General features: G+C 65.8%; 54 protein-coding genes and 1 other RNA gene (1 of these 55 running past the window's edge). 41 read left to right on the forward strand and 14 right to left on the reverse strand.

Annotated elements, in window-relative coordinates; all coding sequences use genetic code 11:
• The first annotated feature begins 42 nt into the window (after window positions 1-42).
• The 9 genes from RM463_RS05250 to hisD all read left to right on the forward strand — a co-directional run bounded on the left by RM463_RS05250 (window position 43) and on the right by hisD (window position 6,941).
• Window positions 43-855, forward strand: a complete 813-nt coding sequence (locus RM463_RS05250; RefSeq protein WP_195689434.1) for an ABC transporter ATP-binding protein — start codon at window positions 43-45, stop codon at window positions 853-855.
• Entirely contained in the window at window positions 852-1,634 is a 783-nt protein-coding gene (gene mlaE, locus RM463_RS05255; RefSeq protein WP_195689433.1) for a lipid asymmetry maintenance ABC transporter permease subunit MlaE, read from the forward strand. The genes RM463_RS05250 and mlaE overlap by 4 nt, the downstream gene beginning before the upstream one ends.
• 36 nt (window positions 1,635-1,670) lie before the next feature.
• Window positions 1,671-2,135: an outer membrane lipid asymmetry maintenance protein MlaD gene (mlaD, locus tag RM463_RS05260; RefSeq protein WP_195689432.1), complete on the forward strand. Its 465-nt coding sequence runs from the start codon at window positions 1,671-1,673 to the stop codon at window positions 2,133-2,135.
• 62 nt (window positions 2,136-2,197) lie between these two features.
• Window positions 2,198-2,836, forward strand: a complete 639-nt coding sequence (locus RM463_RS05265; RefSeq protein WP_195689431.1) for a phospholipid-binding protein MlaC — start codon at window positions 2,198-2,200, stop codon at window positions 2,834-2,836.
• Entirely contained in the window at window positions 2,833-3,168 is a 336-nt protein-coding gene (locus RM463_RS05270; RefSeq protein WP_311429264.1) for an STAS domain-containing protein, read from the forward strand. The genes RM463_RS05265 and RM463_RS05270 overlap by 4 nt, the downstream gene beginning before the upstream one ends.
• Before the next feature lie 149 nt (window positions 3,169-3,317).
• Window positions 3,318-3,572, forward strand: a complete 255-nt coding sequence (locus RM463_RS05275) for a BolA family protein (protein WP_195689429.1) — start codon at window positions 3,318-3,320, stop codon at window positions 3,570-3,572.
• A gap of 13 nt (window positions 3,573-3,585) precedes the next feature.
• A complete protein-coding gene (murA, locus tag RM463_RS05280; protein WP_195689428.1) occupies window positions 3,586-4,848 on the forward strand; it encodes a UDP-N-acetylglucosamine 1-carboxyvinyltransferase in 1,263 nt (420 codons plus the stop codon).
• A gap of 25 nt (window positions 4,849-4,873) precedes the next feature.
• Window positions 4,874-5,527, forward strand: a complete 654-nt coding sequence (gene hisG, locus RM463_RS05285; protein WP_195689427.1) for an ATP phosphoribosyltransferase — start codon at window positions 4,874-4,876, stop codon at window positions 5,525-5,527.
• 94 nt (window positions 5,528-5,621) lie between these two features.
• On the forward strand, window positions 5,622-6,941 hold the full coding sequence (hisD, locus tag RM463_RS05290; protein WP_311429265.1) for a histidinol dehydrogenase: 1,320 nt from the start codon (window positions 5,622-5,624) through the stop codon (window positions 6,939-6,941).
• A gap of 90 nt (window positions 6,942-7,031) precedes the next feature.
• Here the strand turns inward: hisD and RM463_RS05295 are convergent, their stop codons facing one another.
• Entirely contained in the window at window positions 7,032-8,297 is a 1,266-nt protein-coding gene (locus tag RM463_RS05295; RefSeq protein ID WP_195689425.1) for a S1C family serine protease, read from the reverse strand.
• Window positions 8,298-8,397: 100 nt separating this feature from the next.
• Here RM463_RS05295 and RM463_RS05300 point away from each other — a divergent pair, with 100 nt between their 5' ends.
• Complete coding sequence (locus RM463_RS05300) at window positions 8,398-9,159, forward strand: Nif3-like dinuclear metal center hexameric protein (RefSeq protein ID WP_311429266.1); 762 nt, start codon at window positions 8,398-8,400, stop codon at window positions 9,157-9,159.
• Between the two features lie 106 nt (window positions 9,160-9,265).
• On the opposite strand, the gene RM463_RS05305 is transcribed toward RM463_RS05300, so the two are convergent.
• On the reverse strand, window positions 9,266-9,724 hold the full coding sequence (locus RM463_RS05305) for a ZapG family protein (protein WP_311429267.1): 459 nt from the start codon (window positions 9,722-9,724) through the stop codon (window positions 9,266-9,268).
• A gap of 241 nt (window positions 9,725-9,965) precedes the next feature.
• Here RM463_RS05305 and zapE point away from each other — a divergent pair, with 241 nt between their 5' ends.
• The 8 genes from zapE (at window position 9,966) to RM463_RS05345 (ending at window position 16,262) form a co-directional block, all read left to right on the forward strand.
• Window positions 9,966-11,099: a cell division protein ZapE gene (gene zapE, locus RM463_RS05310; RefSeq protein WP_311429268.1), complete on the forward strand. Its 1,134-nt coding sequence runs from the start codon at window positions 9,966-9,968 to the stop codon at window positions 11,097-11,099.
• 167 nt (window positions 11,100-11,266) lie between these two features.
• Window positions 11,267-11,695 (forward strand): 50S ribosomal protein L13, encoded by a 429-nt coding sequence (gene rplM / locus RM463_RS05315; RefSeq protein WP_132042336.1) that lies wholly within the window; start codon window positions 11,267-11,269, stop codon window positions 11,693-11,695.
• Between the two features lie 13 nt (window positions 11,696-11,708).
• Window positions 11,709-12,098, forward strand: coding sequence for a 30S ribosomal protein S9 (gene rpsI, locus RM463_RS05320; protein ID WP_195689421.1), 390 nt, complete (start codon window positions 11,709-11,711; stop codon window positions 12,096-12,098).
• A 216-nt stretch (window positions 12,099-12,314) separates the two neighbouring features.
• On the forward strand, window positions 12,315-12,914 hold the full coding sequence (gene petA, locus RM463_RS05325; protein WP_311429269.1) for a ubiquinol-cytochrome c reductase iron-sulfur subunit: 600 nt from the start codon (window positions 12,315-12,317) through the stop codon (window positions 12,912-12,914).
• Window positions 12,914-14,173, forward strand: coding sequence for a cytochrome bc complex cytochrome b subunit (locus RM463_RS05330; RefSeq protein ID WP_195689419.1), 1,260 nt, complete (start codon window positions 12,914-12,916; stop codon window positions 14,171-14,173). The genes petA and RM463_RS05330 overlap by 1 nt, the downstream gene beginning before the upstream one ends.
• Entirely contained in the window at window positions 14,173-14,940 is a 768-nt protein-coding gene (locus RM463_RS05335) for a cytochrome c1 (protein ID WP_195689418.1), read from the forward strand. The genes RM463_RS05330 and RM463_RS05335 overlap by 1 nt, the downstream gene beginning before the upstream one ends.
• Window positions 14,941-15,078: 138 nt before the next feature.
• On the forward strand, window positions 15,079-15,705 hold the full coding sequence (gene sspA, locus RM463_RS05340) for a stringent starvation protein SspA (protein WP_311429270.1): 627 nt from the start codon (window positions 15,079-15,081) through the stop codon (window positions 15,703-15,705).
• A gap of 53 nt (window positions 15,706-15,758) precedes the next feature.
• A complete protein-coding gene (locus tag RM463_RS05345; protein WP_311429271.1) occupies window positions 15,759-16,262 on the forward strand; it encodes a ClpXP protease specificity-enhancing factor in 504 nt (167 codons plus the stop codon).
• A 101-nt stretch (window positions 16,263-16,363) separates the two neighbouring features.
• On the opposite strand, the gene RM463_RS05350 is transcribed toward RM463_RS05345, so the two are convergent.
• Genes RM463_RS05350 through RM463_RS05365 form a run of 4 tightly spaced genes read right to left on the reverse strand, consistent with a single transcriptional unit; the run spans window position 16,364 to window position 19,660 of the window.
• Window positions 16,364-16,942 (reverse strand): BON domain-containing protein, encoded by a 579-nt coding sequence (locus tag RM463_RS05350; RefSeq protein WP_409228421.1) that lies wholly within the window; start codon window positions 16,940-16,942, stop codon window positions 16,364-16,366.
• Entirely contained in the window at window positions 16,942-17,535 is a 594-nt protein-coding gene (locus RM463_RS05355; protein WP_195689414.1) for a phosphoheptose isomerase, read from the reverse strand. Before RM463_RS05355 ends, RM463_RS05350 begins: the two co-directional genes overlap by 1 nt.
• Window positions 17,536-17,559: 24 nt before the next feature.
• Window positions 17,560-17,928 carry a YraN family protein gene (locus RM463_RS05360; RefSeq protein WP_311429272.1) on the reverse strand — a complete coding sequence of 123 codons (369 nt, stop codon included), beginning with the start codon at window positions 17,926-17,928 and terminating at the stop codon, window positions 17,560-17,562.
• On the reverse strand, window positions 17,912-19,660 hold the full coding sequence (locus RM463_RS05365) for a penicillin-binding protein activator (RefSeq protein WP_311429273.1): 1,749 nt from the start codon (window positions 19,658-19,660) through the stop codon (window positions 17,912-17,914). Before RM463_RS05365 ends, RM463_RS05360 begins: the two co-directional genes overlap by 17 nt.
• A gap of 51 nt (window positions 19,661-19,711) precedes the next feature.
• Between RM463_RS05365 and rsmI the strand changes: the two genes are divergently transcribed.
• The 17 genes from rsmI (at window position 19,712) to lpxC (ending at window position 38,672) form a co-directional block, all read left to right on the forward strand.
• Entirely contained in the window at window positions 19,712-20,569 is an 858-nt protein-coding gene (gene rsmI / locus RM463_RS05370; RefSeq protein WP_195689411.1) for a 16S rRNA (cytidine(1402)-2'-O)-methyltransferase, read from the forward strand.
• A 92-nt stretch (window positions 20,570-20,661) separates the two neighbouring features.
• An RNA gene (gene rnpB / locus RM463_RS05375) (RNase P RNA component class A) lies at window positions 20,662-21,014 on the forward strand.
• Between the two features lie 72 nt (window positions 21,015-21,086).
• Window positions 21,087-22,040 (forward strand): 16S rRNA (cytosine(1402)-N(4))-methyltransferase RsmH, encoded by a 954-nt coding sequence (gene rsmH / locus RM463_RS05380; protein ID WP_195689410.1) that lies wholly within the window; start codon window positions 21,087-21,089, stop codon window positions 22,038-22,040.
• Between the two features lie 10 nt (window positions 22,041-22,050).
• Entirely contained in the window at window positions 22,051-22,374 is a 324-nt protein-coding gene (gene ftsL, locus RM463_RS05385; RefSeq protein ID WP_195689409.1) for a cell division protein FtsL, read from the forward strand.
• Entirely contained in the window at window positions 22,371-24,092 is a 1,722-nt protein-coding gene (locus tag RM463_RS05390; protein ID WP_311429274.1) for a penicillin-binding transpeptidase domain-containing protein, read from the forward strand. Before ftsL ends, RM463_RS05390 begins: the two co-directional genes overlap by 4 nt.
• A gap of 41 nt (window positions 24,093-24,133) precedes the next feature.
• Window positions 24,134-25,639 carry a UDP-N-acetylmuramoyl-L-alanyl-D-glutamate--2,6-diaminopimelate ligase gene (locus tag RM463_RS05395; protein ID WP_311429275.1) on the forward strand — a complete coding sequence of 502 codons (1,506 nt, stop codon included), beginning with the start codon at window positions 24,134-24,136 and terminating at the stop codon, window positions 25,637-25,639.
• The gene (murF, locus tag RM463_RS05400; RefSeq protein WP_311429276.1) at window positions 25,636-27,003 is read left to right on the forward strand and encodes a UDP-N-acetylmuramoyl-tripeptide--D-alanyl-D-alanine ligase; all 1,368 of its coding nucleotides are present in this window, start codon (window positions 25,636-25,638) and stop codon (window positions 27,001-27,003) included. The genes RM463_RS05395 and murF overlap by 4 nt, the downstream gene beginning before the upstream one ends.
• A 9-nt stretch (window positions 27,004-27,012) precedes the next feature.
• Window positions 27,013-28,095 carry a phospho-N-acetylmuramoyl-pentapeptide-transferase gene (gene mraY / locus RM463_RS05405; RefSeq protein ID WP_195689405.1) on the forward strand — a complete coding sequence of 361 codons (1,083 nt, stop codon included), beginning with the start codon at window positions 27,013-27,015 and terminating at the stop codon, window positions 28,093-28,095.
• Window positions 28,095-29,507, forward strand: a complete 1,413-nt coding sequence (murD, locus tag RM463_RS05410; RefSeq protein ID WP_311429277.1) for a UDP-N-acetylmuramoyl-L-alanine--D-glutamate ligase — start codon at window positions 28,095-28,097, stop codon at window positions 29,505-29,507. The genes mraY and murD overlap by 1 nt, the downstream gene beginning before the upstream one ends.
• Window positions 29,504-30,724, forward strand: a complete 1,221-nt coding sequence (gene ftsW, locus RM463_RS05415; protein WP_311429278.1) for a putative lipid II flippase FtsW — start codon at window positions 29,504-29,506, stop codon at window positions 30,722-30,724. The genes murD and ftsW overlap by 4 nt, the downstream gene beginning before the upstream one ends.
• Window positions 30,721-31,809, forward strand: a complete 1,089-nt coding sequence (gene murG, locus RM463_RS05420; RefSeq protein WP_311429279.1) for an undecaprenyldiphospho-muramoylpentapeptide beta-N-acetylglucosaminyltransferase — start codon at window positions 30,721-30,723, stop codon at window positions 31,807-31,809. Before ftsW ends, murG begins: the two co-directional genes overlap by 4 nt.
• A gap of 13 nt (window positions 31,810-31,822) precedes the next feature.
• Window positions 31,823-33,304 (forward strand): UDP-N-acetylmuramate--L-alanine ligase, encoded by a 1,482-nt coding sequence (murC, locus tag RM463_RS05425; protein ID WP_311429593.1) that lies wholly within the window; start codon window positions 31,823-31,825, stop codon window positions 33,302-33,304.
• Window positions 33,301-34,230 (forward strand): D-alanine--D-alanine ligase, encoded by a 930-nt coding sequence (locus RM463_RS05430; protein ID WP_311429280.1) that lies wholly within the window; start codon window positions 33,301-33,303, stop codon window positions 34,228-34,230. The genes murC and RM463_RS05430 overlap by 4 nt, the downstream gene beginning before the upstream one ends.
• Window positions 34,227-34,952, forward strand: a complete 726-nt coding sequence (locus RM463_RS05435; RefSeq protein ID WP_195689400.1) for a cell division protein FtsQ/DivIB — start codon at window positions 34,227-34,229, stop codon at window positions 34,950-34,952. Before RM463_RS05430 ends, RM463_RS05435 begins: the two co-directional genes overlap by 4 nt.
• Before the next feature lie 194 nt (window positions 34,953-35,146).
• On the forward strand, window positions 35,147-36,436 hold the full coding sequence (gene ftsA, locus RM463_RS05440; protein ID WP_311429281.1) for a cell division protein FtsA: 1,290 nt from the start codon (window positions 35,147-35,149) through the stop codon (window positions 36,434-36,436).
• A gap of 35 nt (window positions 36,437-36,471) precedes the next feature.
• Window positions 36,472-37,647, forward strand: a complete 1,176-nt coding sequence (ftsZ, locus tag RM463_RS05445; RefSeq protein ID WP_311429282.1) for a cell division protein FtsZ — start codon at window positions 36,472-36,474, stop codon at window positions 37,645-37,647.
• A 113-nt stretch (window positions 37,648-37,760) separates the two neighbouring features.
• A complete protein-coding gene (gene lpxC / locus RM463_RS05450) occupies window positions 37,761-38,672 on the forward strand; it encodes a UDP-3-O-acyl-N-acetylglucosamine deacetylase (protein ID WP_195689397.1) in 912 nt (303 codons plus the stop codon).
• 176 nt (window positions 38,673-38,848) lie between these two features.
• On the opposite strand, the gene RM463_RS05455 is transcribed toward lpxC, so the two are convergent.
• Entirely contained in the window at window positions 38,849-39,310 is a 462-nt protein-coding gene (locus RM463_RS05455; RefSeq protein ID WP_311429283.1) for a DciA family protein, read from the reverse strand.
• Between the two features lie 98 nt (window positions 39,311-39,408).
• Here RM463_RS05455 and RM463_RS05460 point away from each other — a divergent pair, with 98 nt between their 5' ends.
• The 4 genes from RM463_RS05460 to RM463_RS05475 all read left to right on the forward strand — a co-directional run bounded on the left by RM463_RS05460 (window position 39,409) and on the right by RM463_RS05475 (window position 44,860).
• The gene (locus RM463_RS05460) at window positions 39,409-39,780 is read left to right on the forward strand and encodes a hypothetical protein (protein WP_195689395.1); all 372 of its coding nucleotides are present in this window, start codon (window positions 39,409-39,411) and stop codon (window positions 39,778-39,780) included.
• A gap of 57 nt (window positions 39,781-39,837) precedes the next feature.
• Complete coding sequence (gene secA, locus RM463_RS05465; RefSeq protein ID WP_311429284.1) at window positions 39,838-42,570, forward strand: preprotein translocase subunit SecA; 2,733 nt, start codon at window positions 39,838-39,840, stop codon at window positions 42,568-42,570.
• Between the two features lie 36 nt (window positions 42,571-42,606).
• Window positions 42,607-43,824 carry a bifunctional glutamate N-acetyltransferase/amino-acid acetyltransferase ArgJ gene (gene argJ / locus RM463_RS05470; protein WP_311429285.1) on the forward strand — a complete coding sequence of 406 codons (1,218 nt, stop codon included), beginning with the start codon at window positions 42,607-42,609 and terminating at the stop codon, window positions 43,822-43,824.
• A gap of 88 nt (window positions 43,825-43,912) precedes the next feature.
• Window positions 43,913-44,860: a Nudix family hydrolase gene (locus RM463_RS05475; RefSeq protein ID WP_311429594.1), complete on the forward strand. Its 948-nt coding sequence runs from the start codon at window positions 43,913-43,915 to the stop codon at window positions 44,858-44,860.
• 82 nt (window positions 44,861-44,942) lie between these two features.
• Here RM463_RS05475 and RM463_RS05480 read toward each other — a convergent pair whose 3' ends face one another.
• From RM463_RS05480 to cfa, 6 genes are all read right to left on the reverse strand, one after another.
• Complete coding sequence (locus RM463_RS05480) at window positions 44,943-46,463, reverse strand: NCS2 family permease (protein WP_311429286.1); 1,521 nt, start codon at window positions 46,461-46,463, stop codon at window positions 44,943-44,945.
• Between the two features lie 217 nt (window positions 46,464-46,680).
• Window positions 46,681-47,868 carry an amino acid aminotransferase gene (locus RM463_RS05485; RefSeq protein ID WP_311429287.1) on the reverse strand — a complete coding sequence of 396 codons (1,188 nt, stop codon included), beginning with the start codon at window positions 47,866-47,868 and terminating at the stop codon, window positions 46,681-46,683.
• The gene (locus RM463_RS05490) at window positions 47,869-48,207 is read right to left on the reverse strand and encodes a 4a-hydroxytetrahydrobiopterin dehydratase (RefSeq protein ID WP_311429288.1); all 339 of its coding nucleotides are present in this window, start codon (window positions 48,205-48,207) and stop codon (window positions 47,869-47,871) included.
• Between the two features lie 60 nt (window positions 48,208-48,267).
• The gene (locus RM463_RS05495; protein WP_311429289.1) at window positions 48,268-50,241 is read right to left on the reverse strand and encodes a RecQ family ATP-dependent DNA helicase; all 1,974 of its coding nucleotides are present in this window, start codon (window positions 50,239-50,241) and stop codon (window positions 48,268-48,270) included.
• A gap of 67 nt (window positions 50,242-50,308) precedes the next feature.
• On the reverse strand, window positions 50,309-51,208 hold the full coding sequence (locus tag RM463_RS05500; RefSeq protein ID WP_311429290.1) for a sensor domain-containing diguanylate cyclase: 900 nt from the start codon (window positions 51,206-51,208) through the stop codon (window positions 50,309-50,311).
• 198 nt (window positions 51,209-51,406) lie between these two features.
• Window positions 51,407-52,558 carry a cyclopropane fatty acyl phospholipid synthase gene (gene cfa / locus RM463_RS05505; protein ID WP_311429291.1) on the reverse strand — a complete coding sequence of 384 codons (1,152 nt, stop codon included), beginning with the start codon at window positions 52,556-52,558 and terminating at the stop codon, window positions 51,407-51,409.
• A 133-nt stretch (window positions 52,559-52,691) separates the two neighbouring features.
• On the opposite strand from cfa, the gene RM463_RS05510 reads away from it, so the two are divergent.
• Both RM463_RS05510 and cobA read left to right on the forward strand, forming a co-directional pair.
• Window positions 52,692-54,149 (forward strand): sodium-dependent transporter, encoded by a 1,458-nt coding sequence (locus RM463_RS05510; RefSeq protein WP_311429292.1) that lies wholly within the window; start codon window positions 52,692-52,694, stop codon window positions 54,147-54,149.
• 157 nt (window positions 54,150-54,306) lie between these two features.
• Complete coding sequence (cobA, locus tag RM463_RS05515; RefSeq protein ID WP_311429293.1) at window positions 54,307-55,134, forward strand: uroporphyrinogen-III C-methyltransferase; 828 nt, start codon at window positions 54,307-54,309, stop codon at window positions 55,132-55,134.
• Window positions 55,135-55,164: 30 nt separating this feature from the next.
• Here cobA and RM463_RS05520 read toward each other — a convergent pair whose 3' ends face one another.
• A protein-coding gene (locus tag RM463_RS05520; RefSeq protein ID WP_311429294.1) for an ABC transporter substrate-binding protein crosses the window boundary here: on the reverse strand, window positions 55,165-55,895 show its 3' portion. Its footprint extends 370 nt past the window's final position; only the last 731 of its 1,101 coding nucleotides appear in the window; its start codon lies beyond the right edge, outside the window; the stop codon is at window positions 55,165-55,167.

The following is a 55,895-nucleotide window of genomic DNA, read 5'->3' on the forward strand; positions in this document are numbered from 1 at the left end:
TAGGATACGATGTTCGATAATTTTATCAGGATGGTTTGGCCGATGAGTGACACTCCCTTCGTGGTGGTGGAGGGGCTGCATTTCGCGCGTGGCGACAGGGAGATCTTCCGCGGCGTCGACATGACGATCCAGCGTGGTGGCGTTACCGCCATCATGGGCCCCAGTGGCAGTGGCAAGACCACCCTTCTCAAGCTGATCGGCGGCCAGCTCCTGCCGGATTCGGGGCGGGTGCTGATCGATGGCCAGGATGTCCATCGCCAGTCGCGGCGAGACCTCTTCACCATGCGTCGCCGCATGGGCATGCTGTTTCAGAGCGGTGCGCTGTTTTCCGACCTGAGCGTCTTCGAGAACGTGGCCTTCCCGCTGCGGGTACATACGGACCTGCCCGAGGCGATGGTGCGTGACCTGGTGCTGATGAAGCTCGAGGCGGTGGGGCTGCGGGGCGCTCGAGAGCTGATGCCGGCGGAGCTTTCCGGGGGCATGGCGCGCCGCGTGGCCCTGGCGCGGGCCATTGCCCTGGACCCCGAGCTGATCCTCTATGATGAGCCCTTCGTCGGCCAGGACCCGATCTCCATGGGGGTGCTGGTGCAGCTGATCAAGCGCCTCAATCAGGCGCTGGGGCTGACCTCGATCGTTGTCTCTCATGATATCAAGGAGACGCTGAGTATCGCCGACTATGTCTATGTGGTGGCCGATGGTCGGGTGATGGCCCAGGGTACGCCCGAGCACCTCGACGTGGATCGCGATCCGCGTGTCAGTCAGTTCGTGCATGGCGAGCCGGATGGGCCGGTGCCCTTCCACTACCCATCGCTGGACTTCGTCAGCGATATGCTAAGAACCGGAGATTCCCGATGATCCAGCGAATTCGTCGCCTGGGGCGCCGCGGCTGTGATCTGTTCGAGGCCCTCGGCCGTGCCGGCCTCTTCCTGTGTCAGTCCGCCGTGGGGGTGCCGAGCAGGGAGGGAGTCTATCTCTGGGTGCGCCAGATGCACTTCGTCGGTGTGCTCTCCCTGGCCATCGTCCTCGTCTCGGGGCTCTTCATCGGCATGGTGCTGTCGCTGCAGGGCTATACCATTCTGGTCGACTTCGGTGCCGAGGATGCGCTGGGTCAGATGGTGGCGCTCTCGCTGCTGAGGGAGCTGGCCCCGGTCGTGGCGGCCCTGCTGTTCGCCGGTCGGGCCGGGTCGGCACTCACCGCCGAGATCGGCCTGATGAAGGCTACCGAGCAGCTGACCAGCATGGAGATGATCGGTGTCGACCCGCTGCGTCGGGTGGTGGCGCCGCGCCTGTGGGCGGGCTTCGTGGCCCTGCCGCTGCTCACCGTGGGCTTCGGTGTGGTCGGCATCTATGGCGGCTACCTGGTCGGGGTCGACTGGCTGGGGGTCTTCGAGGGCTCCTACTGGTCCAATATGCAGGCCAGCGTCGACTTTATCGACGACGTGGGCAACGGCATCATCAAGAGCCTGGTGTTTGCCGTGGTGGTGACCTGGATCGCCGTGTTCCAGGGCTATGATCTGGTGCCGACGTCGGAAGGCATCTCGCGGGCCACGACACGTACCGTGGTCTACTCCTCGCTGGCCGTGCTCGGCCTTGATTTCGTACTGACCGCCATGATGTTCGGCGGGCTCGCCTGACTGGCAAGCGTCTGCCCTGTCGTATGGAGATTCTAGATGAAGCGCAGTAAAACCATGGAACTGGGGGTGGGGCTGTTCATGCTTGCCGGTATACTCGGCGTGCTCTTCCTTGGCCTGCGGGTCAGCGGCCTGGCGATGCAGGCCCCCAGCGACACCTTCCGACTGGAAGCCAACTTCGCCAATATCGGCGGTCTCAAGCCGCGGGCGCGCGTGACCATGGCGGGCGTGACCGTGGGGCGTGTGGCGGCCATCGAGCTCGATACCGACTGGTACGATGCCCGGGTGGTGCTGGAGATCGATGACGAACTGGAAGGCCACCTGTCGAAGGATACCACCGCGTCGATCCTGACCTCGGGGCTGCTCGGGGAGCAGTACGTGGGCCTTTCCGTGGGAGGGGATCCCGAGACGCTGTCCGACGGCGATGCCCTGCGTGATACCCAGTCGGCGCTGGTGCTCGAAGAACTCATCCAGCAGTTCGTGTCAAATATGGTCAGCGACTAGGGCGCCGATCCTCCGGCGCTGGTTGACTCCTCCCTAATGACCCCGATATGGAGACGTTGAACATGATTCGTATCCCTCTGACCCTGGCGGCACTGCTGCTGAGTGTGCTGTTCAGCCTGACGGTCCAGGCGGCCCCCGAGCGGCAGCCCGACGAGGTCATCCGCCACAGTGTCGAGACGCTGACCGGCAAGATCGAGGGCAGGCGTGACCACTTCGCCGAGAACATGGCCGAGCTCGAGGCGCTGGTCGACGAGAGTCTCGACGAGATCGCCGATTTTCGTTATATCGGCGCCAGCGTGATGGGGCGCTACTTCTCCAATGCCACGCCGGAGCAGCGTTCGCGATTCGTCGACACCTTTCGCCAGACCCTGATCGATACCTACGCCAAGGGGCTGGTCACCTTCGACTATCGGGAGCTGCGTGTGCTTGCCAGCCAGGGGCCGCGCCGCCATGAGGACCAGGCCAGCGTCGATATGGAAGTGGTGGCCAAGGATGGCACCGTCTATCCGGTCAGCTATTCACTGCGCCTCTCCGGTGGTGAGTGGCGGGTGGTCAACGTCATCGTCAATGGCATCAATCTGGGACTGACCTTCCGTAACCAGTTCGATCAGGCGATGCGTGACAACGCGCGCGACTACGATGCCGTCATCGATGGCTGGTCGCCCGATGTCGGCGTCGAGGAGCTGGAGCAGGGCGCGTGAGCAAGCTGCTGGCACGCAACGGTCTGGACCTCGAGGCCAGGGATAAGTGCCTGGTGGTCTGCGGGGTGGTGGGTTTCGAGCACGCCGCCGAACTCGCCGATGCGGGCAGCCGCTGGCTCGCCCGGCGCCAGGCAGGAGAGGCCGTCAGCTTCGATCTGCGCGGGGTCGCCGGCGTCAGCAGTGCGGCGCTCACGGTATTGCTGGAGTGGGCGCGCGCGGCACGCCGGGCCGGCCTGACTCTCGAGCGAGTGCGACTCTCCGCGGCGCTGTTGCGGCTCACCGATCTGGCCGGTCTCGAGCGCCTGCTGCCGGTGGAGTCGGTGCGCGGCTAGTCGCGGCCAACAGGGGCGATCGCCAAGAGCGGTGCTTTTCATTACCATGGGGCATCCATAATCCGCCGTCGACGATGGGATGATGTCATCGTGCGAGGTGTCTTTGATCGTTTCCGTACCATATTCAGTACGATAAGGAGTGCCTGACCATGCAACCCAGTGACGTCAAGGAGCTGCTCGAGTCACGTATCGATGACTGCGAGTTCCATATTCAGGGCGAGGGCTGCAACTTTCAGGTGGTGGCCGTGGGCGAGCGCTTTGCGGGGCTGTCGCCGGTCAAGCGCCAGCAGCTGATCTATGGCGCTCTCACCGAAGAGATCGCGTCCGGTGCGCTGCATGCCGTGAGCATCAAGACCTATACCCCGGCGCAGTGGCAAGGTGCGCCGGAGAACTCCGGCGCCTGAGACCCCGAGCCCCATGGACAAGTTGATCATTACCGGCAACGGGCCGGTCGACGGTGAGGTCTGGGCCAGTGGCGCGAAGAACGCCGCCCTGCCCATCCTCTGCGCCACCCTGCTGGCCGACGAGCCGGTGACCATCGGCAATCTGCCGCATCTGCAGGACATCACCACCACCCTGGAGCTGCTTGGGCACCTGGGTGTGGAGGCGGTGATGGGCGAGAAGATGACCATCCAGCTCGATGGCTCCCAGGTGGCGCACTGTGATGCGCCCTATGAGCTGGTCAAGAAGATGCGTGCCTCCATCCTGGTACTGGGGCCACTGTTGGCTCACTTTGGCCACGCCGACGTCTCCCTGCCGGGGGGCTGCGCCATCGGCTCGCGCCCGGTAGACCTGCATCTGAGAGGCCTCGAGGCCATGGGGGCGGAGATCCGCGTCGAGGGCGGCTATATTCGCGCCCGCGTCGAGGGCCGGTTGAAGGGGGCCACGGTCTTCTTCGATACCGTCACCGTCACCGGTACCGAGAATCTCCTGATGGCGGCCGCGCTGGCCGAGGGCACCACGGTGCTCGAGAATGCCGCCCGGGAGCCGGAGGTGGTCGACCTGGCCGAGCTGTTGATCAAGATGGGGGCCCGCATCCGGGGTCACGGCACTGACACCATCACCATCGAGGGCGTGCCGCGCCTGCATGGTGCCTACCATGATGTGATGCCCGACCGGATCGAGACCGGTACCTTCCTGGTGGCCGCGGCGCTGTCGCGTGGCCGCGTCAAGGTGCGTCGTACCCGCGCCGATATTCTCGAGGCGGTGCTGGCCAAGCTCGAGGAGGCGGGTGCCGAGATCACCACCGGTGATGACTGGATCGCCCTGGACATGCACGGCAAGCGCCCGCGACCGGTCAATATTCGCACCGCGCCGTATCCGGCCTTTCCGACCGACATGCAGGCCCAGTTCGTGGCCATGAACGCGGTGGCCGATGGCAGCTCCCGGGTGGTGGAGACCATCTTCGAGAACCGCTTCATGCATGTTCAGGAGCTCAATCGCATGGGGGCGCGGATCGCGCTGGAGGGCAATACCGCGGTGATCGAGGGGGTCGAGCGGCTCTCCGGCGCCCCGGTGATGGCCACCGACCTGCGTGCCTCGGCATCGCTGGTGATCGCGGCGATGATGGCCGAGGGGGAGACCCTGGTCGATCGCATCTACCATATCGATCGCGGCTACGAGTGTATCGAGGAGAAGCTGCAACTGCTGGGCGCACGCATCCGACGTGTACCCGGCTAGCCTGTACCCGGACCAAGGCAAGAGCATGAGCAAACAACTGATCGTGGCCCTCTCCAAGGGCCGTATCCTCGAAGAGACCCTGCCGCTGCTGGCCGATGCCGGCGTCGAGCCGGTGGAGGATCTGGGCAAGAGTCGCAAGCTGCTGTTCGACACCAACCTGCCCGACGTCAAGCTGGTGGTCATTCGAGCCACCGATGTGCCGACCTATGTGCAGCTGGGTGCCGCGGACCTGGGCATCGCGGGCAAGGACGTGCTGCTCGAGCATGGGGCGGCGGGTCTCTATGAGCCCCTCGACCTCGAGATTGCGCGGTGCAAGCTGATGACCGCCGGGATCACCGGCGCCGAGCCGGCCAGCGCCAGGCGTCGGGTAGCCACCAAGTTCGTCAATATCGCCCGGCGCTGGTATGCCGAGCAGGGCATCCAGGCCGAGGTCATCAAGCTCTATGGTGCCATGGAGCTGGCGCCACTGATGAATCTGGCCGATGAGATCGTCGATATCGTCGATACCGGCAATACCCTGCGCGCCAATGGCATGGAGCCCCGGGAGCTGATCGCACCGGTCACGACCCGGCTGGTGGTCAACAAGGCCTCCATGACCATGAAGCATGCCCGCATCAAGCCACTGCTCGAGCGCCTCAAGCAGGCGGTTGCGGCCCGCCGTGAAGACGTTGCTGGCTGAGCTGTCTGCCGACTGAGGTGCTTGCCGACAGACTCGACCAGCCCGATATCAACAGGCCCGATATCAACAGGCCCGATACCATAGAGATGCAGCCATGACCGAGACCCACGCCTCTTCCGGAATCTCCCGCCTCGCGACCGCCGACGCCGACTTCTCGACACGGCTCGACCACCTGCTCGCCTGGGAGGGGGTCTCCGATGGCGAGGTCCAGGCCCGGGTCGCGGAGATCCTTGCCGCGGTAAAGGAGCGCGGCGATGCGGCCCTGGTGGAGGCCAGCAATCGCTTCGACCGTCTTGCGGTCACGGATATGGTCGAGCTCACTCTCGATGCGCCGCGCCTGCGCCGGGCCTATGAGGGACTGCCGGGTGACCAGAGCGAGGCGCTGGCCCAGGCGGCGGAGCGCATCCGGCTCTACCATGAGCACCAGAAGCCCGAATCCTGGCACTACACCGAGGAGGACGGCACCGTGCTCGGCCAGCAGGTCATGCCACTGGATCGTGCCGGCATCTATGTGCCCGGCGGAAAGGCGGCCTACCCCTCCTCGGTATTGATGAACGCGATTCCTGCCCATGTGGCCGGTGTACGCGAGATCATCATGGTGGTGCCTACGCCGGACGGCGTGCTCAACGAGTTGGTGCTGGCCGCGGCGCACCTGGCCGGTGTCGATCGTGTCTTTACCGTGGGCGGCGCCCAGGCGGTTGCCGCGCTGGCCTACGGCACGGAGACGGTGCCGCGGGTCGACAAGATCGTCGGCCCGGGCAACATCTACGTGGCCACCGCCAAGCGAGCGGTATTCGGTCAGGTGGGCATCGACATGATCGCCGGCCCCTCGGAGATCCTGGTGGTCTCGGATGGCGGCACCGACCCCGAATGGCTGGCCATGGATCTCTTCTCCCAGGCCGAGCACGACGAGGATGCCCAGGCGATTCTGGTGAGCTGGGATGGCGAACATCTGGATGCCGTGGAGGCGGCCATCGACCGCCTGCTGCCGACCCTGGAGCGCCACGAGATCGTGCGTGAGTCTCTCTCACGGCGGGGGGCGTTGATTCGCTGCCGCGATCGTGCCGAGGCGGTGACCCTGATCAATCGCATTGCCCCCGAGCATCTCGAGCTCTCGGTCGCCAACCCCGAGGGGTGGCTGCCCGAGGTGCGCCATGCCGGTGCCATCTTCATGGGGCGCTATACCGCCGAGGCGCTGGGCGACTACTGCGCCGGGCCCAATCACGTGCTTCCCACCTCGGGGACGGCACGCTTCTCGTCGCCACTGGGCGTCTATGACTTCCAGAAACGCTCATCGATCATCCACTGCTCGGCCGAAGGCGCCTCGACCCTCGGCAGGGTCGCCTCGGTGCTGGCTCGCGGCGAATCGCTGACCGCGCATGCGCGCAGCGCCGAGTATCGCATCAGGACGTGAGCCGCTGGGTCGAGACACGCGAAGAGTCGAGACACGCGAAGGGCCCCGCCGCAAGGTGGGGCCCTTCGCGTTTTACATGCCGGGCTGGGGCTATTCGGGCTGCTGGAGCTCGGGGGGAGGGCGCTCACCCACCTCGACCGTCAGCGCCAGCTTCTCGCCGCCGCGCACCACGCTGAGCGGCAGGCTGTCGCCGGGCTCCACGGCGGCGATATCGGCCATCGTTTCCCGCGCGTCGAGGATCGCTCGGCCATCGATGGAGAGCAGCACATCACCGGGGCGCAGGCCGGCCTGGTCGGCGGGGCCGTCGGGTACGACCCCGGCGATGATCACGCCACGTGGTGCCTTGAGGCCGAAGGAGGCGGCCAGCTCCGGATTGAGCTCCTGGGCCTCGACCCCCAGCCAGCCTCGAATCACCCGCCCCTGGGTGACCAGCTCCTCGAGGATGTTGCGTGCCAGGTTGGCAGGGATCGCGAAGCCGATGCCCTGGGAGCCGCCGGAGCGTGAAAAGATGGCGGTATTGATGCCGACCATGGCGCCATCGGGGCTGATCAGTGCCCCCCCGGAGTTGCCCGGATTGATGGCGGCATCGGTCTGGATAAAGTCCTCATAGGCGTTCAGTCCCAGGTGGCTCCGCCCGGTGGCGCTGATGATGCCCATGGTGACCGTCTGGCCGACCCCGAAGGGGTTGCCGATGGCCAGGGCCACATCGCCGATGGCCACCTCCGTGGAGTCGGCCAGTTCGATGACCGGCAGATCGTCAAGCTCGATACGCAGCACGGCAAGGTCGCTTTCCGGATCGGTGCCGATCACCTCGGCCAGTGTCTCGCGGCCGTCACGCAGCGCGACCTGGATCTGGTCGGCGCCACCGATGACGTGATGGTTGGTCAGCACGTAGCCCTGCTCGCTGACGATCACACCCGAGCCCAGGCTCGAGAGCATGCGCTGGCGGGCCGGCATGTCGTCGCCGAAGAACTGGCGGAAGAAGGGGTCCGACATCAGCGGGTGCTGGTCGCGCTCGACGACCCGGGAGGAGTAGATGTTGACCACGGCGGGGGCGGCGCGCTCGACCGCTGCGGCGTAGCTTGCCGGTCCCTGCTCGCGGGAGAGCGGTGGCGCCTGGCGCAGTTCCGGTGCCGGACGCTCGATGGGGGCGCGGGGCGCCGTTGCCTCGGGTGATACCGCCAGCGGCTCGCGGGGAGCAGGGGAGGGCGTAACCACCGGGGCCTCACTGCCATGGCGTCCCGACAGTTGCGGGAAGGCGTTGAGCAGTGCCACGGCAAGCAGGAGCCCGATCAGAACGGGAAGCAGGTAGGGCATAAGCGAGCGTAGGTGATGGCGCGGCGATCGGTAGGGCATGCGGGGCGCGGTCCTCGTCAGAGCGTTCGCCGAAGCGGGGCGGCGACGGTTACAATCGACGCATGGTAACACCTTCATTCCACAGCGTCCGGAGGAGACGATGGCTCATCGCGATGCCCTGGTAGCCGCCTGCGATAGCAGGCTGCAGGCCAGCCGCTTCAAAGACTACACCGTCAATGGCCTGCAGGTGGAGGGGCGAGGGGAGGTCGTGAAAGTGCTCAGTGGCGTCACCGCCAGCCAAGCGCTGCTCGACGAGGCGGTCGCCTGGGGAGCCGATCTGGTGCTGGTGCACCATGGCTACTTCTGGAAGAACGAGCCAGTGGCGGTTACCGGCATGAAGCGTCGGCGCCTGCAGACCCTGCTGACCCACGATATCAACCTGCTGGCCTATCACCTGCCGCTGGATGCTCACCCCGAGCTCGGTAACAACGCCGAACTGGGGCGGCGGCTGGGCTTTACGGCGGAAGGGTGCGCCGACGGCGCGATGGGGGAGGGGCTGCTGTGGCTGGGGACGCCTCCGGCGGGCATGAATGCCCAGGCACTCAGCGCTCATGTGGGCGAGCGCCTGGGGCGCGAGGCGCTGCTGGTGGAGGCGCCGCATGCCGGCGAGATTCGCCGCGTGGCCTGGTGTACCGGCGGGGCTCAGGACATGATCACGGCGGCCTGGGAGGCGGGGGCCGATGCCTTCATCTCCGGCGAGATCTCCGAGCGCACCACCCACCTGGCGCGGGAGCTGGGCATCCACTACCTCTGTGCGGGGCATCATGCGACCGAGCGAGATGGCGTTCGAGCACTGGGGGGGTGGTTGGCCGAGGAGTTCAGTCTCGAGCACCGCTTCGTGGATATCGACAACCCGGCGTAGCCTCGAAAGCGAACGCCCCGCTCATGAAGCGGGGCATCGCGTCGGTAGTGACATGACATGTAGTGGTAGGCGTCGATAGTGGCTGTAGTGGCAGGCGTCGGCCGGCTCAGTAACGGGGAGCGTCGAGCTTCTCGCCATCCTGGCTATCGGCCTCCTTGAGACCGAAGTCCTCGGAGAGGGTGCCACCGGAGCCGTCGGCGTAGTCACGCGGCGCTGGGGGAGAGTTGTCGCTTCCTTCATCGGCAGCGGTTGCGGCTTCACCCATGGTCAGGCCACGGGCCGGCCGAGAGCGTGCACCGAGGGTGTCGGCGTCCGTGGCGAGGCGCGCGGCCAGCGCCTCGCCATTCTGGCGTAGCGTCTCCGTCAGCCGGCCGACCTCGTCGAAGTGTTCGTCCATGCCGTCGCGCAGGGCCGAAAGCTCCCTGTCGCGTTCGGCCAGGCGCTGGCGCAGACGCTGCATGCCGTCGGCGCCGGAATTGAGCAGGTGGTATCCCAGTGCCCCCAGGCCGATGCCGGCCAGCAGGCAGGCAATGGCCAGAATCCAGTTGATGTTGCTCTCGTCCACGTCGGTCTCCCTGCGGCGGTGAACGATCCTGCGGCCGACGTTACGGCGAGCGGATCCGATGGTGGGGCGTGGGCCCCGACGCGCACTATTATAGGGTCGAGCCTAGGCGATGGGTCAACGCGCGCTGGCGCCAGCGATGCGTTTCGTTGTTCAGGCGCGTATAATATGCCTCCTGTCGAAGCCGAAACAGGCCGTTTTCGTCCCCATGCATGCTGCCAATCGAGACACTCGCCCGACACCCATGGCCCGCTATCGTGCTGATCTGGAACGCGACGACTTCCAGTATGATGCCGCCCAGGCTCAGGCCGTGGAGCATCTGCAGCGTCTCTATGATGATCTGTTGCGCTCGCCCCAGGCACCTTCCCGTGCCGCCCCATCGGGCGGTGGGCTGGCCTCGCGCGTGGCGGGGCTGTTCGGCAGGCGGGCGCGTAGTGAGCCCGTCGCGCCGGACCTGCCGGCGATTCGCGGCCTCTACTTCTGGGGAGGCGTGGGGCGTGGCAAGACCTATCTGGTGGATGCCTTCTACGAGTCCCTGCCTTTTCCCGAGAAGATGCGCACCCACTTCCACCGCTTCATGCAGCGGGTGCACAACGAGCTCGAGCACTACAAGGGCGAGAAGAACCCCCTGCGCCTGATTGCCGCCAAGTTCGCGGCCGAGGCCAGGGTGATCTGCTTCGATGAGTTCTTCGTCAAGGACATCACCGATGCGATGATCCTCGCCAATCTGCTCGAGGCGCTGTTCGAGCGTGGCGTGGTGCTGGTGGCAACGTCCAATATCGTGCCCGGCGAGCTCTACAGGGAGGGGCTGCAGCGTGCACGCTTCCTGCCCGCCATCGACCTGCTGGAGCGGCACTGCGAGGTGGTCAATGTCGACTCTGGCATCGACTATCGGCTGCGGGCGCTCGAGCGTGCCGAGATATTTCATTCGCCGCTCGATGATGCCGCCGAGGTCGAGCTTGCGCGCAGCTTTCGCGAGATTGCCGGCCAGGAGGGCGAGGCCGATGTGCCGCTGGAGGTCAATCATCGGGTGCTGCACGCACGCCGACTCCATGATGATGTGGTGTGGTTCGAGTTTCGCGCGCTCTGTGATGGGCCCCGCAGCCAGAACGATTACATCGAGCTGGCGCGGGAGTTTCACTCCGTGCTGGTCTCCAACGTGCCGCGCATGGATGGGAAGTCCGATGATCAGGCGCGGCGCTTCATCAATATGGTTGACGAGTTCTATGACCGCGGGGTCAAGCTGTTGATGTCCGCCGAGGTGCCTGCCGAGTCGCTCTATGGCGACGGCCGTCTAGAGTTCGAATTCAAGCGGACCCTCTCTCGCCTGCAGGAGATGCAGTCCCACGACTACCTGGCGCTAGCCCACAAGCCCTGACCCGGCCTTCGCCCGGAAGCTGGCATTGCATGGAAGGGGCGAGTTCATGTAGACTTCGCGCGCTCTGCTCGTTGGTCTCGCGCGTCGAGGCCAACCAAGAAGAATAGGGATGGTTCCATGCCGGTCATCCGGTGGCAGAACCCAATACACTTGATTGGTGAGATTTCATGAAGACGTTCACTGCCAAACCGCAGTCCGTCGAGCGCGACTGGTACGTCGTCGACGCCGCGGACAAGACGCTCGGCCGACTGGCCACCGAGATCGCTCGTCGCCTGCGCGGCAAGCACAAGCCGGAATACACCCCCCACGTGGATGGCGGCGACTATATCGTCGTGATCAACGCCGAGAAGGTGAAGGTGACCGGCAACAAGGCCAAGGCCAAGACCTATTATCGTCACACCGGCTACCCCGGTGGCCTGCGCTCCATGACCTTCGACAAGATGCTTGATCACGCTCCCGAGCGTATCATCGAGAGCGCCGTGAAGGGCATGCTGCCCAAGGGTCCCCTGGGTCGCGCCATGTACACCAAGCTCAAGGTCTACGCCGGTGCCGAACATCCGCACGCCGCCCAGCAGCCGCAAGAACTGAACATCTGAGGGAATCTTCGCCATGACACAGCAATACTACGGTACCGGGCGCCGCAAGACCTCTACCGCCCGCGTTTTCATGAAGCCGGGCACCGGCAAGATCACCGTCAACAGCCGTGAGCTGGACCAGTACTTCGGCCGCGTCACCGGCCGCATGGTCGTTCGCCAGCCCCTCGAGCTGACCGAGACCCTTGGACAGTTCGACGTCTACGTCACCGTCAAGGGCGGCGGTGGCTCCGCCCAGGCCGGCGCGATCCGTCACGGCATCACCCGTGCCCTGATGGCCTACAACGAAGACTTCCGTGCGCCGCTGCGTCAGGCGGGCTATGTGACCCGTGACGCGCGTGAGGTCGAGCGTAAGAAGATCGGTCTGCGCAAGGCGCGCCGTCGTCCGCAGTTCTCCAAGCGCTGATCACCAGCCGCCATGGAGCATGCGACGCCCGGGTTATCAACCCGGGCGTTTCTTGTTCTGCGTCAACGATTTGTGTGCATCAAGCCGTCCTGGTCAGGGTCCTTTTCCTTGTGTGCGGCGGCGCGATTTCTTAACATGTACCGCATTTGATGTCCGTGGTCGCGGGGATGATGCCCGTGATGGGTCAACGGGTAAGCTGATGGGAGAAACCTTGAAATGGCAGATAGCGGCGTGAACAAGGGTCGGCGCCGTTTCCTCGTGGGTGCTACCACCGTTGTAGGTGGGGTTGGTGCCGTCGGGGTTGCGGTCCCCTTTGTGGCTTCCTGGCAGCCGAGTGCCAGGGCGAGAGCGGCGGGTGCGCCGGTTCAGGCGGATATATTCAAGCTTGAGCCCGGTCAGCGCATGACCGTGGAGTGGCGTGGAAAGCCGGTGTGGATCGTCAATCGCACCCCGGAGATGATCGAGCGCATCGAGTCCGTCGACGGCTCGCGGCTTACCGATCCCACATCAGACGTGCCGCAGCAGCCGGCCTATATCGATGGCCCCCTGCGCTCCATCAAGCCCGAGATCGGGGTCCTGATCGGCATCTGTACACATCTGGGCTGCTCACCGTTGTTTCGACCCGAACCCGATGCGGACGATGTGGGTACCAGCGACTGGCCGGGTGGTTTCTTCTGCCCCTGCCATGGCTCGCGCTTCGATCTGGCGGGCCGTGTATTCCGCGGGGTGCCGGCGCCCACCAACCTGGAGGTGCCGCCTTACCGCTTCGAGTCCGACGAGATCATCATCGTCGGCGAAGATGAGGAGACTGCCTGATGGGTAACCCGAACAAGCCGATGGCGGAAAAGGGCTTGATGCGCTGGGTGGATGAGCGTTTCCCCGCGACGCAGATGTGGCAGGAGCACCTGTCCAAGTATTACGCCCCCAAGAACTTCAACTTCTGGTACTTCTTCGGCTCGCTGGCCCTGCTGGTGCTGGTCAATCAGATTCTGACCGGGATCTGGCTGACCATGAGCTACAACCCCTCCGCCGAGGGCGCCTTCGCCTCGGTCGAGTACATCATGCGCGATGTCGAGTGGGGGTGGTTGATCCGCTACCTGCACTCCACCGGCGCCACGGCCTTCTTCGTGGTGGTGTATCTGCACATGTTCCGCGGCCTGCTCTACGGCTCCTACAAGGCGCCCCGCGAGCTGGTGTGGATCTTTGGCATGGCGATCTATCTGGCGCTGATGGCCGAGGCCTTCATGGGGTATCTGCTGCCCTGGGGCCAGATGTCCTACTGGGGCGCCCAGGTGATCATCTCGCTGTTCTCCGCGATTCCGGTCATCGGCCCCGACCTGACCCAGTGGATTCGTGGTGACTTCCTGATCTCCGGCATCACGCTCAACCGTTTCTTTGCCCTCCACGTGGTGGCGCTGCCCATCGTGATCCTGGCGCTGGTGGTCCTGCATATCATCGCCCTGCACGAGGTTGGTTCCAACAACCCGGATGGCATCGACATCAAGAAGAAGAAGGACGAGACCGGCAAGCCGCTGGATGGCATTCCCTTCCACCCGTACTACACGGTGAAGGATATCGTCGGCGTGGCCGTCTTCCTGTTCGTCTTCGCGGTGGTGATCTTCTACTTCCCCGAAGGCGGTGGCTACTTCCTCGAGAAGCCCAACTTCGAGCCGGCCAACCCGCTGAAGACGCCGGACCATATCGCCCCGGTGTGGTACTTCACGCCCTTCTACGCGATTCTGCGCGCGATTACCTTCTCGCTGTTCGGGCTCGATGCCAAGTTCCTCGGCGTGATCTTCATGGGGGCGGCCATCGCGGTGCTCTTCGTGCTGCCGTGGCTGGACCGCAGTCCGGTGCGCTCCATGCGCTACAAGGGCTGGATGTCCAAGGGGATGCTGGTGCTGTTCGCGATCAGCTTTGTCATCCTGGGGGTCCTGGGCGTACTGCCGGCCACCGATGGCCGCACCGTGCTCGCTCAGGTGTGTACCGCCGTCTATTTCGCCTTCTTCCTGTTGATGCCGTTCTATACCCGGCTGGAGAAGACCAAACCCGTTCCGGAGAGGGTGACTGGCTAATGAAAAAGCAACTGTTCGCACTGCTCTTCGCGCTGGTGCCCCTCACGGCCATGGCCGCCGAAGGCGCGAGCGTCCCGTACTCCATGACGCCCGACCTCGATGACAAGGCGTCGTTGCAGCGAGGCATGCAGCTCTACACCAACTACTGCATGGGGTGTCACTCCCTGGAGCACCAGCGCTTTGCCCGTGCCGCCGATGACCTGGGGATGCCCCAGGACCTGGTCGAGGAGAACCTGATCTTCTCCTCGGATCTGGCCTTCAATGACCAGATGCATATCGCCATGAACAAGGACGATGCCGAGGCCTGGTTCGGGGCGCCGCCGCCCGACCTGACCCTCGAGTCACGGCTGCGCGGCACCGACTGGATCTACTCCTACCTGCTCTCGTTCTACAAGGACCCGAGCACCGGTACCGGGGTGAACAATGCCGTGTTCGACATGGTGGCCATGCCCAACGTGCTTGAGCCTCTGCAGGGCGTGCAGGAGATGGTGTGCTCCGAGACCGATCGTCCGGTGGAGGGGGCCGAGCTTGATCCGCTGACCGGCAAGTACCAGTCCTGTAATGTGCTGCAGGTGACTCAGCCGGGCGAGCTGGAGCCGGATGAGTTCGAGGAGGCGGTCTACGATCTGACCAACTTCCTGGCCTATGTGGGTGAGCCATCCAAGCTGCAGGCCCAGGCTCTGGCCCCGAAGGTGCTGATCTTTATCTTCATCTTCGGTGTCATCGCCTACCTGCTCAAGCGCGAGTACTGGCGCGATATCCACTGACCGCCGGGTTGCAGGCTGACGGGGGCGCATGGCCGACGGCCATGCGCCCCCGTGGCGTATGTGTCGCGTCAATCGCTTCCCCGCGGAGCGAGGCCCGCGTGTTATCATGGTTATTCGATTTGATGCGAGGATTGTTTCATGGGTGTAGTGGCCAAGCGGTCGTCGATGATCTTCTATTCCGGTGGCTCCGATCATTTCAGTCATCGGGTGCGTATCGTGCTCGCCGAGAAGGGTGTTGCGGTAGACATCGTGGAGGTCAACCCGGACCAGCCCCCCGAGGATCTCGCCGATCTCAACCCCTACAACAGCGTGCCGACCCTGCTGGATCGCGATCTCGTGCTGTACGAGTCCAAGGTGATGATGGAGTACCTGGACGAGCGCTTCCCACACCCTCCGCTGCTGCCGGTCTATCCGGTGGCGCGTGCCCAGAGTCGCCTCTGGATGCACCGCATCGAGCGCGAGTGGTGCCCGCTGGTGGAGCAGATCGAGCAGGGGAGCAAGAAGGAGGCGGACAAGGCGCGCAAGGAGCTGCGTGAGAGCCTCGTCGGTATCTCGCCCATCTTCGAGGATATGGCGTTCTTCATGAGCGAAGAGTTCACCCTGGTGGACTGCTGCCTGGCGCCGATCCTGTGGCGTCTGCCCGCCCTGGGCATCGAACTGCCCGAGAAACAGGTAGCCCCCCTGCTCGACTACATAGAGCGAGTCTTCGAGCGAGACGGCTTCAAGGCGTCACTGAGCGAGCGCGAGCGCGAGATTCGCAGCTGATACACTTTTCCCGGTCGCCTTCGGGCAGCCGGCCAACGCAGGAGGGAGAGGCGATGGACTCCAGTCGTCCCAGCCTATCCAGTCGCCCCTACCTGGCCAGAGCCCTCTTCGAGTGGCTGCTGGACCATGACCTCACGCCCCATATCGTGGTCGATGCCGAGCATCCCCAGGTGGAGGTGCCGCGACAGTTCGTACAGAATGGCCAGATCGTTCTCAACCTGTCGCCAAACGCCGTTCGTGAGCTCGCGATGGAGAATGACGCGATCAGTTTCGAGGCGCGCTTCGGTGGTCATCCCATGCGGGTGATGGTGCCGAGTGATGCCCTGGTGGCCATCTATGGTCGCGAGAATGGTGTCGGCATGGTCTTCGGCCATGAGCCGGTGATGCCCCAGCCGGCCGAGGCGACCGAGGACGAGCCGCCGACGCTGGCGGAGGTCGAGCGTGACACCGATACCTCGCAGGAGAAGGAGGCGTCGGAAGAGAAGGGTGAGGGCTCTCAGGGCGAGGGCTCTCGGCGGCCGCCCAAGGGCAAACCGTCGTTGCGAGTGATCAAGTAGTTCTCGTACCGGGGTGATGATGGTTCATGCGAGACGGCAGGCCCTGAGGCCTGCCGTCTTGCGCTTGCAGCGAACAGTCGAGCCGGTTCAGTCGAGCCGGTTCAGTCGAGATAGTCGAAGACCTTGACGATGCGCTGCATGCCACCCAGCTGCGAGACCGCCTGGACGATGCGCTCGGCCTCGGCGCGGGTCACGATGCCCATCAGATAGACGCTGGCATTCTCGGTGACTACCCGGATGCGGCTCGAGTCGATCGCCTGGTTCGCGGCCAGGTGGGTGCGGATGCGGGTGTTGAGCCAGGTGTCCGAAAGCCGCTGACTGGCGGGCAGGTTGCCGGCGATGCTCAGCTCGTTATGGACATTGCGAACATTGCGTACCCGGCTCGCCACCTCACCGGCCTTCTCCTTGAGTTCCTCGCTGGGCACCTGGCCGGTGAGCAGCACCAGCCCCGCATAGCTGTCGACATTGATTCGCGCGTCACCCAGGCGGGCGTCGGTATGGCCAAGGTTATGGGTGATCTTGGTCTCGATGCTCTGGTCTTCGATCTGGTCGCCGGTGGTACGCTTGCCGTAATTCTCCTCGATGGTGCCCTGATGGGTCACGCTGGTCACGGTGGTACAGCCGGCGAGGCCCAGAGAGGTGATCAGCAGCAGGGTGCCGAGCAGGGTGGGGCGTTTCATCATTCGCTTGCTCCAAAGAGTTGTTCGTCGATCAGGTCGCAGAGGCAGTGGATCACCAGCAGGTGGACCTCCTGAATCCGTGCGGTGGAGGTCGCCGGGACGCGGATCTCGCAGTCGTCCTGGCCGAGCAGCGAGGCCATGTTGCCACCATCGCGACCGGTGAGTGCCACCACCGTCATGTCACGGTCGTGGGCGGCCTGAATGGCCTGAATGACGTTGGCCGAGTTGCCGCTGGTGGAGATCGCCAGCAGAACGTCGCCAGGCTGGCCAAGGGCACGCACCTGCTTGGAGAACACCTCGTTGTAGCTGTAGTCGTTGGCGATGGAGGTCAGGGTCGAGGTGTCGGTGGTCAGGGCCAGGGCGGGGAGGCTGGGGCGCTCCCGCTCGAAGCGATTGAGCAGTTCCGACGAGAAGTGCTGACTGTCGCCGGCGCTACCGCCATTGCCGCAGGCCAGGACCTTGCCCTCGCTGACCAGACACTGGACCATCATCTGACTGGCGACCTCGATAAAGGGCGGCAGCACTTCGCTGGCATAGGTCTTGGTATCGATGCTGGCGTTGAAGTGATCGAGAATGCGCTGCTGGAAATCCATGCTGAGTCAGGTTCCTGTGGCGGGTTAGTAGGCGTCGAAGGCATTGACCACCCACTGTATGTCGAGTTCGGGTGGCAGGCCGGTGACGGCCACCACATCGAAGCGGCAGGGACATGATAGCCGGTTGTTCTGTAGATAAAAACGTGCCGCCCTTATCAGGCGGCGCTGCTTGGTGAGCGTGATGGTCTCGAGGGGGTGGCTATGGCGGCTATCGGCACGATGGCGCACCTCGACGAAGACCAGGGTTTCGCCATCACGCATCACCAGGTCCAGCTCGCCTCCCTTGGCGTGCTGGTTGGCGGCCACCGGCTGGAGGCCACGGTCGGTCAGCCAGGCCGCGACGAGGCGTTCGACCGCCTCGCCGCGGGCCCTGGCGTCACGGGGTCCGCTCATCGCCGAAAGCCCCTGGGCTCAATACCGGTTGCGGGACGCCATCGATGAAGCGTGCCCAGGGCAGCGTGCGCTGAATGCGTCCATCTTGCCCGGCGCGCAGGCTGCCGGTCGCTCCAAACAGTTCGCTGTTCGAGACCAGCTGGAACTGGGGGAGCCGGCGTGCCAGCTCGAAGGCGTCGACTCCCATGGCGTTCAGGCGGAACAGGTTGGGGTCCGCCTCCTCGCGCAGGCTGCGATAGCTTGCGGTGAAGGGTAGGGCGTCCTCGCCGCCCGCCGCGGCATCGGGGATCTGCCAGGGGATATCCAGGAACATGACGTCGTTCAGGTCGCCATCGAGGCGTGGATTGAGCTGCCCGCTGAACAGATGCGAGGTGGCGTAGACCGGCAGCTTGTTGGCGCCATAGTAGTCGAGGGTCGGGGGGACCTGGCGAGCGTAGTCGGGCAGTGCCAGCATGAACAGGAGATCGGGACGGCTTTCGGCGATGGTGCGACGAGTGCTCTCGGTGGCTGAGGCGCCGGGGTTGTAGCGAACCGCCTTGGTGACCTTGCCACCCTGAGCGCGCCACTCATCCCAGAAGGCCTCGCCGACCCGCTGACCCCAGTCGTTGTCCGGGACCAGCAGGGCCGCGCGACGGTGCCCGTCGTCCCAGGCGCGCCGAGCGACCTGCTTGGCCTCACCCTCGGCGGACAGGCCATACTGGAAGAGTCCTTCGGCGGCGTTAGTGGCACTCCTGCCGTAGTTGAGGGCCAGGGTGGGGAGTGGCACCCGGTTGCGGCGCTCAAGCTCGCTCACCCGATCCTTGTCGAGCGGGCCGATGACCACCTGGGCACCGCGATTCTGGGCCTCTCGATAGAGCGATTCGAGACTGCCGGAGGCGCTGTCGATAAAGCTGAGGCGGATATTGTCGTCAGAAAGGCGATGCCGGGTGCGGATGCCTTCGCCGATCGCCGTGGCGATACGCGACAGGGCGCCGGATTCGGGCAGCAGCACGGCAATATGCTGCACCTCCTGGCCGCGCAGCTCGCGCAGGGCGATGAGATCCGCCGGCAGGCGTCGTGCCGCCGGATGGCGCTGGTGACGGCTGCGCCACTCGTCCAGGCGAAGGAAGAGGCGGTCGATATTGCCATCGCCACTGCGTACCGTCTCGACCAGTTCCACCCAGCCGCGGGTCAAGGCGCCCTGGAGCTCGCCGAGCTGGGCCAGTCGCCGCTGCTCGACGCCACCCAGGGCTCGCCAGATGGGGTCGTTGAGTGCCTCGTCGTCGGACTCGGCCTGTACCAGCAGCAGGGCCCTGGCTGCGGCGAAGGGGTTGTCCCGCTCGAGCAGGGCCAGGCCACGCTGCTCGCGCAGGGCCAGCGTCTGGCTGCGGTTGAGGGCCAGGTCGTCGAGATCCTGGGTGGCCTGGATCACGGCCTCGGGGTCGCCCTCGCTCTCGCCGAGATCGGCCAGCAGGAGCGCCCAGCGCGCCAGAGGGTCGCCGGCAAGTTGCGATCGATCAATCTGACGGGCGACCTCGAGTGCCTGGGTGCGCTGGCCCTGGCGTGCTAGGATATCCGCCGCGTCCAGTCGAGTGCGGGCCGCCTCGGCCGGCTCCTGTTGTTGAGCCTGTTCGAGTAGCGTGGCGGGGTCGTCATCGAGGGCGCGTTCGACGATGCCCGGCTGGTAGGCGCAGCCGGCCAGCAGCAGCGCGAGAAGCGCAGTGGCCAGCAGGCCGCGTGTCACTTTGAGCATGAATCCTTCCTTTATCCATCCGTCGTATCGGGAGCCCGCCCAGGAGGCGACGTGTCAGAATCGAACTCAGCTGCATTGTACGTGGTCGCCACGCCAATTGGGAATTTGCAGGACCTGAGCCCGCGGGCCGCGGCCGTGTTGGCCGAGGTAACCATGGTGGCTGCCGAGGATACCCGCCACACCGCTCGTCTGTTGCGTCATCTGGGGGTGCGGGTACCCATGCTGTCGCTCCATGAACACAACGAGGCGGCACGCGTCGACCGGATCGACGCCCACCTGGCCGCGGGCGAGTCGATTGCCCTGGTTTCTGATGCCGGCACACCGCTGATTAGTGATCCCGGCTTCGTGTTGGTGCGCGAACTGCGTGCCCGGGGGCGGCGCATCGTGCCGATCCCGGGAGCCTGCGCGCTGGTGACGGCGCTCTCGGTTGCCGGCCTGCCCACCGACCGCTTCACCTTCCACGGCTTTCTGCCGGCCAAGAGCGGTGCCCGCCGTGCTCAGCTCGAGGAGCTGGCGGGGCGTACCGAGACGCTGGTGTTCTATGAGTCGCCTCATCGTATCCGCGATACCCTGGCGGATATCGGTGCGACCCTCGGTGAGCGCCATCTGGTCGTGGGCCGGGAGTTGACCAAGACCTTCGAGACCTTCCTGGAGGGAAGCGCCCTCGAGCTCGCCGCGCGCATGGAGGATGACCCGAACCAGGCGCGTGGCGAGTTTGTGGTGATGGTGGCCGGTGCGCCGCCCCGCGAGAAGGGAGTGGGTGGCGAAGTGGAGGGCGAGACGCTGCTGGCGGCGCTGCTGGCCGAGGGGGCTGGCGTCAAGCAGGCCGCGGGAGTGGCGTCCCGGCTTCTTGGTGGTGCCCGCAAGGCCTGGTATGCCCGCGCCCAGGCGTTGAAGGATGACGATTGAGCCTGGCCTGTCCTCTCCCCCAGCATTCGTTGGAAGGCGTCTTGGTGTCACTTTTGTTGAGGGGGTGCCGGGGCGCTGGTATCCTTGCCGCGGGAGTCGGCCAGACAGTCGCCGCCGGAGTGATCCGGGGGAGAAAAGTCCGGGCTCCATAGGGCAGAGTGCCAGGTAACGCCTGGGCGGCGTGAGCCGACGGAAAGTGCAGCAGAGAGCAGACCGCCTACGTCTCCTTCGGGAGGCCGGCAAGGGTGAAAGGGTGCGGTAAGAGCGCACCGCGCGCCTGGCAACAGTGCGTGGCACGGTAAACCCCACTCGGAGCAAGACCAAATAGGAACCCGCTGGCGTGGCCCGCGTCGGGTTCGGGTAGGTTGCTCGAGGGCCGTGGTGACGCGGCCCCTAGATGAATGGCTGTCCACGACAGAACCCGGCTTATCGGCCGGCTCCCCCCTGTTTCAAGAAGGTGACCATTTTCAGTCCGGCGACGGAGCCCTCCGTCGCTTTACCGTGGATCGAGAAGCGCATGCAGTCAGCCCCTGACACACCCCCGCGGGGATTTCGACACGCCAGCGTCCTGCTCGACGGAGCGGTCGATGCCCTGATCCACGATTCCGAAGGCGTCTATCTCGACGGCACCTTCGGTCGCGGTGGTCACTCGCGAGAGATCCTTGCACGCCTCGCCCCCCGGGGCAGACTGCTGGCCATCGATCGTGACCCCCAGGCGATTGCCGAAGCCGGCACCATCGATGATCCCCGCTTCACCATCGAGCGGGCCGAGTTCGCCCGTCTCGCCGAGGTGGCCCGTGGCCATGAGCTGCATGGCCGCCTGTCCGGCGTGCTGCTCGATATCGGCGTCTCGTCACCCCAGCTCGATGACCCCGAGCGCGGTTTCAGCTTCCTGCGTGATGGCCCCCTGGATATGCGCATGGACCCCACCCGGGGCGAGAGCGCGGCGGCGTTTATCGCACGGGTCGGCGAGGCCGAGCTCTCCCGGGTCTTCAAGGAGTACGGCGAGGAGCGTTACGCCCGGCGCCTGGCCAGGGCGATTCTCGAGCGTCGCGGCGAGCGACCCTTCGAGCGCACCGCCGACCTGGCCGAGGTGGTCAAGGCCGCGCACCCCGCCTGGGAGAAGCACAAGCACCCCGCGACGCGGGTCTTCCAGGCCCTGCGTATCCAGGTCAACGGTGAGCTCGACCAGCTCGATGCGGCCCTGGAGGCCGCCCTCGAGGCACTGGCGCCGGGCGGGCATCTGGTGGTCATCAGCTTCCACTCCCTGGAGGACCGCCGGGTCAAGCGCTTCATTCGCCATCATGTGCGTGGCGATACCCACCTGCCGCGGGGCATGCCGATTCGCGATGACCAGCTGGAGCGCCGTCTCGAAGCTCTGGGCAAGGCTCGGCGGCCCGGCGAGGCGGAGGTCAAGGAGAACCCCCGCGCGCGCAGTGCGGTGATGCGAGTGGCGCGCAAACGCTACTGAGGGAGTCGGCATGACACAGGGAAGGTCCATTACCGCTCGTCTCGCCTGGCCCTCGGCGCTGCGCTTGAATCTGCGTGCACTGCTGTTACTGGTGCTGCTGATCGCCTGCCTTGGGAGTGCCATGGCCGTCATCGCGGTCAGCCACCTGACCCGTGAGCAGTACGCCGCCCTGCAGCAACTCGAGCGTGAGCAGCAGCAGCTGCAGACCGAGTGGGGACAGCTTCTGCTCGAGGAGAGTGCCTGGTCGTCGCCGGCGCGCATCGAGCATCTCGCCGTGGAGCGTCTCGAGATGCGCCTGCCCGGGGTGGAAGAGGTGGAGGTGATCCAGCCATGAGCACCGAGGTACGCAGCGGTGTATCGCCGCGTCGCCCGCCGCCCGGTGCACCCATGGGCCGGCTGCGCTATGGGGTGATCCTGGGGCTGGTGCTGGTCGGGCTGGGGCTGTTGGTGGGGCGCGTGGCAGTCCTCCATGTGCTCGACCGGCCCTTTCTGCAGGGGCAGGGTGACGCACGCACGCTGCGTACCGACTCGCTTCCCGCCCACCGTGGCATGATTGCCGATCGCCACGGCGAGCCACTGGCCATCTCAACGCCGGTGGTCACCCTGTGGGCCAATCCCCAGGATGTGCCCGACGACCCGATTCAGCGCGTCCAGCTGGCATCGGCGCTGGGCGTGGACCTCGAGGCCCTCAACGAGCGTCTGGCACGCTATTCCGAGCGTGAGTTCATGTATCTGCGCCGCCAGATGACCCCCGAAGCGGCCCAGCGGGTTCTCGATCTGCGGGTGCCCGGTGTCTATCGTCAGGACGAATACAAGCGGTACTACCCGGCCGGCGAGGTGGCCGCCCAGCTGCTTGGCGTGACCAACGTCGACGACAAGGGGCAGGAGGGGCTGGAGCTCGCCTATCAGCCCTACCTGGCGGGAACGCCGGGGCTGCGCCGGGTGCTCAAGGATCGCCGCGGCCGCCTGGTGCGTGACCTCGAAGTGCTGCGCGAGGCCAAGCCCGGTGGCGAGCTGACGCTCGCCATCGACCAGCGCCTGCAGTACATGGCCTATCGCGAGCTCAAGGCCGCGGTGGCGGAAAACGACGCCGACGGTGGCGTGGTGGTGATGCTTGACGCCCGCACCGGCGAGGTGCTGGCCATGGCCAATCAACCCTCCTACAACCCCAACAATCGCGCCGGGCTCGACCCCCAGGGGCTGCGCAATCGCGCCCTTGTCGACCCCTATGAGCCCGGCTCGGTGGTCAAGCCCCTGGCGCTGGCGGCAATGCTCGATGCCGGTGGTCTGTCGCCCGACACGGTGGTGGATACCACCCCGGGGTGGATGCGCATCGACCGCTTTACCATTCGCGATATCCGTAACTACAAGGAACTCGACCTGGCGGGCATTCTGGAGAAGTCCTCCAATGTCGGCATGTCCAAGCTGGCGCTTCGCTACGATGAACCGGTCATCCCCCAGCTCTACCGTCGTCTGGGCTTCGGCCAGCCGCCGGGTACCGGCTTCCCCGGCGAGGCCACCGGCGAGGTACCGGCGCCGGTGCGCTGGTCGAGCAGCCAGTGGGCGGCACTCTCCTATGGCTATGGCCTCTCGGTCACGCCGCTTCAGCTGGCCAGTGCCTTCACCGCCATCGCCAACGAGGGGCGCCTGCTGCAGCCCTCGCTGCTGCGCCTGGATGAGCCGGTGGCGGGTGAGCAGGTCATCTCCCCCGTGGTGGCGCGCCGGGTACTGGAGATGATGGACAGGGTTGTCGAGCCGGATACCGGGGCACGCCGAGCCGAGGTGCCGGGGTATCGGGTCGCCGGCAAGACGGGCACCGTGCGCAAGACCGGCGCCGGCGGTTATCAGGAGAACGCCTATCGTGGCTTCTTCGTGGGCATCGCCCCGGTCAGCGATCCCCGTATCGTGACGGTGGTGATGATCGACCACCCACGCGGTGATTCCTACTACGGCGGCGCGGTGGCCGCACCGGTATTCTCACGTGTCGCCGGTAGTGCGCTGCGGCTGCTCGATGTGCCCCCCGACCGGCGTGACTTCGAGGAGGCCGAATAGCATGCCTCTCCTGCCAACCCCTGTCTGAAGCGAGTCCTGCCATGATGATCGCCATGTCCCACCTCGACGCTACCCTGGCGCGGCTCTGGCCCGGTTGCGGGCTGGACGGTGTCCCAGAGGGGGAGACCCGACTGCAGACCGACAGCCGGCGGGTGGCGGCGGGCGATGTGTTCGTTGCGGTACCCGGAGTGCTGGTGGATGGGCGCGACTATATCGACAGGGCGCTCGCCGACGGCGCGGTACGGGTGCTCTGCCACACCGGAGACGGCCGTGACTGCCCCGATGATGCCCGGGTGGTGGCGCTTGCCGGGCTGCGTGAGCGGCTGGGCGAGCTCGGTCGCCTGCTCTACGGCGTGCCCGACGACCTGGAGCTGATCGGTGTCACCGGTACCAATGGCAAGAGTTCGGTGACCCACTATCTGGCCGAGCTGAGCCAGGCGCTCGGTGTCGATGCCGCGGTGATCGGCACCCTGGGTCATGGGCGTCCCGGCGAGCTGGCGGATACTGGCCTTACGACGCCGGGGCCGCTGGCGCTCCAGGCCTCGCTCGCCGAGCTCGCCCGCCAGGGCGTGGCGCGGGTGGCGATGGAGGTCTCCTCCCATGCCCTGGAGCAGGGGCGTCTCGCGGCCTGCCGGGTGAGAGCCGCCGTGTTCACCAATCTGAGTCGCGATCATCTCGACTATCACGGCAGCATGACCGCCTATGCGGCTGCCAAGGCGAGGTTGTTTCGACGCCGGGAGCTCGAGCTCGCCGTGGTCAATGGCGACGACCCCCTGGCGCGCCTGATGCTGGCCGGGGTGGCCGATGGCGTGCGGGTGCTGGCGACCGGGCGTGATGAGGCGGTGACCCTGCGTGTGCTGGAGTGTACTCCCCACGCCACCGGGCAGCGGGCCCTGATCGCCACCCCCCGGGGGGAGCGAGAACTGGTGCTGCCGCTGGTGGGACGCTTCAACCTCGACAACGTGCTGCTGGCCATGGCCACGCTGCTGGGCCGGGGGCATGACCTCGAGGCGCTGATCGAGGCGGCGGCCAGCCTGGTGCCTGTGCCCGGACGCATGGAGGTGCTGACGCACCCCGGGGCGCCCACCGTGGTGATCGACTACGCGCATACCCCGGACGCCCTGGACAACGCGCTGGCGGCACTGCGTGACCATCTGCCCGGGCGAGGCGAACTCTGGTGCCTGTTCGGTTGCGGCGGCGACCGTGATGCCGGCAAGCGAGCGCCCATGGCCGCCGCCGCCGAGCGCCATGCCGATCGCCTGGTGGTGACCGATGACAACCCGCGCAGCGAGGACCCCGAAGCCATTCGCGACCAGGTGCTGGCAGGACTGAGCGAGGAAGCCAGACGCCAGGCCTGGGCCATCTCCGGACGCGGCGCGGCCATCCGGCAAACGCTCCGTGAGGCGGGACCCGATGATGTCGTGCTGGTCGCCGGCAAGGGGCACGAGACCTATCAGGAGATCGCCGGTGTTCGCCACCCCTTCGACGATCGGGAGGTGGCCGAGCAGGCGCTTCAGGCTCGCTGCACGGGAGGGTCCGCCTCATGACCCGCTGCGGGCTGACGAGCCTTGCCGAGGTGGCCGATGCGCTGGGTCTCGAGTGTGCGGAGGATGATCTGTCGATCGAGGCGATCGTCACCGATACGCGCCGGGTGTCGCCGGGTACGCTCTTCGTGGCCCTGCGCGGCGAACGCTTCGATGCCCATGACTTCGTGGCCGAGGCCCGCGAGGCGGGGGCCGTGGCCGCCGTGGTCGAGAGGGCGGTGGAGGATCCGCTGCCGCAACTGGTCGTGGCCGATACCCGTCTCGCCTTGGGGCTGCTGGGCCGGGCCAGGCGCCGGGCCTGGGGTGGGCCCGTGGCAGCGGTAACGGGCAATAGCGGCAAGACCACCGTCAAGGAGCTGCTGGTCGCCATCCTCGGCCGGCAGGGGGCGACGCATGCCACCCGAGGTAACCTCAACAACGATTTCGGTGTCCCCCTGACCCTGCTCGAGCTGACCCCGCACCACCAGCAGGCGGTGGTCGAGCTGGGGGCCAACCATCTGGGCGAGATCGCCTGGACGGTGGGCCTTGCCGAGCCGTGCGTGGCCCTGATCACCAATGTCACCGGCGCCCATGTCGGTGAGTTCGGCGGCATGGGGCAGATCGCCCAGGCCAAGGCCGAGATCCTGGCGGGGCTGGGTCCCGATGGCATCGCGGTACTCAATCGCGACGACGCCTACTTCGCTACCTGGCGTCGGCTCGCGGCCCCGCGGGAGGTGCTGGATTTCGGGCTGGGCGAGGGGGCCAGGGTCACGGCTCGCTCGCTGGTCGCCGACGCTCTCGGACGTTATGCTTTCACGCTTGTCGTCGATGGCTGCCGGCTTGGCGATGTCAGGCTGCGACTGATGGGGCGGCACAGCGTCGCCAATGCCCTGGCGGCGACGGCGACGGCCCTCGCCATGGGCGCCTCCACGAACGATGTGCTGGCAGGGCTCTCGGCGGCCGAGGCGATGCCGGGCCGCCAGGATGTGGTGGCCGGTATCCGCGAGACCCGAATCATCGATGATAGCTATAACGCCAACCCCGGCGCGGTGAAGGCCGCGCTCGAGCTCCTGGCTGCCTTGCCAGGACCACGCTGGTGCCTGCTGGGTGCCATGGGAGAGTTGGGAGAGGCGTCCGCGGCGCTGCATGCCGAGATCGGACGCCACGCACGGGAACTGGGGATCGATTTCCTGGGCACCCTGGGCGAGGCGGCACGCCATGCCTGTCATGCCTTCGGTAAAGGCGGGTGCCATTTCGACGATCGCGAGGCGCTGGTGCGCCACGCGCTGGATCATCTTCCCCCCGGCGCCAGCGTGCTGGTCAAGGGGTCGCGCAGTGCCGCCATGGAACAGGTGGTGGCGGCACTGCGCCAGGACACAACACGGTGAACGTGATACATGCTTCTCTATCTGGCTGAGTTTCTGGCGCACTACTTCAGCGCCTTCAATGTCTTCGAGTACCTCACACTGAGGATGATCCTGGCCACCATCACCGCCCTGGTGCTTTGTCTGTGGCTGGGGCCGGTCATGATCCGCCGCCTGGTCGAAGGACAGATCGGTCAGGCGGTGCGTGACGATGGGCCCCAGTCGCATCTCTCCAAGGCCGGCACCCCGACCATGGGGGGCGCCATGATCCTGATGGCCATTGCCGTGAGCACCCTGCTGTGGGGCGATCTGGCCAACCATTATGTATGGATCGTGCTGGCCGTGACGCTGGGCTTCGGCGCGATCGGCTGGGTCGACGACTACCGCAAGGTGGTGGAGAAGAATCCGCGTGGCCTGCCGGCACGCTGGAAGTATCTCTGGCAGTCGGTGATCGGCCTGGCCGCGGCGGTGCTGCTCTATGCCACCGCCGCCTCGCCGGTGGAAACCAGCCTGATCGTGCCGCTGTTCAAGGAGTTCGTGCTGCCGCTGGGCCTCTTCTATGTGGTGCTCGCCTACCTGGTGATCGTGGGCAGCTCCAATGCGGTCAATCTCACCGATGGCCTCGATGGCCTGGCGATCATGCCGACGGTGCTGGTGGCCATGGGGTTGGGAATCTTCGCCTATGCCAGCGGCAATGCGGTGTTTGCCGAGTATCTGCAGATTCCGGGGATACCCGGCGCGGGGGAGCTCGCGGTGTTCTGCGCCACCATCGCGGGGGCCGGCCTGGGCTTTCTGTGGTTCAACACCTACCCGGCCCAGGTGTTCATGGGCGATGTGGGGGCACTGGCCCTGGGGGCGGCTCTCGGCGTGGTCGCGGTGATCGTCCGTCAGGAGATCGTGCTGTTCATCATGGGCGGCATCTTCGTGATGGAGACCGTGTCGGTGATCCTGCAGGTGGCCTCCTACAAGCTTACCGGTCGTCGCATCTTCCGCATGGCGCCGCTCCACCACCACTATGAGCTCAAGGGCTGGCCCGAGCCCCGCGTCATCGTGCGCTTCTGGATCATCACCGTGGTACTGGTGCTGATCGGGCTGGCTACCCTCAAGGTGCGTTGATGGAGCGCGCAGCGATCACCTCCCGGGCCGCCGGGGGCCGTGTGCCGCCGGGTTCCACCCTGGTGGTGGGCTTGGGGCTCTCCGGGCGTGCGATCTGCCGGCATCTGACGCGTCGTGGCGTCCCCTTCATGGTGGCCGATACCCGCGAGGCGCCGCCCGGACTGGATGACTTCCGGGTCGCGCATCCCGGCGTTGCCGTGCATCTTGGTCCTCTACAGGATCTCGACCTGATGGAGGCCGAGGAGGTGGTGCTGAGCCCGGGAGTCGACCCACAGACGCCCGGCCTCGAGGCGCTCGCCGGGCGAGTCAATCCTGCCAGCGGCGAGCCGCGTCTGGTGGGCGAGATCGCCCTGTTCGTGCGTGAGGCGGCGGCACCCATCGCCGCCATCACCGGCTCCAATGCCAAGTCCACCGTGACGACCCTGGTGGGTGAGATGGCGCAAGAGTCCGGTGTGAAGGCGGCGGTGGGGGGCAATCTGGGGAGGCCGGCCCTCGACCTGCTGGATGAGGTGGGCGAGGCCGAGCTGTATGTGCTCGAGCTCTCCAGCTTCCAGCTCGAGACGACTCCGCGGCTGGGCGCCGAGTGCGCACTCTTCCTGAATCTTTCCGAGGACCACCTGGATCGCCACGGCGACATGTCCGGCTACCGGGCGGCCAAGCTGGCTATCTTTCGTGGTGCACGCCACGCCGTGGTCAATGCCGATGCCCCCCTGACCTGGCCCGAGGGCGAGCTCCCCGTCATCGACCGTTTTTCCGCCGCGCCGCCTCTGGATAACGAGTGGGGGGTGGCCAGCCACGCCGGGGCCGACTGGCTGATGCACGGCGAAAGACCGCTGATGCCGGTGGCGGCCATGCGCCTGGCGGGGCGCCATCATCAGGCCAATGCCCTGGCGGCGCTGGCCATGGGGCACCGGCTGGGCTTTCCGCTGTCTGCCATGCGCAGGGTGCTCGAACGCTTCCCGGGCCTGCCCCATCGCAGCGAGCTGGTGGCCGAGGTGGGGGGCGTACGCTGGATCAATGACTCCAAGGGGACCAATGTGGGGGCAACGCTGGCCGCGATCGCCGGTCTCGGCCCCACCCTCGAGGGGCGCCTGATCCTGCTGGCCGGTGGCGTGGGCAAGGGCGCCGACTTTACTCCCCTGGCCGAGCCGCTGGCCCGCTTCGGCCGCGAGGCGATCCTGTTCGGCCGCGATGCGGGGCGCCTCGAGGCGGCCCTCGCCGGGGCACTGCCGGTGACCCGGAGCGCTGACCTGTCGGCCGCCCTGGCGCGAGCGGCGGCGATCGCCGAGCCGGGAGACGCCGTGCTGCTCTCGCCGGCCTGTGCCAGCCTCGATCAGTTTGCCAATTACCAGGCGCGTGGCGATGCCTTTCGTGACTGGGTTCACCACCATCAGGCACAGGAGGGGGCATGAGCCGTCTGGCACGACTCCGAGAGGGCCTCTCGACCCGCGACCATCCCTTCGATGGCTGGCTGCTGGTGGCCGCGACTGCCCTGCTGCTGACCGGCTGGGTGATGGTGACGTCCGCCTCCACCGGGGTGGCGGCGAGCCTGACCGGCAATCCCTGGTACTTCAGTGCGCGTCACGGCTTCTTCGTCGCGGTGGCGGTGCTGGTAGCGACCGGCGTATTGCGCATCCCGATGGGGTGGTGGCGAGCCAACGGACCGCTGCTTCTGCTGGTGGGGGTAGTGCTGCTGGCGCTGGTCCTGCTGGTGGGGCGTGAGGTCAACGGCAGCAAGCGGTGGCTCTCGGTGCCCGGTATCCCCTTCAATATCCAGGCCTCCGAGATAGCCAAGCTGTGCCTGATCGTCTATCTGGCGGGCTATCTCGAGCGCTTCCTGCCGCAGGTCCGTCGCCACTGGGGGGCCTTCCTGCGTCCACTGGTGGTGCTTGGCCTGTATGGCGTCCTGCTGATCATGGAGCCCGACTACGGTGCGGTGGTGGTGATGACCGGCTGCGTGATGGGCATGCTGCTGATGGCCGGTGCCCCCTGGGGGCGGTTCCTCTTCCTGGCGCTGGTGGTGGCGGCGGGCGGCGCGCTGCTGGCCATCGCCGAGCCCTATCGCCTGGCTCGCCTGACCAGCTTCGTCGACCCCTGGGCCGACCAGTTCGCCAGTGGCTACCAGCTGACCCAGGCGCTCATCGCCTTCGGTCGTGGTGGGTGGCTGGGCGTGGGGCTCGGCAACAGCGTCCAGAAGCTCTTCTATCTGCCTGAAGCCCATACCGACTTCGTGTTCGCGGTGCTCGCCGAGGAGCTGGGCCTGCTGGGCGCCGTCTGCGTGATCGGCCTGTTCGCCCTGCTGGTGTGGCGTGCCATGGCGGTGGGGCGCCGCGCGGAGCTTGCCGGACGGGCATTTTCCGCCTACCTCAGCTACGGCATCGCCCTGGTGATCGGTGCCCAGGCCTTCATCAATATTGCGGTAAGCAGTGGCATGCTGCCCACCAAGGGGCTGACCCTGCCACTGCTCAGCTACGGCGGCTCCAGCCTGCTGGTCTGCACCTGCATGGTGGCGATGCTGCTGCGCGTCGATATCGAGACCCGGCGTGAACAGCGCCGCTGCTCCCCGGCGGCCCCGCGAACGGCGGCGAAGGGATCGCCATCACTGGTCAGACAAGGAGCCCAGCAATGAGTCACACCTCCCCGCGTCGAGTGCTGGTCATGGCCGGTGGTACCGGTGGCCATGTGATCCCCGCTCTCTCCCTGGCCCGTGGCCTGCAGGCGAGTGGCGTGGAGGTGGCCTGGCTCGGCAGCCCAAGGGGCATCGAGAACCGTCTTGTGCCCGAGGCGGGCATTCCCCTCCACCGGATCGCCGTGGCCGGCCTGCGCGGCAATGGCGCGGCCGGCTGGCTGCTGGCGCCATTCAACCTGACCCGCTCGGTATGGCAGGCGTGGCGAGTGATCCGTACCTTCGACCCCCAGCTGGTCGTGGGGCTGGGAGGGTTCGCCAGCGGGCCCGGAGGGCTCGCCGCCTGGCTGTCACGGCGGCCGCTGGTGATCCATGAGCAGAATGCCGTGGCCGGACTGACCAATCGTGCCCTGGCGCGATTGGCAAGGCGGGTCTACGCCGCCTTTCCCCAGGCCTTTCAGGGCCGTGGGGAGGTGATCGGCAATCCGGTGCGTGATGAGATCGCGCGCCTCGGCGAGGCGCCGCGTGGCGCCGCCGCGATGGCCGGTCGGCCGCTACGGCTGCTGGTGGTGGGTGGCTCCTTGGGGGCCCGGGCATTGAATGAGGCAGTGCCGGCGGCACTGGCGCGTCTGCCCGAGAATCGACGTCCCGCCGTGTGGCACCAGGCCGGGAGAGACAAGGATGTCGCCACCCGAGACACCTACGCGCAACAGGGCGTTTCGGCCGAGGTGACCGCCTTTATCGACGACATGGCTAGTGCCTATGCCTGGGCCGACCTGATCGTATGCCGAGCCGGCGCGCTGACCGTTGCGGAGCTTGCCGCCGCGGCCAAGCCGGCCCTGTTCGTGCCCTTTCCGCATGCCGTGGATGATCATCAGACCGCCAATGCCAGGGCACTGGTAGAGGAGGGGGCCGCCGAGCTGCTGCCCCAGATCAGACTTTCCGCAGCAACGCTGGCCGAGCGCCTGACGGTGCTGCTTGACCCCGATACCCTGGCCACCATGGCGTCGCGGGCTCGCGCCTGCGCCCATCTCGACGCCGTCGAGCGCCTGGTGGCCGGCTGCATGGAGACAGGTTTTGAGCGATAGCAGATCACATTCGATGGCCGGTCAGGCCGAATCCGATCGCCATGGCCGCGGGCTGGGCATGCGCCGCATCCGAAATATCCACTTCGTGGGCATCGGGGGCGCCGGTATGTGCGGCATCGCCGAGGTGCTCGCCAACCAGGGCTATATCGTCAGTGGCAGTGACCTGCGCGAGTCACCGGTGGTTGCCAGGTTGCGTGGCTGCGGGGTTCGCGTGGCCATCGGTCATGCCACCGAACATGTTGCCGGTGCCGATGTGGTGGTGGTCTCCACCGCCGTGGACGAGACCAATCCCGAGATACGCTGGGCGCAGGAGAATCGAGTACCGGTGGTCAGGCGTGCCGAGATGCTCGCCGAGTTGATGCGCTTCCGCCATGGCATCGCGGTGGCAGGCACCCACGGCAAGACCACGACCACCAGCCTGACCGCCACGCTGCTCGGCGAGGGGGGGCTCGATCCCACCTTCGTGATCGGGGGGCGGTTGACCAGTGCCGGAGCCAACGCGCGGCTGGGCGAGGGCGACTACCTGGTGGCCGAGGCGGATGAATCCGATGCCTCCTTCCTGCACCTTCAGCCGCTGGTATCCATCGTTACCAATATCGATGCCGATCACATGAGTACCTACGGCGGCGATTTCGAGCGGCTCAAGGGTACCTTCATCGAGTTTCTGCACAACCTTCCCTTCTACGGGCTGGCCATTCTGTGCATCGATGACGAGCATGTGCGGAGCCTGCTGGATCGCGTCAGTCGCCAGTTCGTCACCTATGGCTTCAACGAGGATGCCGACTACCGCATCGAGGGGTTCGTGCAGGCGCAGGGGGAGGTGCGTTTCATCGCTCGACGCCCCGGCGGGCTGGCGCCCCTCGAGGTGAAGCTGGCCATGCCTGGCCGTCACAACGCCCTGAATGCCCTGGCCGCCATCGCCGTGGCCAGTGATGCCGGGGTGGATGGCGCCGCCATCCTGCGAGGCCTGGCCGGTTTCCAGGGAGTGGGGCGCCGCTTCCAGGTCCATGGCCTCTTTCCGATACCCAGTAAAAAGGGTGAGCCGACCCCCGGGAAAGAGGGCGAGGTGATGCTGGTGGACGACTATGGCCACCATCCGCGTGAGGTGGAGATGGTGATTCAGGCGGTGCGTGCCGGCTGGCCCCAACGCCGCCTGGTGATGCTCTATCAGCCCCATCGCTACACTCGCACCCGCGATCTCTACGAGGATTTCGTGCGCGTGCTGGGCGGTGTCGACACCCTGTTACTGCTCGACGTCTACAGTGCCGGCGAGGCGGTGATTCCCGGTGCCGACGGACGCGCCCTGGCCGGCTCGATTCGTCAGCGCGGCATCGTCGATCCGATCTTCGTGCAGGACAAGGCGGAGCTGCCCGAGCTGCTGGGTCGCGTGCTGAGGCCGGGCGATATCCTGATTACTCAGGGCGCAGGTGATATCGGTGGAATCGCCCAGGCGCTGGCCGAGTCGGCCCTGGTACTCGACGAGGTGATGCTATGACGCTGGTGTCGGAACTGGGGTGTGTGGCGGTGCTGTTCGGTGGCGGCTCCGCCGAGCGTGAGGTGTCCCTGAAGAGTGGGCAGGCGGTGCTTTCGGCGCTGGTTCGAGCCGGTGTCGATGCCGTCGGCTATGATCCCGCCGACGGTGGTCTGGTGGGGCTCGAGGCACTGGCCCCGGATCGCGTGTTTATCGCCCTGCATGGGCGTGGCGGCGAGGATGGCACGCTGCAGGGGGCGCTCGAGCTGATGGGAATCCCCTACACCGGCAGCGGTGTGCTGGGGTCGGCTCTGGGCATGGACAAGCAGCGCACCAAGCAGGTGTGGCAGGCACTGGGCCTGCCGACCCCGGAGGCCGAGATGTTGGGCCCGGCTGCCGACTGGCAGGCCGTGGTCGGGCGCCTGGGGCTGCCGTTGATCGTCAAGCCGGTTCATGAGGGGTCGACGCTGGGGATCAGCGTGGTGGAGAGCGCCGAGGCACTGGCCGCTGCCTATCAGGAGGCAGCGCAGTTTGACGCGCGGGTAATGGCCGAGCGCTTCGTGCAGGGAGAGGAGTATACGGTGTCACTTCTCGGCGACGATGTGCTGCCGGCGATTCGCGTGGAGGCGGCCGGGGGCTTCTACGACTACGAGGCCAAGTACCTTTCCGACGAGACCCGCTACCACCTGCCCTGCGGGTTGCAGGAGGGCGAGGAGGCCGCGCTGGGTGAGCTGTGCCGTCGGGCCTTCGTCGCGGTAGGGGGCGAAGGCTGGGGGCGCGTCGATGTGATGCGCGATGACCGAGGAGATTTCTGGCTGATCGAGGTCAACACCTCCCCGGGCATGACTGACCACAGCCTGGTGCCCCAGGCGGCGGCTCATATCGGCATCGACTTCGAGGCACTGGTGCTACGTATCCTCGCCGCGACACTGGAGAGTCGCCCGGCATGAGTCAGCGGGGTGGCTGGCTGGGTGTGGTGCTGCTGCTGGTGCTGTTCGGCGCCGGTGGCAGGGCCTTGTGGCTATGGCTCGACAGGCCCCTCGAGCGGGTGTCGATCGGCGGCGATCTGGAGCATGTCAGTGCCGACTATCTGCGTGACAGGCTGTCGCCGCTGCTGCGTGGCCATACCTGGCTGTCGGTGGATGTTTCCGAGCTGCGCGAACAGGCACTGACGGTCGACTGGATCGCCGAGGCTCGGGTCAGCCGCGAGTGGCCCAATGCCCTGACGCTCGAGCTGGTGGAAGAGGTGCCGGTGGCGCGCTGGAATGATGACGCCCTGCTCAATCCGGAGGGGGAGCCCTTCGCCATTGGCTCGGTCTCCCCCCCCGGCGGCCTGCCCGATCTCGCCGGCCCGAAGGGCAGCGGGGCCGAGGTACTCGCTTACCATGAGCGTCTCGCCACGCGCTTCGCCGAAATGGGGCTCGAGCTGACCCAGCTGCGCCTGGAGCCGCGAGGCGCCTGGCGATTCCAGCTCGATGACAATGTCTGGGTGATGCTGGGTCGCGGCGATCGGGAGGGGCGGCTGGCGCGCCTGACCGCTGCGTGGCATCGGCAACTCGAACGGCAGGCGTCGCATATTCGCTACATCGATCTGCGATATCCGAACGGTGTCGCGGTGGCATGGCATGGTGAGGGCGATCCCCTCGGTCAGGATGACGCGGATGATGAGTGACCCCTTTTTCCGGTGAAACACCCATGACAATGGGCATGCGCCTGTTTCATTTACGGCAAAAGCGCCGTATCGTGAGAGGTCTACTTGGTCCCGGGGTGGAGGAAGGTGTTCGCTTTTTCCTATAATTGTCCCCAGGTTGAATTTCGTGTTTCAGGCCCATCGAGTGGGCCAGGTTCGAGGAGACTCCCCGACTCATGGCAGGTCCATCCAACGCGTCCAATATGGTAGTCGGGCTGGATATCGGAACGTCCAAGGTGGTGGCGATCGTGGGTCAGCCCACCGATGACGGCGGCATCGAGATCGCCGGTATCGGCTCGCATCCCTCTCGCGGCATGAAGAAGGGAGTGGTGATAAACATCGAATCCACGGTGCAATCCATCCAGCGTGCCGTGGAAGAGGCGGAGCTGATGGCCGGCTGCGACATCCATTCAGTCTATGTGGGCGTCGCCGGCAGCCACATTAGCTCCATGAACTCCGACGGTGTGGTGGCGATCAAGGAGCGTGAGGTCACCCCCTCGGATATCGATCGAGTGATCGACTCGGCCCGTGCACGAGCCATTTCCGAGGGGCAGCGGGTGCTGCACGTACTGCCACAGGAGTTCGCCATCGATGCCCAGGGGGGCATCCGCGAACCGCTGGGCATGTCCGGTGTGCGCCTCGAGGCCCGCGTCCATCTGGTCACCGCCGCCCTCAACGCCGTGCAGAATATCGAAAAGTGCGTGCGCCGCTGCGGCCTGGAGGTCGATGCCATCATTCTCGAGCAGCTTGCCTCCAGCATGGCGGTGCTCACCGAGGATGAGCGTGAACTCGGTGTGTGCATGGTCGACATCGGCGGTGGCACCACCGATATCGCCGTGTTTACCGAGGGTGCGATTCGCTACACCGCGGTGATTCCCATTGCCGGGGACCAAGTCACCAACGATATCGCCATGGCGCTGCGCACCCCGACCCAGCACGCCGAGGAGATCAAGGTCAAGTACGCCTGTGCCTTGACCCAGCTGGCTGCCAGCGACGAGATGATCAAGGTCCCCAGCGTCGGTGATCGCCCGGCGCGCGACCTCTCCCGTCAGGCCCTGGCCGAGGTGGTCGAACCACGTTACGAGGAGCTGTTCACCCTGATTCGTGATGAGCTGCGTCGCAGCGGCTACGAGGACCTGGTGGCGGCCGGCGTGGTCTTGACCGGTGGCACCGCACGCATGGAGGGCGTGGTGGAGCTGGCCGAGGAGATCTTCCATATGCCGGTGCGCATCGCCTGCCCCCAGAATGTGCGTGGCCTGGCCGATGTGGTGCGCAATCCGATTTATTCGACCGGAGTCGGTTTGTTACATTACGCTCTACAAGAGACACGGCAAGGGCACGGTCGTGAGGCACAGGGCAGCATGATGTCCGCACAGCCCCGGCGCGAGGAGATCGCACGTCGCGGTGACAGGCAAGGTCCCTCGGCGCTGGCGAGGCTAAAGGGCTGGTTGAAAGGAAATTTCTGACAGGATCGCCGCCGGCGGTTCAGGAGACGGGGCAAATGTTCGAACTGGTAGATAGCGCACCCTCAAGCAGCGCGGTCATCAAGGTGATCGGCGTTGGCGGCGGCGGTGGCAATGCCGTCAATCATATGGTCGAGAGCAGCATCGAGGGCGTCGAGTTCATCTGCGCCAACACCGATGCCCAGGCCCTCAAGCGGGTGGCAGCCAAGACCGTGCTGCAGCTCGGCAACGAGATCACCAAGGGGTTGGGAGCGGGGGCCAACCCGGAGGTCGGACGCCAGGCGGCGATGGAAGATCGTGAACGCATCGCCGAGCTGCTCGAGGGCGCCGACATGGTGTTTATCACCGCCGGCATGGGCGGTGGTACGGGCACCGGTGGAGCGCCGGTGGTCGCCCAGGTCGCCAAGGAGCTGGGTATCCTCACCGTGGCGGTGGTGACGCGACCCTTCCCCTTCGAGGGTCCCAAGCGCATGCGCGCCGCCGAGGAGGGGATGCGCGAGCTCTCCGAGCATGTCGACTCCCTGATCACGATCCCCAACGAGAAGCTGCTGTCGGTGCTGGGCAAGAGTGCCAGCCTGCTGACTGCCTTCAGTGCCGCCAACGACGTGCTGCTGGGCGCGGTGCAGGGTATCGCCGAGCTGATCACCAGTCCGGGGATCATCAACGTTGACTTCGCCGACGTGCGCACCGTGATGTCCGAGATGGGCATGGCGATGATGGGTACCGGCGGCGCCACCGGCGAGAACCGAGCCCGTGAGGCCGCCGAGAAGGCCATTCGCAGCCCCCTGCTGGAGGATATCGACCTGCACGGTGCTCGCGGTATCCTGGTCAATATCACGGCGGGCCCCGATCTCTCCATCGGCGAGTTCAACGACGTGGGGGCCACCGTTCAGGAGTTTGCCTCACAGGATGCCACCATCGTGGTCGGCACCTCCATCGACATGGAGATGACCGATGAGCTGCGTGTCACCGTGGTGGCCGCCGGCCTCGATGGTCAGCAGCAGAAGGCGGTAAGCCGCGAGGGTGCCAAGCGTGCCGAAGCGGGGAGCGACTATCGCCGCAGCCAGCCGGGGATTGCTTCCCGTCAGGCCGCCGCGGCTGCGCCGCGGGCAGAGTCCGAGGAGGCCCCCAAGCCGCGAGCCGAGAAGCGCCGCTCCCAGGAGCTGGATGATTATCTCGATATTCCGGCGTTTCTGCGTCGCCAGGCCGATTGAAGAAGTCTATCGGACCCATGGTATCGCGCCGAACGAGCTTTCTTTGTTGAAACGCTCGTTTGGTGCTATAGTGAACGGTGTTTGATAATCCGATAACCGCCTGGCAACTGCCCATGATCAGACAACGCACCCTGAAGAACGTCATCCGCGCCACCGGCGTCGGCCTGCACTCCGGCAAGAAGGTCTACATGACCCTGCGGCCGGCGCCCGTGGATACCGGTATCGTCTTCGTGCGCACCGACCTGGACCCCGAGGTGCAGATTCCGGCACGCGCGGCGCTGGTGACCGATACCACCCTGTGCACCGCCCTGACCCATGACGGGGCCAAGGTCGCCACCGTGGAACACCTGATGTCGGCACTCGCCGGTCTCGGCATCGACAACGCCTATGTGGACCTCAGCGCCGCGGAAGTGCCGATCATGGACGGTAGTGCCGGCCCCTTCGTGTTCCTGATCCAGTCTGCCGGTATCAGCGAACAGAATGCCGCCAAGAAGTTCATCCGCATCAAGCGAGAACTGACGGTGAGTGATGGCGACAAGCAGGCGACCTTCCGTCCTCATAAGGGCTTCAAGGTTGGCTTCTCCATCGACTTCGATCACCCGGTGTTCGAGAGCCAGACCCAGACCGCGATGGTGGACTTCTCCACCACTTCCTTCGTCAAGGAGGTATCTCGGGCGCGGACCTTCGGTTTCATGCGGGACCTGGAGTACCTGCGCTCCAACAACCTCGCGCTGGGCGGCAGCCTGGACAACGCCATCGTCGTCGACGACTACCGGATCGTCAACGAAGGTGGTTTGCGTTACGACGATGAGTTCGTCAAGCACAAGGTGCTCGATGCCATCGGTGACCTCTACCAGCTGGGCTATAGCCTGATCGGCGAATTCCATGGTGTGAAGTCCGGGCACGCCTTGAACAACCAGCTATGTCGCGCCTTGCTGGATCAGCCCGATACCTATGAGATCGTCACCTTCGAGGAAGAGAGCGAAATCGCCCCGATCTCCTTCGCGGCTCCCGCGATGGCCTGACCGCACGGACTGAGTCCGTGAGCGGTAAGCCATAAGCTTTACGCTGTAAGAGAAACGCCCCCTTGGCCTGGCCCTTGGGGGCGTTTCGGTTGAGGCTGTTCGTGGCTTACGGCTTACGGCTTACGGCTTACGGCTTACGGCTTACGGCTTACGGCTTACGGCTTACGGCTTACGGCTTACGTCTCGCGCTCGGCATGAGAGGCCAGGCGCTCGAGGGCGTGTCGCAGCCTCGGGTCTTCGGTGTCGGCAGCGCAGCTGGAGATCTCGTCGGCGGCGCGGGCTGGCAGGTGACGCACCTGGCGCAGTGGTGCCCTGGGCGGACGTACCGGCCTGACCTTAAGGGTGAATCCGCACACCGCCTCGAAGCCCGGCAGCTGGTGCAGCAGCTCCAGGAGCCGCGGCTGCTCATAGCGAAGTCGCGTCAACCAGGCGGCCCCGTCGGCGATCAAGGTCAGTCGGCCGTCCCGAAAGCCCCCGACATGCAGGTGTTCACCCAGCTCCTCGGGGAGATGGGCACGCAGGTGCGACTGGGCGAGGTCGATCATTCTCGCCATTCGCATCAATGAGCCGAGCTCACCGCGTCCGCCCAGTAGCTGGGACATGGGCTGGGCGCGAAAGCGCTTAACCTTTATACTCATGGGCTTGACTCTCTCGTCCCGCATCAGGCGGGCCAGACGATACATGCAATGGGCCGGTAGCGCCCGTCAGACTAGCACGCCGGGAGCTCCTCGACAGCATGGCCGTGACCCTCAGCCACTCGCCTGCCGTATTCGCCAGGCCCGCTCCAGCGCGGCGCCACGCTCGCTGGTGGTTGGCGGGCCTGCTGGTGGGATGCCTGTTGCCCGCGGGCCTTGCCCAAGGGGATCTGGCCCGTCAGGCCGAGCGACTGGTGCAGGTATGTATTCTCGCGCCCGCCATGATACGTGCCAGCTCGCGGCTCAAGGCGCGTCGACGCAGGCGGGGGTGGTGGCCCCTGGTGCGGCAAGCCGCTCTTTCGCCGGTTGGCTCCCCGGCGGCCACTCCCGTGACAGTGGCCCAGACGACCGCTGACCACGATGTCCTGACCCGCCGCGGCCCTCCTTTCTGCGTGGACATGCTGAATTCTTGATGATGGCCGACCGCCCCGGCGGTTGGCGCCATGCCATACGCAGATGACGGACTCCTAATGATCAATTCCCTGTTACGCAAGGTCGTCGGCTCCAAGAACGACCGCGAAGTCAAGCGCATGAGCCGCCAGGTCGAGCGCGTCAATGTCCTCGAGAGCGAGCTCGGAGGGCTCGATGATGCGGCCTTGAAGGCGCGCACCGAGGCCTTCCGCGAGCGCCTCGCCGAAGGCGAGTCACTGGATGCCCTGCTGCCCGAGGCCTTCGCCACGGTGCGTGAGGCGGGCAAACGCGTCATGGGCATGCGCCACTTCGATGTCCAGATGATCGGCGGCATGACGCTGCATAGTGGACGCATCGCGGAGATGAAGACCGGTGAGGGCAAGACCCTGGTGGCGACCCTGGCGGTCTATCTCAATGCCCTGCCCGACAAGGGGGTGCATGTCGTTACCGTCAACGATTACCTGGCCCGACGTGACGCCCAGTGGATGCGTCCTCTCTATGAGTATCTCGGACTCAGCGTCGGTGTCATCTACGCCGGCCAGACCCCCGAAGAGAAGCGTGCCGCCTACGCCTGTGACATCACCTACGGCACCAACAACGAGTTCGGCTTCGACTATCTGCGGGACAACATGGCCTTCTCCCTGGAGGAGAAGGTGCAGCGCGGCCTGCACTACGCCATCGTCGACGAGGTGGACTCGATCCTGATCGACGAGGCGCGCACGCCGCTGATCATCTCGGGGGCGGTGGACGAGAACACCGAGCTCTACCGGGTGGTCGATCGACTGGCGGAGCACCTGGTTCAGGGGGAAGTGTCGGAAGACACCGATGCCCCGGTCGACGGGGACTTTATCCTAGACGAGAAGCACAAGCAGGTCGAGATCACCGAGAATGGCCACCACAAGGTCGAGGGCCTGATGCGCGAGCAGGGGCTGCTGGGTGAGGAGGACTCCCTCTATGCCGCCCAGAACCTCAATCTGCTGCAGCATATGCACTCGGCCCTGCGCGCCCGCCACCTCTACCATCGCGATGTCGACTATATCGTCAGCGAGGGTCAGGTGGTGATCGTCGACGAGCACACCGGGCGCACCATGCCCGGCCGGCGCTGGTCCGAGGGCCTGCACCAGGCGGTGGAGGCCAAGGAGGGGGTCACCGTCCAGCGCGAGAGCCAGACCCTCGCCTCCACCACCTTCCAGAACTACTTTCGTCTCTACGAGAAGCTGGCGGGCATGACAGGCACCGCCGATACCGAGGCCTTCGAGTTCCGTCAGATCTACGGCCTCGACGTGGTGGTGATTCCCACCAACAAGCCGCTGGTTCGCCGCGATCTCAACGATCTGGTCTATCTCACCGCCGAGGAGAAGTTCGAGGCGATCATCGAGGACGTCAAGGCCGAGACCGAGGCGGGCAGGCCGGTGCTGGTGGGTACCGCCTCCATCGAGACCTCGGAGTACCTGGCCAACCTGATGAAGCGGGCTGGCCTCGACTTCAATGTCCTCAACGCCAAGCAGCACCAGAGCGAAGCCGAGATCATCGCCCAGGCCGGACGCCCCGGTGCCATCACCATCGCCACCAATATGGCCGGTCGTGGCACCGATATCGTTCTCGGTGGCAACTGGGAGGCGGAGGCGGCCAAGCTCGAGAACCCCACAGCCGCGCAGGTCGAGCAGCTCAAGACCGAGTGGCAGCAGCGCCATGACGCCGTGCTGGCGGCCGGCGGGTTGCATGTGATCGGCTCCGAGCGCCACGAGTCGCGCCGCATCGATAACCAGCTACGCGGGCGCGCCGGCCGACAGGGCGACCCGGGCTCGACCCGCTTCTTCCTGTCACTGGAGGACAGCCTGATGCGCCTGTTCGGCTCCGACCGGGTGCAGCGCATGATGAAGGCCCTCGGTCTGGAGCACGGTGAGGCGATCGAGCACAAGATGGTCTCCAATGCGGTGGAGCGCGCCCAGAAGAAGGTCGAGGGTCGCAACTTCGATATCCGCAAGCAGCTGCTCGAGTATGACGACGTGGCCAACGATCAGCGCAGCGTGATCTACGAGCAACGCAACGAAGTGCTCGCCGCCGAGCAAGTCTCCGCCGCGGTAGCGGGTATTCGCGAGGAGGTGATGGACCTCGCGATCAGCGACTATGTGCCGCCCCAGAGTCTGCCCGAGCAGTGGGACCTGGCCGGGCTCCAGGAGTACCTCAAGTCCGAATTCAACCTGGATGTCCCCGTGGTGCAGTGGTCCGAGGAGGATGAGCGCTTCCATGAGGAACAGCTGCGCGAGCGCCTTCAGGCCCTGCACCGTGAGGCCTACGAGGAGAAGGTGGAGCAGGCCGGTAGCGAGCTGATGCGCCGCTTCGAGAAGCAGGTGATGCTGCAGGTGCTGGATACCCGCTGGAAGGAGCACCTGCAGTCCATGGATCACCTGCGCCGGGGGATCCACCTGCGCGGCTATGCGCAGAAGAATCCCAAGCAGGAGTACAAGCGTGAGGCCTTCGAGCTGTTCCAGAACCTTCTGGCCAATATCAAGGCGGACGTGACACGGATCCTGAGCCATGTGCAGGTGCGGCGCCCCGAGGAGGTCGAGGAGCTGGAGCGTCAGCGCCGCGAGGCACTGGAGCGCGAGAAGGCGACCGCGGCGAGCCGTCATGATTCGCCCGACGCCGCCACGGATGAGCAGGAGGCGGCGGCGCCGGCATCCGACGGGCGTCCGGTGCGCCGCGAAGGTCCCAAGGTGGGGCGCAACGATCCCTGCCCCTGTGGATCCGGCAAGAAGTACAAGCAGTGCTGCGGCAAGCTGAGCTGATAGCGGCCTCCGACCAACGCAACAGGAGAGAAGACGATGGCAGTGGGTGATGCGAGCTTTCCCGCGATGCCGGCAATTTCCGGCCTTCGGCTGGGAACCGCCATGGCGGGGATCAAGAAGGGCGGTCGTCGGGACCTGGTGGTGATCGAGGCCCCCGAGGGTGCCCGGGTGGCGGGTGCCTTCACCCGTAATGCCTTCTGTGCGGCGCCGGTGACGGTGGCCCGGGAGCACCTGGCTAGCGGTGAGGTGCCTCGCTATCTGCTGGTCAATACCGGCAACGCCAATGCCGGGACCGGTGAGCCGGGTCTGCGTGACGCCCGTGACTGCTGCGCCGCGCTGGCCCGGCTGACCGGGGTAAGTGCCCGGTGCGTGCTGCCCTTCTCTACCGGTGTGATCGGTGAGCCACTCCCCATGGAGAGGCTGCTTGCCGGCCTGCCGGGCGCACTCGACAGCCTCGGCGGCGACGCCGAGTCCTGGTACCGGGCCGGCGAAGGCATCCTGACGACCGACACTCGTCCCAAGGGAGCCAGTGTCACCCTCGATATCGAGGGTGACAGGGTGGTCATCAACGGAATTGCCAAGGGCTCGGGGATGATCCAGCCCAATATGGCGACCATGCTGGCCTTCGTGGCCACCGATGCGAGCCTCGATCAGTCGCTGCTCGACAGCCTGCTGCGCGAGGCCGTGGACCACTCGTTCAACTGCATCACCGTCGATGGCGATACCTCCACCAACGACGCCTGCGTGCTGATCAGCACCCAGCAAGGCCCGGTGATTGAAGGGGAGAGCGCGCTCGCCACCTTCCGCGCCGGCCTGCAACGAGTGATGATCGCGCTGGCTCAGGCGATCGTGCGTGACGGTGAGGGTGCCACCAAGTTCGTCACCCTCCAGGTCGACGGCGCCACCAGCCGGCAGGAGGCCCTCGATGTGGCCTTTACCGTGGCCAATTCGCCCCTGGTCAAGACCGCGCTGCATGCCTCCGATGCCAACTGGGGGCGCATCCTCGCGGCGGTAGGACGCGCCCCGGTCGCCGACTTCGATGTCTCGCGGGTGAGCATCGATCTGGGCGAGGTGCGGCTGGTGGAGGGCGGTGGGCGTGCCCCGAGCTATACCGAGGAGGCCGGTAGCGCGGTAATGGCGCGCGAGGAGATCCCGATCCGTATCGCCCTCGATCGCGGCGATGAGAGTGCCACGGTATGGAGCACCGATCTCTCCCACGACTATGTCAGCATCAACGCCGACTACCGCAGCTAGGCCGGAACACGGTCAGTGCCGTGAGATCCGGTCAGACACAGACCCCGCGCCGCCGTGCGCGGATACGTTGGAAGAGCGAATGAACGCAATGGTAAAGAGACGGGTGCATGTGGCGGCGGCGGCCATCATCAGCGCCGATGGCAGCGAGGTGCTCATAGCGCGCCGCCCCAGCAATGTCGATCATGGTGGCCTCTGGGAGTTTCCCGGCGGCAAGCTGGCGCCCTATGAGACGGGCCTGGGTGGGCTCAAGCGCGAGCTTCACGAGGAGCTGGGCATCGAGATCCGGCGAGCTCAACCCTTGATCCGCATCCACCACGAGTATCCCGACAAGCATATCCTGCTGGATGTCTGGCAGGTCCATGACTTCTCCGGTGAGCCCTTCGGTCGCGAGGGCCAGGCGGTGCGCTGGGTACCCATGGAGGAGCTGGTCAATTACCCCTTCCCGGCGGCCAATCTGCCGATCCTGCGCGCGGTCATGCTGCCCACCGAGTACCTTATCACCGGCGAGGAAGAGGATGAGACGCTGTTCGACGAGCGTCTCGAACGTGCCCTGGTGGAGGATGGAGTACGCCTTGTGCAGCTGCGCGCCAAGCAGCTCGACAGGACCGCCTATATGGCTCGCGCGGAATCGGCGCTGGCACGCTGCCGGCAGTACGGTGCGCGCCTGATGCTCAACGCCGACCCCGAGCTGCTCGAGGCGGTGGATGCCGACGGTATCCACCTGACCAGTGAACGCCTGATGCAGCTGGAGCGCCGCCCCATCGCCGAGGGCAAGTGGCTCTCTGCCTCCACCCATGATCGCGAACAGCTCGTTCAGGCGGGCAGGCTCGGTTGTGACTTCGTGACCCTCTCGCCGCTGCGCACCACGCCGTCGCATCCCGATGTGCCGCCGGTGGGCTGGCATGACTTTCAGGAGCTGGTGGAGCGTGCCACCATGCCCGTCTTCGCACTGGGTGGCATGACACGTCATGATGCCAACCATGCGCGCGCCGTCGGGGCTCAGGGGGTCGCGTCGATTCGCGACTTCTGGAAGTGATATCGTCTCGAGAGCCCTTGCCATCATGAACGACTCGCCCCGCCATCTGGCGGGGCGAGTCGTTTGAGGGAGTCGGTAACGCTCAGCGACCCGGGGCGGCGGGGCTGTTCGCCGCCTGGCGTTGCTCCTGCCAGGCGAAGTAGAGGAACAGGACGCCCATCACCAGGTAGCCGAGGGTGTAGTCCCCCGCCGCATTGATGGCAAGCTTCGGCGCGTGCATCAGCCCCACGAAGGAGAAGCCCGCGGCCACGGCGGCGAAGGCGGCGGCGCGGCGGAACTGGTGGTCGATCACCGACACGGTCATGGCGCCAAGGAGGATTGCCGTGAACATGGCGCCCTGGCCCAGAGGAACCACCCCACTGGAGATGCCGGACACGGTTTCCTCGGCGGCGCGGTTGAAGCGAGTCATCACGTAGTTGGCAAAGTAGGGCAGCATGGCCAGCGCCACCGCCGGATAGTAGCGGGTGTCGTTGGACTGGAAGGCGGTGGCGATCATGGACATGCCGACGAAGACCAGGATGGGGGCGACCACCGATACCGGAATGATGGCGGCGAGGGCGGCGATCAGGCCGAACATGGTGGCCAGGGCGTAGACGGCACCGTTGAGGAGGCTGTAGCCGCGGCCGGCGCCCATCCACTTGGCGCCCACCGTGGCGATATAGACGGTGGTGGGAAAGACGCCACCGAACAGGGCGCCGAGCATGGTGCCCACGCCATCCACCGCCTGACATTCGCGCACATCATACTTGTCGCCGGCGGCCTCCATGGCCTCGACGTTATTCATGGTCTCGATGGCGTTGTACAGGGTGATGGGCAGCACCACGGTGAGCACCGCCAGCATGCCAGTGAACAGGAGCCCCAGCCCCTCCAGCCAGGCCAGGTTGGGCAGTAGCGGATAGAAGCCCAGGTGGGTGAAGGCATCGCTGAAGCGCTCGCCACCCGCATCCCCGATCAGGTAGGCCATGGCGGTCCCCACCACGATGGCGAACAGCGAGGTGGGCAGTCGCAGGGGCATCGCCACCCTGGCCACCAGGCCGACGATGATGATCGCCAGCACCAGCAGGCCGATCACCGGCATCTCCAGGGTCTTGAACAGCATCTCGCCGGCGATGAAGGTGAGCGCCACGCCCGCCACGGCGCCCAGCATGGCGGCTCGGGGTAGATGGTACTGGACCCAGCGGCCGATCAGGCTGATGATCGCCTCGATCGCCCCGCTGATGAAGCAGGCGGCCACCGCCACCTTCCAGGCCAGTTCGGCATCGCCGGTGAGCTGCTTGGCGGGCAGCAGCACGCCGAACAGGAAGACGAACATTACCGGGGTGGAGATGCCGTAGGAGAGCGCGGTGACATCGGCACGGTTCTCCTTGCGTGCCAGGCGTGCCGCGCTCCAGGCGTAGTAGAAGTTGCCGACCATCACCGCCACGGCGGCACCGGGTAGTACCTGGCCGAAGACGATCGACGCCGGAAAGTCCATGCCGAGCATGGTGATGGCGATGATCACGAAGTTGGCGATATTGTTCTGGAACAGGGCGAAGAAGGCGTCGGTGTCCTCCTTCTTGTACCAGGGGTAATGGACCGAGTGATGCACGGAGGGAGCCGCCATGGGGAAGCCTCTGGGTTATCGGATTATTGGAACAGGGCCGAAGAGCAGTCTCGTCTGTATCTGACTGACTGGTCAAGTTCGGTCGTTCCACGGACGCCACGCGGCGCCCCGGGCCCCGGCGGCTATCGAGTCGATGGATATCGAAGGCGCGAAGTCTACCCGAAATGCAGACGCCCGGGCAGGGCCCGGGCGTCTGAACTGGCTGAGGTGGCGTCGATCAGTTGACCGCCGCGATCGCCTTGGCCAGGTAGGGCAGGTTCTCGTGGGAGAAACCGGCCACGTTGGCGCGGCCGGAGCGCACCATGTAGATGCCGAACTCGTCGCGCAGACGGTCGACCTGTTCCGGTGTCAGGCCGGTGTAACTGAACATGCCGCGCTGTTCGGCCACGCAGGCGTACTTCTCGTCCAGGCCGTAGGGCTTGAGGGCCTCGACGAAATCCCGGCGCAGGGTGTTGATGCGATCACGCATCTCGGTGAGCTCCTCGCGCCAGAGGGCGGCGAGCTCCGCGGAGTGCAGGATCTCGCTGACGATGGCGCCGCCGTGGGCCGGCGGGTTGGAGTAGTTCTCGCGGGCCACGATGGCGACCTGTGAGCGCACGTTCTCCATCTGCTCGGCGCTCCTGGCGACCATGATGAGGCAGCCGGTACGCTCGCAGTAGATGCCGAAGTTCTTGGAGCAGGAGCTGGTGATGATCACCTCATCGAGGTTCTCGGCCAGCAGGCGAACGCCGTAGGCATCCTCGTCCAGGCCCTCGCCGAAGCCCTGGTAGGCGAAGTCGACCAGCGGCAGCAGATTGCGCTCGCGAACGACTTCCAGCACTTGCTGCCACTGGGCCCGGGAGAGGTCGAAGCCGGTGGGGTTATGACAGCAGGCGTGCAGCAGCACCACGTCGCCCTCGGGGATCTGCTTGAGCGCGCCGAGCATGCCGTCGAAGTCCAGCCGGTTCTCGGCATCCACATAGGGGTACTTGTGCAGCGTCAGGCCGGCGGCCGGGAAGATGCCCAGGTGGTTCGGCCAGGTCGGGTCGCTGACCCAGACGTCCTTGCCGGGCAGCTGGTTGGCGATAAAGTCCGCCGCCAGCCGCAGGGCGCCGGTGCCGCCGGGCGACTGGGTCGCGCTGGCACGACCGGCCTCGAGCACCGGCGACCCCTCGCCCAGCACCATGGGCAGCACCGCCTGGCCGTACGCCGGCGCGCCGTGGGAGCCGATGTAGGTCTTGGTGGTCTCGTTCTTGAGCAGCAGGGCCTCGGCTTCCTTGACGGCGCGCATCACCGGGGTCGTGCCCTGGGCATCCTTGTAGACGCCGACGCCGAGATCGACCTTCTGAGGGTTGGTGTCCTTCTTGAAGGCTTCGATCAGACCGAGGATGGCATCCCCGGGAACCCGCTCAATGTGTTCGAACATTTATTTCGCTACCTCGTCGGTTCTGGCGGCAAGAATGAAGTCGTTGCGGTGCAGGCCCTTGATCTTGTGTGACCACCAGGTCACGGTGACCCGGCCCCATTCGGTCAGCAGGGCCGGGTGATGATCCGCCTGTTCGGCGAGCTCACCGACACGCTGGGTGAAGGCCAGCGCCTGCTGGAAATCGGAAAAGGTAAAGACCCGCTCGAGCTTCATGATGCCATCGCGCTCGACGATCTGCCACTCGGGCAGCTCGGCGGCGAGCCTCTCGACCTCCTCTTCCGTGACCCGTGGCGCGTCGCTGCGGCAGGCCTCGCAGGCCTGTTGGGAAAGCTGGCTCATGGTGTCTCCTCCAGATCGATGATGGTTCACTTCGCAAGGTCGTGCACCCGCGCCAGGCCGTCAAGCCGCGTGGTGCGCGGCCCAGTCGCGCACGTCGGCATAGGGGTAGCCCTCGAGGGCGCCGAATCCCGGTAGCTGCCTGGCCTTGATCCGGGTGAAGAGAGGGGTGGCGATGCCACATAGAAAGCGTGCCAGCAGGTCCGGCGTCATGGGGTGATCGTCTCCCTGATCGGCCAGGCGTTGCCGGAGCTCGCCGAGCAGCGCATCTGGCTGGCGGGTCGACAGCGGTTCACGCTCTGGCCCCCGGGGGAGACGCGCGGGTTGGCCGCGGCAGGCCGAACAGTGGCCGCAATGCTCGGGGGCCCGGTCATCGCCGAACCATTCGGCCAGGCGACGGCTCAGGCAGCGCTCGCTCTCGAAGAGTTCGAGCATGGCATGCAGACGGGCGATCTCGGCGGCCTCCTTGTCGCGAAAGTAGTCATGGAGCTCGTTGCTCAGCGCCTGGGGGTCTATATCGGGACTCAGTACCTCGAAGACCTCGGTGAGCTGGCGGCTCTGCAGCTCGAGCCAGCCCTTGTCGACGAAGTAGTCAAGCGCGGTGATGACCCGGCTGCGGGTGGTATCCAGGCCGCGCTCCCGGCCCAGCGCCTCCAGGCGGGTGAAGTCCAGGTCGTGCCAGGTGCGGGCCTTGTGCGAAGCATCGAGGATCGCCTGTACGAAGGCCTGGCGCTCGCCCTGGAAGCGGGCCACCAGGTTCTCGGGCTCGCACAGCAGCTTGAAACGGTAGTCGGCGAAATAGGCGTGTCGTGGACGAATGATGCCACGCAGTTCAAGCTGTACCAGCAGGGTCTTGAGCGGTAGCGGTCGTATATTGGCGTGCTGGGAGAGGGTGTTGAGCGTCAGCTCCCAGCGAGGCCCCGCACCTCGCAGCTCATCGATGACGCGGCGGATGCCGTGATGCTCCGGGGTGTCCCCGTAGACGAAGGTCTCCAGCACCCCCAGGGTGTCGTGGCCGGCCAGCATCAGGCAGCTGGAGGACCTGCCGTCGCGTCCGGCGCGGCCGATCTCCTGACTGTAGTTCTCGATCGACTTGGGCAGATCGAAGTGCACGACCGCACGGATATCGGCCTTGTCGATGCCCATGCCGAAGGCGATGGTGGCGACGATGCAGTCATTGTGGCCGGCCATGAAGTCGCGCTGGATCGCCTCGCGTTTCTCGGCATCCAACCCGGCGTGGTAGGCGGTGGCGCTGATGCCGGCCTTGCCCAGGTAGGCGGCCAGGCGCTCGGCGGTCTGTTGCAGGGTGACGTAGATGATGGTGGGGAAGGGCGAGCCGTCGCCACGTTGTTGCTGCATACGTTGTTGCTGCAGCCAGCTCGCCAGCGCCCGAGGGCGCGAATCCGCGGGGACCGGGGCCACCGTCAGGTCCAGGTTCTCGCGATAGAAGCCGGTTGCGGTGACGTCGCCTGCCGCGATGGCGAAGCGTTCGCACATGTCATCGATGACCCTGGGTGTGGCGGTGGCAGTGAGCAGCAGTGCCTGGGGAATCGCGAACTCCCGTTGGTAGTCGGGCAGCTTGAGGTAGTCGGGACGAAAGTTGTGGCCCCATTCGGAGATGCAGTGCGCCTCGTCGACCACCATCAACGATATCGGCACGCGGCGAATGAAGGCGCGGAAGCGTTCGTTCTTGAGGCGCTCCACCGAGATCATCAGGATGCGTATCTCGCCACGCTCGACCGCTGCCATCACCGCCGCGGCCTCATCGCGGCTCTGCCCGGAGTCGATGCTGGCAGCGGCAATGCCGTGGCGGTTCAGGAAGGCGAGCTGGTCCTGCATCAGCGCCAGCAGCGGCGAGATCACCAGGGTCAGGTGGGGCAGGTGCAGGGCGGGAAGCTGATAGCAGAGCGACTTTCCCGAGCCGGTGGGGAAGATGGCCGCCGCCGAGCGGCCGGCAATCACCGCCTCGATCACCGGCCGCTGGCCGAGGCGAAAGTCGGCGTAGCCGAAGAGGCGCCGCAGGGTGTCGTCGATCATGGTGAGTACAGCTTTACATGGATGAACGTCCAGTCTAGCCGCTGCGGGAGGAGAATGCGCCCCCGATTCAGGTCTCGGCCATGGCCTGATTGCGCCCCTTGTCCTTGGCCACGTAGAGCTGTCGGTCGGCGCGCTCGAGCAGTTGGCGGCGGTCTGCACCGACGCGATGCTCGGCGACTCCGATGCTGACCGTGACAGGGTGCGCCAGGTCGAAGTCATGCTTTGCGATGATGCGACACAGGCGCTCCGCCAGGGCCAGAGCCTGGTGGCGAGGCGTCAGGGGCAGCAGCAGGGCGAACTCCTCGCCCCCCAGGCGAGCCACCAGGTCCTCCTCCCGGAGGCTGTCGTGGCAGAGGCGTGCCACCCGGCGGAGCACCTCATCACCTTGCAGATGGCCGTAGGTATCGTTGACGCTCTTGAAGTGGTCGATATCCAGGATCATCAGCGACAGCGGCGTGGCATGACGATTGCTAAGGGAGACGGCCTCATCGAGGCGTGTCATCAGGCGGCGGCGATTGGCCAGTCCCGTCAGGTCGTCGGTATCGGAGAGGCGTCGCAGCCGTGCCTCCTCGGCGACCTGCTCGGAGATATCCATCATCATGCCGTGCCACAGCACGCCATCCTCGGACGGCGTCGGTCGGGCATGCAGGGCGATCCAGCGGAGTCCCCGCTGCTTGAGGCGCAGTCGAAACCGGGTGTTGAGCGGCGACTGCCAGCGCATGGAGCGCTCCAGTGCCGTCATCAGCCGTGGGTAGTCGTCATCCGACAGGCGCTCCAGTGCGGGGCGGGCATCCAGGGTGAGGCGTTCGGGGGCGATGCCGATCAGGCGGATGCCTGCCCCCGCCAGATAGGGAAAGTGCAGCTTTCCGGCGTGACTGCGGTGTAGCTGAAAGATAACACCGGGCAGTTGCTCGATCAGTGCCGTGTCGAACACCCTTCCGTCTGGCATGACTGCCGTTGACGTCATGCGGGGTCCTTTTCGTTTTCAGTGCCCTGCTGCGTACAGGAGCTAATATCGTTATAAGTGCCTACCGTCGAGACGCGGTCAGATCAAGCGGCCATTCTAGCGCAATCAAGCGCGTGTATTCGTCGGCGGGTGGTGGCTGGCGATGTAAGAGGTTGGCTACAAGTTCGGTTGTCTTGACCGACCTCGCCGCTGGCAGAATCACCTCGGGGCATCATAGCGTGCCGCGCGGTCCCGAGAGAAGGCGATCTGCCAGAGCTGCAGGTGGCGTGCCCGGAAGGCGCCGGCGCACACCGCGAGATAGTAGCGGAACATCCGTCGGGTACGCTCGTTATAGCGGTCGGCAATCTCGTGCCAGTGGTCGTCGACATTGGCCAGCCAGGCCATCAGGGTGCGGTCGTAGTCGGGGCCGAAGTTCTGCCAGTCCTCCATCAGCAGGTGTGGTTCGCTGGTACGGGCGATGTGCATCGCCGAGGGCAGCACGCCATTGGGAAAGATATATCTGTTGACCCAGGGGTCAGCACTGATCTCGGAGTGGTTGGAGCCGATGGTGTGCAGCAGGAAGAGACCCTCCGCCTCCAGCAGCCGTTCCACGGTGGCGAAGTAGGTGGGATAGTTGCGATGACCCACATGCTCGAACATGCCGATGGAGACGATGCGATCGAAACGTCCCGCCAGGTCACGATAGTCCATCAGCTCGATGCTCACCGGCAGCCCGGAGCAGCGCTCCTCGGCCAGTGCCGCCTGTTCCCGGGAGATGGTGATGCCGGTGACCTCGACGCCGTGGTGGCGTGCGGCATGTTCGGCGAAGCTGCCCCAGCCACAGCCGATATCGAGTACCCGCATGCCGGGAGACAGCTCGAGCTTTCGACAGGCAAGCTCGAGCTTGGCGCGCTGCGCCTCGTGCAGGGTGTCTGCCGTCTTCCAGTAGCCACAGGAGTAGCACATGGTGGGGTCGAGCATGCGTTCGAACAGATCGTTGCCCAGATCGTAGTGGGCCTCGCCGACGATATAGGCGCGCGCCTTGCTCTGCAGATTGAGGAACCCCGACTGGAGGCGGTACATGAGTCGCTCCGACGGGGTGTGGGCACGATCGCCGAGGCCGTGGCGAAGCAGTCGATAGGCCATCTCGTCGATGCGCTCGCACTCCCACCACCCATCCATATAGGCCTCACCGAGACCCAGGGTGCCCTGGTGCAGTACCCGGGAGAAGAAGTCCGGGTGATAGATCCGCAGGTCCTGAGGCGCGTCACCGTTGAGGCTGACGCCCGAGCCGTCGAGTAGCTGTTCGATGACTCGGCGGGCACGGGTATCGGGGAGGGCGGTGGGTCTGATTCGAGGGTCACTGGTCATGGCTGGCTCCGCATCCCATGGTCTCGCGTATAGAGCATAGTCGAGCCTGTCAGCGAGGTAAAAATCCGGCACAATACACGGCTTTGCCACTGCCTTGTGGCGTGGCGGCGACACCTCAAGCGATGGGCATGATATGACGACGACGCAACCCCGCATTCAGTGGCTGGGCCGCTGGGGCTTCGTGCTGGCGGCCACCGGTTCGGCGGTGGGCCTGGGCAATATCTGGAAATTCCCCTACATGACCGGCGAGTATGGTGGAGGTGCCTTCGTGCTGGTCTACCTGGCCTGCATCCTGGCGGTCGGGGTGCCCGTGATGATGGCCGAGATTGCCCTGGGACGCCGAGGGCGCGGCAGCCCGATCGATGCTGTGCGCCGGATGGCAGCCGAGTCGGGGCGGTCGGGGAGCTGGTCGCTGCTGGGCTGGATGGCGATGCTCTGCGGCTTCCTGATCCTCTGCTTCTATGTGGTCGTGGCCGGCTGGTCATTCGCCTATCTCTGGAAGATGCTCAGCGGTGGCCTGGCCGGTGGCAGCGTCGAGGACATGGTGGCCATCTTCGAGGCCAACAACGCCAGCCCCTGGAGCCTCGGCCTGTGGAGCACCCTGGTGACGGTGCTCACCATGGTCATCGTCGGCAAGGGGGTCCAGGGTGGCATCGAGAAGAGCGTCGGCTGGATGATGCCCGGCATGGTGGTGATGCTGCTGGTGCTGATCGTCTACGGCGTCTTCTCCGGCGGCTTTACGGATGCCCTGCGCTTCCTGTTTGTCTTCGACGCCGGCTCGCTCTCGAGCGAAGGGCTGCTGGCGGCGCTGGGCCATGCCTTCTTTACCCTGTCCCTGGCCTCCGGTGCCATTCTTACCTACGGCAGCTACCTGCCGGCGGAGGCTTCCATTGCACGCACCACGCTGACGGTGGCGGTGGCCGACACCCTGGTGGCGCTGATGGCGGGGCTGGCGATCTTTCCGGCGATCTTCGCCAATGGCATGGATCCCGGCGAGGGGCCCGGGCTGATCTTCATGAGTCTGCCCCTGGCCTTTCAGTCCATGCCGCTGGGCACCCTGTTCGGGGTGCTGTTCTTCGTTATGCTCTCCATGGCGGCCTTGACCTCGTCGATCTCCATGGTGGAGGCCACCGTTTCCTGGCTCTGCGACCGTCATGGGCTTTCGCGGCGAGCCGCGGCCTGGGGGGCGGGCAGCGTGCTCTGGGTCATCAGCACGCTGGCGATGCTGTCCTTCAATATTGGCGCGGACTGGACGCTGGCGGGCCGCCACCTCTTCGACTGGCTCGACTATCTGACGTCGCGCTGGCTGATGCCGCTGGGCGGCCTGGGCATGGCACTGCTGGCGGGCTTCGTTCTGCGTGCCGCGCCCATGCGTGATGAGTTGGGGCTGGCCTCTTCCTGGTATGCCCTGTGGCTGTTCATGGTGCGCTACGTCAGCCCGCTGGGCATCCTGGTAATCTTCGTCGATGCCCTGGGCATCGCTAGCGTGGAGTTCGCGGTTCACTGGCCCTGGCTGCTGGCCCTGCTGGTGATGCTCACCCTGGTGGGGGAGCTGGTCAGCCCTCGGCTCAGACGCTCGCTCCGCAACTGATGCTGGGCTCCCGGTCGCCTGCCCGCTCGCCCTCGGACCCGGGGGCGGGCTCTTCTCTTCGCGGTTATATGCTTGTGTCGAACGATAAGTAGAAAATGCCTGCCCCATAAATTACTTTGTGGAATAAAGTTCTGGTAATTTATGGGTGTCAAGGAATATGAAGCAAGAGCCGCCGCTATCCTCCGACCGGGCTCCCGGGCACGCCGGTCGTGTCAGTCTGGTGGGTGCCGGCCCCGGCGACCCGGAGTTGTTGACGATCAAGGCGCTTCGGCGCCTCGAGGCGGCCGAGGTGATCCTCCATGACCGCCTGGTGAGTGCCGAGGTGCTGGCCATGGCCAACCCCTTGGCACGGCGGTTGTATGTGGGCAAGGCACGCTCCGACCATAGTCTTCCCCAGGCCGGGATCAATCAGGCGCTGGTGGACTGGGCACACCAGGGCAAGCGAGTGGTGCGACTCAAGGGCGGCGACCCTTTCATCTTCGGGCGCGGCGGCGAGGAGCTCGAGAGTCTGGCGGCGGCTGGCATCGATTTCGAGGTGATACCCGGCATCACCGCGGCCTCGGGTTGTGCGGCCTATGCGGGTATTCCGCTGACCCACCGCGACCACGCCCAGTCGGTACGCTTCATCACCGGGCACCTGAAGAACGGCAGTGCCGAGCTGGACTGGCCGGCACTGGCGAGCCCCGGGCAGACCCTGGTGTTCTATATGGGGCTGCATAGCCTGCCCAAGATCTGTCATCAGCTGGTCGCCCACGGCCTGCCCGAGGAGACGCCGGTGGCCTTGATCGAGCAGGGCTCCACCGCCCGCCAGCGCGTGCACCGGGGGAGTCTTGCGGGGCTGCCCGAAGCCCTTGCCGCTGGTGGCCTGCAGCCACCAACCCTGATCATCGTCGGCGGCGTGGTGGCGCTGCATGATCGCCTTAGCTGGTTCGTGCCCTCGATGGCCGTTACCCCCGGCTGGGAGACCGCTCGGCGGCGCCCCTGATCGAGAGCCGTGCTCTCCTCGTTCTCTTCGTCATTGTTTGGATTTTTCATCATTGCCGAGGGCTCGCTGAAATTCGCGTTGCCAGCGAGCCAGCAGGGCCTGGCGCTTGAGCCGGTCGAGGCCGGCGAGCAGGCCGGGTCCCAGGTCGGGAGGGCGCAGGGCATCACCGAAACGCTCGCGCAACTGGGTGGCGGTTCCCGGGCCGCTCAGGGCGGGGTGGAGGGCGCCCAGGGTGGTGGCGTCTGCCAGGGTGCGCTGCCCCTCCAGACTCACCAGAAAGTCCATGAACAGGCTGGCGCTGGCCGGATTCGGGGCCTGGCGTGGAACGAAGGCCAGACGCTGGGTTACCAGTGTGTAGTCATCGGGGATGATCAGCGTGAGGTCGGGGTCATCCTCGACGACGGGGGCGGCGTAGCTGCCCAGGAGGTTGTAGCCGATCAGGAAGCGGCCATCCCGGAGTCCATCTAGCATCTGCGAGGTGGTCTCGACCAGCTGGGCGTCGACGTTGCCCAGGGCAGCCACGAGGTCCCAGTAGCGTGGCGAGAGTCGCGACTCCTCCATGGCGTAGGCATAGCCTGCGCCGCTGCTTGCCGGATCATAGGTGGCCACCCGGCCCGCCAGTGCCTCGGGATGTGTGGCCAGCAGCTCCAGCAGGTCGGCATGATTGCGCGGCGTGGCACCGATCTGCGCCAGTTCACGGTGCACGACCATGACGATGGGCTCGAAGGTGAAGGCGACCAGCTCGCGACGCCAGTGTGCCC

The sequence above is a fragment of the Halomonas sp. LES1 genome, assembly GCF_031846005.1.
Lineage (GTDB): Bacteria > Pseudomonadota > Gammaproteobacteria > Pseudomonadales > Halomonadaceae > Halomonas.

Coding starts and splice junctions, on each gene's coding strand:
- RM463_RS05250 (WP_195689434.1), top strand. CDS start 43: ATGAGTGACACTCCCTTCGTGGTGGTGGAGGGGCTGCATTTCGCGCGT.
- mlaE (WP_195689433.1), top strand. CDS start 852: ATGATCCAGCGAATTCGTCGCCTGGGGCGCCGCGGCTGTGATCTGTTC.
- mlaD (WP_195689432.1), top strand. CDS start 1,671: ATGAAGCGCAGTAAAACCATGGAACTGGGGGTGGGGCTGTTCATGCTT.
- RM463_RS05265 (WP_195689431.1), top strand. CDS start 2,198: ATGATTCGTATCCCTCTGACCCTGGCGGCACTGCTGCTGAGTGTGCTG.
- RM463_RS05275 (WP_195689429.1), top strand. CDS start 3,318: ATGCAACCCAGTGACGTCAAGGAGCTGCTCGAGTCACGTATCGATGAC.
- murA (WP_195689428.1), top strand. CDS start 3,586: ATGGACAAGTTGATCATTACCGGCAACGGGCCGGTCGACGGTGAGGTC.
- hisG (WP_195689427.1), top strand. CDS start 4,874: ATGAGCAAACAACTGATCGTGGCCCTCTCCAAGGGCCGTATCCTCGAA.
- hisD (WP_311429265.1), top strand. CDS start 5,622: ATGACCGAGACCCACGCCTCTTCCGGAATCTCCCGCCTCGCGACCGCC.
- RM463_RS05295 (WP_195689425.1), bottom strand. CDS start 8,297: ATGCCCTACCGATCGCCGCGCCATCACCTACGCTCGCTTATGCCCTAC.
- RM463_RS05300 (WP_311429266.1), top strand. CDS start 8,398: ATGGCTCATCGCGATGCCCTGGTAGCCGCCTGCGATAGCAGGCTGCAG.
- zapE (WP_311429268.1), top strand. CDS start 9,966: ATGGCCCGCTATCGTGCTGATCTGGAACGCGACGACTTCCAGTATGAT.
- rplM (WP_132042336.1), top strand. CDS start 11,267: ATGAAGACGTTCACTGCCAAACCGCAGTCCGTCGAGCGCGACTGGTAC.
- rpsI (WP_195689421.1), top strand. CDS start 11,709: ATGACACAGCAATACTACGGTACCGGGCGCCGCAAGACCTCTACCGCC.
- petA (WP_311429269.1), top strand. CDS start 12,315: ATGGCAGATAGCGGCGTGAACAAGGGTCGGCGCCGTTTCCTCGTGGGT.
- RM463_RS05330 (WP_195689419.1), top strand. CDS start 12,914: ATGGGTAACCCGAACAAGCCGATGGCGGAAAAGGGCTTGATGCGCTGG.
- RM463_RS05335 (WP_195689418.1), top strand. CDS start 14,173: ATGAAAAAGCAACTGTTCGCACTGCTCTTCGCGCTGGTGCCCCTCACG.
- sspA (WP_311429270.1), top strand. CDS start 15,079: ATGGGTGTAGTGGCCAAGCGGTCGTCGATGATCTTCTATTCCGGTGGC.
- RM463_RS05345 (WP_311429271.1), top strand. CDS start 15,759: ATGGACTCCAGTCGTCCCAGCCTATCCAGTCGCCCCTACCTGGCCAGA.
- RM463_RS05350 (WP_409228421.1), bottom strand. CDS start 16,942: ATGAAACGCCCCACCCTGCTCGGCACCCTGCTGCTGATCACCTCTCTG.
- RM463_RS05355 (WP_195689414.1), bottom strand. CDS start 17,535: ATGGATTTCCAGCAGCGCATTCTCGATCACTTCAACGCCAGCATCGAT.
- RM463_RS05360 (WP_311429272.1), bottom strand. CDS start 17,928: ATGAGCGGACCCCGTGACGCCAGGGCCCGCGGCGAGGCGGTCGAACGC.
- RM463_RS05365 (WP_311429273.1), bottom strand. CDS start 19,660: ATGCTCAAAGTGACACGCGGCCTGCTGGCCACTGCGCTTCTCGCGCTG.
- rsmH (WP_195689410.1), top strand. CDS start 21,087: ATGCAGTCAGCCCCTGACACACCCCCGCGGGGATTTCGACACGCCAGC.
- ftsL (WP_195689409.1), top strand. CDS start 22,051: ATGACACAGGGAAGGTCCATTACCGCTCGTCTCGCCTGGCCCTCGGCG.
- RM463_RS05390 (WP_311429274.1), top strand. CDS start 22,371: ATGAGCACCGAGGTACGCAGCGGTGTATCGCCGCGTCGCCCGCCGCCC.
- RM463_RS05395 (WP_311429275.1), top strand. CDS start 24,134: ATGATGATCGCCATGTCCCACCTCGACGCTACCCTGGCGCGGCTCTGG.
- murF (WP_311429276.1), top strand. CDS start 25,636: ATGACCCGCTGCGGGCTGACGAGCCTTGCCGAGGTGGCCGATGCGCTG.
- mraY (WP_195689405.1), top strand. CDS start 27,013: ATGCTTCTCTATCTGGCTGAGTTTCTGGCGCACTACTTCAGCGCCTTC.
- murD (WP_311429277.1), top strand. CDS start 28,095: ATGGAGCGCGCAGCGATCACCTCCCGGGCCGCCGGGGGCCGTGTGCCG.
- ftsW (WP_311429278.1), top strand. CDS start 29,504: ATGAGCCGTCTGGCACGACTCCGAGAGGGCCTCTCGACCCGCGACCAT.
- murG (WP_311429279.1), top strand. CDS start 30,721: ATGAGTCACACCTCCCCGCGTCGAGTGCTGGTCATGGCCGGTGGTACC.
- murC (WP_311429593.1), top strand. CDS start 31,823: ATGGCCGGTCAGGCCGAATCCGATCGCCATGGCCGCGGGCTGGGCATG.
- RM463_RS05430 (WP_311429280.1), top strand. CDS start 33,301: ATGACGCTGGTGTCGGAACTGGGGTGTGTGGCGGTGCTGTTCGGTGGC.
- RM463_RS05435 (WP_195689400.1), top strand. CDS start 34,227: ATGAGTCAGCGGGGTGGCTGGCTGGGTGTGGTGCTGCTGCTGGTGCTG.
- ftsA (WP_311429281.1), top strand. CDS start 35,147: ATGGCAGGTCCATCCAACGCGTCCAATATGGTAGTCGGGCTGGATATC.
- ftsZ (WP_311429282.1), top strand. CDS start 36,472: ATGTTCGAACTGGTAGATAGCGCACCCTCAAGCAGCGCGGTCATCAAG.
- lpxC (WP_195689397.1), top strand. CDS start 37,761: ATGATCAGACAACGCACCCTGAAGAACGTCATCCGCGCCACCGGCGTC.
- RM463_RS05455 (WP_311429283.1), bottom strand. CDS start 39,310: ATGAGTATAAAGGTTAAGCGCTTTCGCGCCCAGCCCATGTCCCAGCTA.
- RM463_RS05460 (WP_195689395.1), top strand. CDS start 39,409: ATGGCCGTGACCCTCAGCCACTCGCCTGCCGTATTCGCCAGGCCCGCT.
- secA (WP_311429284.1), top strand. CDS start 39,838: ATGATCAATTCCCTGTTACGCAAGGTCGTCGGCTCCAAGAACGACCGC.
- argJ (WP_311429285.1), top strand. CDS start 42,607: ATGGCAGTGGGTGATGCGAGCTTTCCCGCGATGCCGGCAATTTCCGGC.
- RM463_RS05475 (WP_311429594.1), top strand. CDS start 43,913: ATGGTAAAGAGACGGGTGCATGTGGCGGCGGCGGCCATCATCAGCGCC.
- RM463_RS05480 (WP_311429286.1), bottom strand. CDS start 46,463: ATGGCGGCTCCCTCCGTGCATCACTCGGTCCATTACCCCTGGTACAAG.
- RM463_RS05485 (WP_311429287.1), bottom strand. CDS start 47,868: ATGTTCGAACACATTGAGCGGGTTCCCGGGGATGCCATCCTCGGTCTG.
- RM463_RS05490 (WP_311429288.1), bottom strand. CDS start 48,207: ATGAGCCAGCTTTCCCAACAGGCCTGCGAGGCCTGCCGCAGCGACGCG.
- RM463_RS05495 (WP_311429289.1), bottom strand. CDS start 50,241: ATGATCGACGACACCCTGCGGCGCCTCTTCGGCTACGCCGACTTTCGC.
- RM463_RS05500 (WP_311429290.1), bottom strand. CDS start 51,208: ATGACGTCAACGGCAGTCATGCCAGACGGAAGGGTGTTCGACACGGCA.
- cfa (WP_311429291.1), bottom strand. CDS start 52,558: ATGACCAGTGACCCTCGAATCAGACCCACCGCCCTCCCCGATACCCGT.
- RM463_RS05510 (WP_311429292.1), top strand. CDS start 52,692: ATGACGACGACGCAACCCCGCATTCAGTGGCTGGGCCGCTGGGGCTTC.
- cobA (WP_311429293.1), top strand. CDS start 54,307: ATGAAGCAAGAGCCGCCGCTATCCTCCGACCGGGCTCCCGGGCACGCC.